Source organism: Myxococcus xanthus (assembly GCF_006402735.1).
Lineage (GTDB): Bacteria > Myxococcota > Myxococcia > Myxococcales > Myxococcaceae > Myxococcus > Myxococcus xanthus_A.
Genome location: NZ_CP017174.1, coordinates 7,704,367 through 7,762,037 on the forward strand (window position 1 = coordinate 7,704,367; position 57,671 = coordinate 7,762,037).

At 65.7% G+C, this 57,671-nt stretch carries 39 protein-coding genes and 4 pseudogenes (2 of these 43 only partly in view); 21 read left to right on the plus strand and 22 right to left on the minus strand.

From position 1 onward, the window contains the following. From BHS09_RS31625 to BHS09_RS31640, 4 genes and pseudogenes are all read right to left on the minus strand, one after another. Window positions 1-1,618 carry the beginning of a hypothetical protein gene (locus tag BHS09_RS31625; protein ID WP_237079929.1) on the minus strand. It extends 1,811 nt beyond the left edge of the window, so only the first 1,618 of its 3,429 coding nucleotides appear in the window; it begins with the start codon at window positions 1,616-1,618; its stop codon lies off the left edge, out of view. A 107-nt stretch (window positions 1,619-1,725) separates the two neighbouring features. Continuing rightward, the gene (locus tag BHS09_RS31630; RefSeq protein WP_011556093.1) at window positions 1,726-2,382 is read right to left on the minus strand and encodes a response regulator; all 657 of its coding nucleotides are present in this window, start codon (window positions 2,380-2,382) and stop codon (window positions 1,726-1,728) included. Beyond that, entirely contained in the window at window positions 2,360-5,578 is a 3,219-nt protein-coding gene (locus tag BHS09_RS31635) for a sensor histidine kinase (protein WP_237079930.1), read from the minus strand. Before BHS09_RS31635 ends, BHS09_RS31630 begins: the two co-directional genes overlap by 23 nt. Before the next feature lie 407 nt (window positions 5,579-5,985). Continuing rightward, window positions 5,986-6,336 (minus strand): annotated as a pseudogene (locus BHS09_RS31640) (integrase core domain-containing protein); the annotation flags it as partial. Between BHS09_RS31640 and BHS09_RS38685 the strand changes: the two are divergent. Continuing rightward, window positions 6,289-6,471, plus strand: coding sequence for a transposase domain-containing protein (locus tag BHS09_RS38685; RefSeq protein WP_161604932.1), 183 nt, complete (start codon window positions 6,289-6,291; stop codon window positions 6,469-6,471). The pseudogene BHS09_RS31640 and the gene BHS09_RS38685 sit on opposite strands and share 48 nt — an antisense overlap. Window positions 6,472-6,475: 4 nt before the next feature. Here the strand turns inward: BHS09_RS38685 and BHS09_RS31650 are convergent, their stop codons facing one another. Then, on the minus strand, window positions 6,476-6,901 hold the full coding sequence (locus BHS09_RS31650; protein ID WP_140795129.1) for a hypothetical protein: 426 nt from the start codon (window positions 6,899-6,901) through the stop codon (window positions 6,476-6,478). A 131-nt stretch (window positions 6,902-7,032) separates the two neighbouring features. Here BHS09_RS31650 and BHS09_RS31655 point away from each other — a divergent pair. The 4 genes and pseudogenes from BHS09_RS31655 to BHS09_RS31670 form a co-directional block, all read left to right on the plus strand. Further along, window positions 7,033-7,437: pseudogene (locus tag BHS09_RS31655) on the plus strand (IS3 family transposase); the annotation flags it as partial. A 294-nt stretch (window positions 7,438-7,731) separates the two neighbouring features. Further along, a complete protein-coding gene (locus BHS09_RS31660; protein WP_140799878.1) occupies window positions 7,732-8,481 on the plus strand; it encodes an SDR family oxidoreductase in 750 nt (249 codons plus the stop codon). Window positions 8,482-8,495: 14 nt separating this feature from the next. Then, window positions 8,496-8,996, plus strand: a complete 501-nt coding sequence (locus BHS09_RS31665; protein ID WP_140799879.1) for an Ohr family peroxiredoxin — start codon at window positions 8,496-8,498, stop codon at window positions 8,994-8,996. Between the two features lie 50 nt (window positions 8,997-9,046). Further along, a complete protein-coding gene (locus BHS09_RS31670) occupies window positions 9,047-9,502 on the plus strand; it encodes a cupin domain-containing protein (RefSeq protein WP_237079931.1) in 456 nt (151 codons plus the stop codon). Between the two features lie 1,119 nt (window positions 9,503-10,621). Here BHS09_RS31670 and BHS09_RS31685 read toward each other — a convergent pair. Next, window positions 10,622-11,110 carry a hypothetical protein gene (locus tag BHS09_RS31685; RefSeq protein WP_237079932.1) on the minus strand — a complete coding sequence of 163 codons (489 nt, stop codon included), beginning with the start codon at window positions 11,108-11,110 and terminating at the stop codon, window positions 10,622-10,624. A gap of 1,035 nt (window positions 11,111-12,145) precedes the next feature. On the opposite strand from BHS09_RS31685, the gene BHS09_RS31700 reads away from it, so the two are divergent. Then, the gene (locus BHS09_RS31700) at window positions 12,146-13,558 is read left to right on the plus strand and encodes an aminotransferase class V-fold PLP-dependent enzyme (protein WP_140795133.1); all 1,413 of its coding nucleotides are present in this window, start codon (window positions 12,146-12,148) and stop codon (window positions 13,556-13,558) included. 241 nt (window positions 13,559-13,799) lie between these two features. Here BHS09_RS31700 and BHS09_RS31705 read toward each other — a convergent pair whose 3' ends face one another. Beyond that, window positions 13,800-14,099 carry a hypothetical protein gene (locus BHS09_RS31705; RefSeq protein ID WP_140795134.1) on the minus strand — a complete coding sequence of 100 codons (300 nt, stop codon included), beginning with the start codon at window positions 14,097-14,099 and terminating at the stop codon, window positions 13,800-13,802. A 391-nt stretch (window positions 14,100-14,490) separates the two neighbouring features. On the opposite strand from BHS09_RS31705, the gene BHS09_RS31710 reads away from it, so the two are divergent. After that, window positions 14,491-15,564 carry an outer membrane protein assembly factor BamB family protein gene (locus tag BHS09_RS31710; protein WP_335929549.1) on the plus strand — a complete coding sequence of 358 codons (1,074 nt, stop codon included), beginning with the start codon at window positions 14,491-14,493 and terminating at the stop codon, window positions 15,562-15,564. Between the two features lie 660 nt (window positions 15,565-16,224). Here the strand turns inward: BHS09_RS31710 and BHS09_RS31715 are convergent. Beyond that, complete coding sequence (locus tag BHS09_RS31715; protein ID WP_237079933.1) at window positions 16,225-18,294, minus strand: lipoxygenase family protein; 2,070 nt, start codon at window positions 18,292-18,294, stop codon at window positions 16,225-16,227. A gap of 203 nt (window positions 18,295-18,497) precedes the next feature. Here BHS09_RS31715 and BHS09_RS31720 point away from each other — a divergent pair, with 203 nt between their 5' ends. The 5 genes from BHS09_RS31720 (at window position 18,498) to BHS09_RS31740 (ending at window position 27,762) form a co-directional block, all read left to right on the plus strand. Continuing rightward, a complete protein-coding gene (locus BHS09_RS31720; RefSeq protein WP_140799882.1) occupies window positions 18,498-20,525 on the plus strand; it encodes a lipoxygenase family protein in 2,028 nt (675 codons plus the stop codon). A gap of 20 nt (window positions 20,526-20,545) precedes the next feature. Then, window positions 20,546-21,982, plus strand: a complete 1,437-nt coding sequence (locus tag BHS09_RS31725; protein WP_140799883.1) for a cytochrome P450 — start codon at window positions 20,546-20,548, stop codon at window positions 21,980-21,982. Next, complete coding sequence (locus BHS09_RS31730) at window positions 21,979-22,824, plus strand: fatty acid desaturase family protein (RefSeq protein WP_140799884.1); 846 nt, start codon at window positions 21,979-21,981, stop codon at window positions 22,822-22,824. Before BHS09_RS31725 ends, BHS09_RS31730 begins: the two co-directional genes overlap by 4 nt. A 1,087-nt stretch (window positions 22,825-23,911) precedes the next feature. After that, a complete protein-coding gene (locus BHS09_RS31735) occupies window positions 23,912-25,270 on the plus strand; it encodes a M23 family metallopeptidase (RefSeq protein WP_140795140.1) in 1,359 nt (452 codons plus the stop codon). Window positions 25,271-25,437: 167 nt separating this feature from the next. Then, window positions 25,438-27,762, plus strand: a complete 2,325-nt coding sequence (locus BHS09_RS31740) for a hypothetical protein (RefSeq protein ID WP_237079934.1) — start codon at window positions 25,438-25,440, stop codon at window positions 27,760-27,762. Window positions 27,763-28,123: 361 nt separating this feature from the next. On the opposite strand, the gene BHS09_RS31745 is transcribed toward BHS09_RS31740, so the two are convergent. Then, window positions 28,124-29,578, minus strand: coding sequence for a S8 family serine peptidase (locus BHS09_RS31745; protein ID WP_161605187.1), 1,455 nt, complete (start codon window positions 29,576-29,578; stop codon window positions 28,124-28,126). 439 nt (window positions 29,579-30,017) lie between these two features. On the opposite strand from BHS09_RS31745, the gene BHS09_RS31755 reads away from it, so the two are divergent. Both BHS09_RS31755 and BHS09_RS31760 read left to right on the plus strand, forming a co-directional pair. Beyond that, window positions 30,018-30,782, plus strand: coding sequence for a hypothetical protein (locus BHS09_RS31755; RefSeq protein ID WP_140799886.1), 765 nt, complete (start codon window positions 30,018-30,020; stop codon window positions 30,780-30,782). A 177-nt stretch (window positions 30,783-30,959) separates the two neighbouring features. Next, on the plus strand, window positions 30,960-32,387 hold the full coding sequence (locus BHS09_RS31760) for a tetratricopeptide repeat protein (RefSeq protein WP_140795143.1): 1,428 nt from the start codon (window positions 30,960-30,962) through the stop codon (window positions 32,385-32,387). Between the two features lie 230 nt (window positions 32,388-32,617). Here BHS09_RS31760 and BHS09_RS31765 read toward each other — a convergent pair whose 3' ends face one another. Beyond that, entirely contained in the window at window positions 32,618-32,989 is a 372-nt protein-coding gene (locus BHS09_RS31765) for a hypothetical protein (protein WP_237077630.1), read from the minus strand. A 257-nt stretch (window positions 32,990-33,246) separates the two neighbouring features. Here BHS09_RS31765 and BHS09_RS31770 point away from each other — a divergent pair, with 257 nt between their 5' ends. Further along, window positions 33,247-34,065, plus strand: coding sequence for a hypothetical protein (locus tag BHS09_RS31770; protein ID WP_237079935.1), 819 nt, complete (start codon window positions 33,247-33,249; stop codon window positions 34,063-34,065). 148 nt (window positions 34,066-34,213) lie between these two features. Here BHS09_RS31770 and BHS09_RS31775 read toward each other — a convergent pair whose 3' ends face one another. The 12 genes and pseudogenes from BHS09_RS31775 to BHS09_RS39715 all read right to left on the minus strand — a co-directional run bounded on the left by BHS09_RS31775 (window position 34,214) and on the right by BHS09_RS39715 (window position 49,481). Then, a complete protein-coding gene (locus BHS09_RS31775) occupies window positions 34,214-36,571 on the minus strand; it encodes a hypothetical protein (RefSeq protein ID WP_140799887.1) in 2,358 nt (785 codons plus the stop codon). Window positions 36,572-36,584: 13 nt separating this feature from the next. Next, a complete protein-coding gene (locus tag BHS09_RS40385; protein WP_140799888.1) occupies window positions 36,585-37,403 on the minus strand; it encodes an IS66 family transposase in 819 nt (272 codons plus the stop codon). Next, window positions 37,295-37,603 (minus strand): annotated as a pseudogene (locus BHS09_RS39850) (IS66 family transposase); the annotation flags it as partial. The pseudogene BHS09_RS39850 and the gene BHS09_RS40385, both read right to left, overlap by 109 nt. A gap of 23 nt (window positions 37,604-37,626) precedes the next feature. Next, window positions 37,627-38,124 (minus strand): IS66 family transposase zinc-finger binding domain-containing protein, encoded by a 498-nt coding sequence (locus BHS09_RS31790; protein WP_140799890.1) that lies wholly within the window; start codon window positions 38,122-38,124, stop codon window positions 37,627-37,629. Window positions 38,125-38,170: 46 nt separating this feature from the next. Continuing rightward, entirely contained in the window at window positions 38,171-38,536 is a 366-nt protein-coding gene (tnpB, locus tag BHS09_RS31795) for an IS66 family insertion sequence element accessory protein TnpB (RefSeq protein WP_140799891.1), read from the minus strand. A 3-nt stretch (window positions 38,537-38,539) separates the two neighbouring features. Further along, entirely contained in the window at window positions 38,540-38,890 is a 351-nt protein-coding gene (tnpA, locus tag BHS09_RS31800; protein ID WP_237079936.1) for an IS66 family insertion sequence element accessory protein TnpA, read from the minus strand. Window positions 38,891-38,968: 78 nt separating this feature from the next. Then, window positions 38,969-39,598 carry a violacein biosynthesis enzyme VioE gene (vioE, locus tag BHS09_RS31805; RefSeq protein ID WP_140799892.1) on the minus strand — a complete coding sequence of 210 codons (630 nt, stop codon included), beginning with the start codon at window positions 39,596-39,598 and terminating at the stop codon, window positions 38,969-38,971. 133 nt (window positions 39,599-39,731) lie between these two features. Continuing rightward, window positions 39,732-41,021, minus strand: coding sequence for an NADP-dependent violacein biosynthesis oxygenase VioC (gene vioC / locus BHS09_RS31810; protein ID WP_140799893.1), 1,290 nt, complete (start codon window positions 41,019-41,021; stop codon window positions 39,732-39,734). After that, a complete protein-coding gene (gene vioB, locus BHS09_RS31815) occupies window positions 41,022-44,033 on the minus strand; it encodes an iminophenyl-pyruvate dimer synthase VioB (RefSeq protein ID WP_140799894.1) in 3,012 nt (1,003 codons plus the stop codon). Between the two features lie 32 nt (window positions 44,034-44,065). Beyond that, window positions 44,066-45,334 carry a flavin-dependent violacein biosynthesis tryptophan-2 monooxygenase VioA gene (gene vioA / locus BHS09_RS31820; RefSeq protein ID WP_140795156.1) on the minus strand — a complete coding sequence of 423 codons (1,269 nt, stop codon included), beginning with the start codon at window positions 45,332-45,334 and terminating at the stop codon, window positions 44,066-44,068. A 654-nt stretch (window positions 45,335-45,988) separates the two neighbouring features. Next, a pseudogene (locus BHS09_RS40435) lies at window positions 45,989-46,342 on the minus strand (transposase); the annotation flags it as partial. 718 nt (window positions 46,343-47,060) lie between these two features. Further along, window positions 47,061-49,481: a hypothetical protein gene (locus tag BHS09_RS39715; protein WP_237079937.1), complete on the minus strand. Its 2,421-nt coding sequence runs from the start codon at window positions 49,479-49,481 to the stop codon at window positions 47,061-47,063. An 887-nt stretch (window positions 49,482-50,368) separates the two neighbouring features. On the opposite strand from BHS09_RS39715, the gene BHS09_RS31835 reads away from it, so the two are divergent. The 6 genes from BHS09_RS31835 to BHS09_RS31860 form a co-directional block, all read left to right on the plus strand. After that, window positions 50,369-50,902, plus strand: coding sequence for an RNA polymerase sigma factor (locus tag BHS09_RS31835; protein WP_140795157.1), 534 nt, complete (start codon window positions 50,369-50,371; stop codon window positions 50,900-50,902). Next, the gene (locus BHS09_RS31840) at window positions 50,889-51,440 is read left to right on the plus strand and encodes a membrane protein insertase YidC (RefSeq protein ID WP_140795158.1); all 552 of its coding nucleotides are present in this window, start codon (window positions 50,889-50,891) and stop codon (window positions 51,438-51,440) included. Before BHS09_RS31835 ends, BHS09_RS31840 begins: the two co-directional genes overlap by 14 nt. Before the next feature lie 161 nt (window positions 51,441-51,601). Next, the gene (locus tag BHS09_RS31845; protein ID WP_237079938.1) at window positions 51,602-52,027 is read left to right on the plus strand and encodes a hypothetical protein; all 426 of its coding nucleotides are present in this window, start codon (window positions 51,602-51,604) and stop codon (window positions 52,025-52,027) included. 222 nt (window positions 52,028-52,249) lie between these two features. After that, the gene (locus BHS09_RS31850) at window positions 52,250-53,683 is read left to right on the plus strand and encodes a TolC family protein (protein ID WP_237079939.1); all 1,434 of its coding nucleotides are present in this window, start codon (window positions 52,250-52,252) and stop codon (window positions 53,681-53,683) included. After that, entirely contained in the window at window positions 53,680-56,823 is a 3,144-nt protein-coding gene (locus tag BHS09_RS31855) for an efflux RND transporter permease subunit (RefSeq protein WP_140795159.1), read from the plus strand. Before BHS09_RS31850 ends, BHS09_RS31855 begins: the two co-directional genes overlap by 4 nt. A gap of 1 nt (window position 56,824) precedes the next feature. Then, window positions 56,825-57,671, plus strand: the 5' portion of a protein-coding gene (locus tag BHS09_RS31860) for an efflux RND transporter periplasmic adaptor subunit (RefSeq protein ID WP_140799895.1). Its footprint extends 257 nt past the window's final position; 847 of the gene's 1,104 nt are visible here — the first part of the coding sequence; the start codon lies at window positions 56,825-56,827; its stop codon lies off the right edge, out of view.

The window sequence follows — 57,671 nt, forward strand, 5'->3', positions numbered from 1 at the left end:
AGACGACCGATACGCTCTTGACGGTCGCGCCCCCCAGCGTGCCCGTGCCCTGCCGCACCTCACAGGACTGTCCCTCCGGCTGGGTCTTCACCGAGACGGAGTAGGCGCTCAGGTCCGCCGCCGGCTGGAGGAAGGCGAAGGGCCCATTCGCGGAAACGGTGAGACGCTCCTGCTCGTTGTTCCACAGCTCCAGCGCGGTTCCCTCGACGAGCCCCGCCACCTCACCTCCGACGGTGAATGACCGCGTGGTGCAGGAGACCACCACGTCCGCGTTGCCCCCTACCCCGATTCGGCCCGTGCCATTCGGCACGCTGCAGATCAGCGGGTAGCGAGCCTCGGCGGTGACGACATACGTGCTCCAGTAGGACACCGGCTTCGGGAAAGTGAAGGAGCCATTTGACGCAACGGTGAGCGCATCCCCTCCGTTGTTCTTCAGCACCACCGACTGTCCCCCTGAGAGCCCCGCCACGCTTCCGCCCAGCGGATACTCCGACGCCCAGCAGGTCACGACCACGCTGTTCACATTCGCCCCGCTCACGGTGCCCGTCCCGTTGCGCACGTCGCAGGCCTGGCCCATGGGCGGCGAGCTCACCGTCACCGAGTAGCCGCTCAGGTCATCCACCGGCCCGACGAAGACGAAGGAGCCGTCCACGTTGACGCGGATCGATTCCGAGCCGTTCGTGAGCTCCACCGAGCTTGTGGGAAGGAGGCCCGTCACGGTGCCACCCAGCGAGAACCGTGTCGTCTTGCAGCTGACGCTCACGTTCGTCACCGGTTGGTTGCCCATGGTTCCGGTCCCCCGGCTCACGGTGCAGGCCACCGGATACACCGCCTCGACGGTGACGTCGTAGCTCGCGCCGAAGGCCACCGGCGTCGCGAAGACGAACTGCCCGCTGGCGGTGATGGTGATGGCATCGCCCCCGTTGTTCTTCAGCACCACCGACTGCCCCTGCGTCAGGCCAAACAGCGAGCCGCGCACGCCGAAGGTGTGCGCCGCGCACGTGATGGCCACATCGGTGACGGCCGAGCCGTTCACCGTGCCGGCGCCGCGCTCCACGGTGCAGGCATGGCCCGCCGGAGACGACTGCACCGTCACCGAGTAGCCGGCGAGGTCGACGACCTCCGCGGGAAACCGGAACGGCCCATTCGCGGAGACGGTGAGCACGGGCCCGTCGTTGTTCCGCAGCTCGAGCGAGGCACCCTCGGAAAGGCCAGAGACGACACCGCCCACCGGATAGGTGTTCGCGCCGCAGGTGACGGCGACGCTGGTGACGTCCGCGTTGTCCATCGTGCCGCTGCCGCTCTCCACGGTGCAGGAGGCGCCCTCAGGCGGCGACTGGACGGTGACGGCGTAGGCCGCACCTCGCGCGACCTTCTGGCTGAAGGCAAAGGAGCCATTGGTGGTGACGCTTAGGGACTCTTCGCCGTTGCGCAGCACCACCTGGGCGCCGTCACGCAGGCCCGACATCGTGCCGCCCACGGAGTAGGACGGGACTCCGCCGCCTCCGGCATCGGGCTCACCGGGGGGCTTCGGGTCCGAGCCGCAGGCGGTGAGCACGACGCTCAGCAGGCCCACCAGCACGGCGCTGGAGAAGAAGGGACGTGAAATCAGTCTCATGGGCGGGGGGTCTCCATGACGGTTTGGGACGCACTACGACCCTACGGCCCCGTCGGAGAGCCCCACCATCGGGGAGCCCCCTAACCTCCCCTCAGGAATCCCCTACGTCACGACGACTCTCCCGGGACGAGCCCATACCGGACCGCCAGGCGCACGAGCGAGGGCACGTCATAGATGGCCAGCCGCTCCATCAGCTGCGTCCGGTGCGCCTCCACCGTCTTCACGCTCACCTGCAGCCGCTCGGCGATGGCGCGCGTGCCGTTTCCCTCGGAGATGAGCTGGAGGATTTCCCGCTGCCGCGAGGTAAGCCGGTCCAGCGGATTCGCCGCGGGCCTCTCGTCGTCGGTGATGCGCAGGAAGCCCTCCACCACGGTCTGTGAGATGGCGGGACTCAGGTAGGTGCGGCCTTGCCACACGGACTCCAGTGCCACCTTGAGCTCCTCCACCGCCGAGTCCTTGACGAGATAGCCCGCCACACCCGCGCGCAAGGCCTGGGCAACGTACTCGGCCGACGTGTGCATGGAGAGGATGAGGATCCGCGTGGAGGGGCTCAGCTTCGGCACGCGCCGGGCGACCTCGATGCCATTGAGCCCCGGCAGCGAGAGGTCCAGGAGCAACACATCCGGCTGCAGCTTGTCCGTGAGCGTCAGGGCCTCATGCCCATCGCCGCACTCGGCGAGCACCGTCACCCCACCCAGCGACTCCAGCAGTGCACGCAGGCCTGCCCGCACCAACTGGTGGTCATCCGTCAGCAACACGCGCATGTGGTCCTCCGGAGAAATCTTCCCGCTCGTCCACCCTCACTTCGGCCACCACGCGCGTCCCCGCCCCCGGACGCGAGGTCACCTCGAAGTGTCCCCCCAAGTCGCGCACCCGCTCCTGCATCCCGAACACGCCGAAGCTGCCCGGCCCCCGGCCCGTGAGGACCTGGTTGACGTCGAACCCCTTGCCGTCATCTCGCACCTCGAGCCGGATGACGCGCCCCACGGTCTCCAGCCGCACGTCGATGCGGCGCGCGGAGGCATGTCGGAGGGCGTTGGTGACCGCCTCCTGGATGATGCGGAAGACGGCGATGTCCCGCCCCTTGCTCAGCGAGGGAGGCGCCGACGACGCGGTGAACACGAGCTCGACGCCACTGCGCCGGGCCACCTCGCGCAGATACCACTCGAGCGCGGCGACCAGCCCGAGCTCATCGAGCTGCGGCGGGCGCAGGTCCACGGAGAGCGCCCGCACCTGCCCGATGAGCCGGTCGATGAGCGCGACGACCTCGGGCAGGCGCGTCACCGAGGGACTCGCGGAGGTGTTCATCAACCCGAGGTTGAGCTTGACCGCCGTGAGCGCCTGGCCGAACTCGTCGTGCAGCTCGCGGGCGAGATGCTTGCGCTCCTCTTCCTTCGCGGCCTCCAGCCGCATGGTGAGGCGGCGCAGGCGCTCACGCCCGGCTTCCGCCTCCTCGAGCGCCTGCTCGCGCTCCGCCTGCAACGTGCGCAGCGCGAGGTTGCGTCCGACGAGCAGCCGAGTCCGCCACACCAGCCCCACCACCACCGAGAGCAGGACCACCGCCAGCGCGCCGAAGCGCACATCGGTCCGCTGCCAGAGGGGCGGCGCCACGCGGAGGGTGAACGGACGCATCTCGACCCAGTCTCGGCCCGGGCTGCGCGCGCGCAGCCGCAGCGAATGCTCCCCCGGAGGGAGCGAGTGGAACGAGAGCTGATTGCGCGTCCCCAGCGAGAGCCAGGGCGCCTCCGCCGTGAAGCGATAGGCGTACTCCACGCCGTTGCGCGCATAGTCGAGCAGCGAGAACTCGAGCGAGAAAGGCTGGCGCCAGGGGACCTCCAGGCCAGGGAGGTCCCACACCGGCTGGTTCGGGAGAGCGTCTGACTCCAACCCCTCGATGGAGGTGAGGATGAGCGGCGGCGAAGGCTCGCGGGGCGGGCGCACCGAGGGGTCCAGGTCCACGAGCCCCTTGGAGCTCCCCCAGTAGAGCCTGCCGCCCAGGAGCGTCACCGCCTCCGGGTTGAACGCGTCACTGGGCAGACCATCCGAGGCGGCGTAGTTCTCGAATGCCCCCGTGGCCACGTCCAGCCGTGACAGGCCCGCGCGAGTCCCTACCCAGATGCCCCCGTCGGGGGCACGCGCCATGGCCATCACGTTGTTGTCGATGAGCCCGTCGGTGCTCGTCCAGAGGTCCACGGACACCGGCAGCCCGGAGTCGTCGAGCGACACCCGCTGGAGGCCTCCGCCCACGGTCCCCACCCAGATGGCGCCCGAAGGGTCCTCCATGAGCGCGCTCACGTAGTAGTGGCTCAGGTGCAGCTTCGAGTCAGAGCCCAGGCGCATGCACTCCACCGTGTCCTCGCTGGCCGAGCAGACGTTGAGTCCGCCCGAGCGCGTTCCCACCCAGAAGCGCCCGCGCCGGTCCTCCATCAGCACCGTCACGAAGTCATCGGAGAGGGAGCGAGGATTCGAGGGCTCGTGACGGAAGGCCACGAAGTCATCGGTCTCCGGCCGGTAGCGCTGCAACCCCTGTCCCCCGCTGCCCAGCCACACGTGGCCACGAGCGTCCTGCAGCAGCGTGTTGACGAAGCCAGGATGGTCGCTCGCCCCGCGCTCCGTGCGACGGTAGAACTTGAGCAACTGGCCTGTCGTCGGGTCCAGGCGATAGGCGCCCATCGAGATGCCGATCCACAACTCCCCGTCGCGGGTGCGCAGGAGGCTGAGGACGCCTCGAGTGTCGACGCCGTCCAACACGGGCCCAGGCAGTGGGACGGCCTTCCCCGAGCGCACATCCACCCGGTCCACGCCTCCGCCGAAGCTGCCCACGAACAGGTGGCTGTCGCCATCCGGAATCACCGCCCACACGTCCTCGTTCGTCAGCCCGGAGGCCGAGTTCCCGGCCTTTCCTCGCAGTGTCCTGAAGGTCTCCTGCCGGAAGGGCGCATAGAACAAGCCCATCCCGAACGTGCCGATGAACAGGTTCCCAGCGGCGTCGAACGCGAGCGCGCCTTCGTCGATGCGGTGCTCGTAGCCAGGCCCCGCGGACGGGAGACGCTCCTCACGCACTTCGCCCGTCGCCGTGTCCACGCGGAGGAGTCCACCGCCGAAGGAGCCTACCCACAGCGTCCCGTGTCCATCGGGCTCGAGCTCCGTGACGACCTGCACCTTCTGGGCGAGCTCCGGTGGAGACAGCCGGGTGCGGCGCAGGTAGGCCTCGTCGCGCTCTACCCGGTAGAGCCCGTCACGGGTGCCCACCCACATCCCGCCGTCCGGGTCCGCCGCGAGGCTGAAGATGTCCCTGGAGCCAGGGCCTCGCTCTTCGGAAGAGATGGGCTCGAACGTCGTGGCGCCGGGCCCGCGTCGGAACAGTCCTCGCGAGAGCGTGCCCACCCAGAGCGCACCCGTGCGGTCGTGCTTCAGGGCCATCACGAACTCCTGGCCCCCGCCAGGCTGGAGCGGAATCCGCTCCGCCACTCCCGTCTCCGGGTCCAGCAGCGCGAGTCCCCTGTGGGTGCCCACCCACAGGCGCCCATCGTCGGCGTCGGCCAGGGCGAACACGCCGTCATGGGGGATGCTGGCGGGGTTGCTGGAGTCGTGACGGAAGTGCCGGAAGGACCAGCGAGCCCGGTCCACGAGGCTCAAGCCACCCGTCATCGTGCCGACCCACAGCCGTCCCTGGGTGTCCTCGTGCAGGGTGCGCACCGCGTTGCTTGCCAGGGAAGCAGGGTTGCCCAGTTCGTACTGGAACTTGCGGAAGCGCTGGCCGTCGTGGAGGTAGAGGCCCTCGCGAGTTCCTATCCAGAGCAGCCCCACCCGGTCGTAGAGGACCTCGGTGATGTACTCGGCCTGGAAGGGGCGCGCGCCGCCCACCTGCATCAACCCGAGCTCCTGAGCACCCGGCGCGACGGCAGGGCACAACAGGAGGAACAAGAGGACTCCCAGCCATCCGGGAGCCGTGCGCAAGGAGAACCTCCGCGACGAGCTCACGCGCGCACCTGGGCAACCCTTCCGGTGAATTCGTCCAAGTCGAGACAGCCTTGCCTCACGGGAAACGAGCCGCCGAAGAAACGAACGTGAAACGACCCGAAGAGATTCCTATGTCACCCAGAAGGAGCGCCAGCGACGGGGAGTCGGGCCCGAAGGTGGCGAGCTGAGTCGAGTGTCACGGTGACGTCACGTCTCCCGCGCCGCGTCACGCCCTGCCTGGCCAGGTGTCAGCGGCACGAGGCGCCGAGCAGGAACTCCAGGGCCCGTGGCATGTCACGCAGTCGTGAGACACGTCACGGGGAAATCGTAACGTGTCGACCCAGCGGGTGAGGCAGGAGCTCAGGTGCTCTGCCCCTGGAGTTGCCCCCGTCAATTCGGACAGCTCAGGCTTGGGAATTAGCAATACGGAATTCGCGGGGTGACATCATCTTCAATCCGCGATGAGGGTGGCCGCGGTTGTAGTCGTCGAACCAGGCGGGCAGCTGGGCGAGGACGTGGGGAGCCGAGGGCAACTCATTGACGTACACGTAGTCGCGCTTGAACGTCTTCACGAAAGCCTCGGCCATGCCGTTGCCTTCCGGGGAGCAGGCGGGCGTGGTGCATACCAGCAGGCCGAGGCTCCGGCCGAAATCGCGGGTGTCCGTGGCCGTTTCGACGGGCCCGTTGTCCGACAGCCACTCCACCGGATGTGGCACCCTCGAGGTTCCCGAGCCGAAGCGGGCCTCCACCGTCTCGGCCTCTACGCCCTGGTGGCCACCTGCGAGGCCAACGGCGCCAGCCCCGAGGCGTACCTCGCCGACATCCTGCTGCGCGTGCGGGTCTGCGAGCGGAACGTGACGGCGTCGGTGGACGTATCAATCGAGCGGTGAGGGGCTACCCCGTCACCACGAGGACTGCGAGATGATTGTGTTCGAAGAATAGCTTTGCGGCGCCGACACGCAGACGGCGCATGTCACGTTCGATGCCTTCGTCGACGCTCAAGCCATCGGCGCGCAGCCGAGCCGACACAACGGAGTCATCAGGACCATCGGCGAAGAGCCACAGCTCGAGCGTGCGTCCAGGTCCAGCGTTGAGGCCGTATTGCGCGTAGTCGTTAAAGATCATCCAGCAGCGACCATCCTCGCCGAAGTGCAACTCGAAGTTCCCGTAGCGCCAGATCGACGCGCGCTCGACGGTCTCCTCGACTCCCCAGTCGTCCGGCGCTCCCAACCGCTGGCGTACGTCGTCGCGGCCCATGCCGACGGCGGCACCGCCAAGTCGGCCTTCAACGATGAGCTCGCGCAGCGAGAAACAGGTCATTCGCCGCTCCATTGCCGCATTCTGCCGTCCCCAGAATCTGTCGCGCCAGGGCTTTGCCTCCCCGGAGGCATCCCGCCGTGGCCACGCGGCCCGAGTCCGTCGACTACACCGAGTTGTGCCTACCCCCCAGCAAGGTGGTGGGCTGGGCGATGGGCGAGAGAATCGACCGCAGACTGGTGCTGAGCGCGCTCGACATGGCGTTGCTCGGCCGTCCCGCCCCGCTACTGCACCACTCCGTTCGCGGTAGCCAATACGCGAGCGAGGACTACCGCCAGTTGCTGGAGGAGCGAGGCATCGGATGCAGCATGTCGCGCAAGGGCAACTGCTGGGACAACGCCGTGGCGGAAAGCTTCGTCTCCACGCTGAAGCTGGAGCTTGTCTACGTCACCCGCTTCAAGACACGTGAGGCGGCGAAGCAGTCACTGTTCGAGTACATTGAGGTGTTCTACAACCGGAAGCGGCGCCACTCAGCCCTGGGCTACGTCTGCCCCGTGGAGTACGAGCGGATGACCGAGACCAAGAGGCTGGTAGCATAGTCAACCTGTCCACCGAACCGAAGCAGGCCCAATGGCCGCCAGCGGACACGGCCCTCAGTTGCTCGCTCCTCTGCCTACCCCTGACGCAGGAGTGTTAGGCATCTCGCCCAGCGAATACCGGCTGAAGGTGAATCGCTAGCTCTCTCGGGCGCCCGCGCGCGGGTCTTTGGTGCGCTGCCAAGTCCGATCGATGCAAACAGGAAACACCGTGCGTCCCCAGGCGGTCTCGTGGCGGCGCGCGGCACTCCTTAGCATGCACGTGGATTCATTCCACCTTCAGCCTGGAGAAGCGTCATGAAGATTGTTGTGATCGGCGGTACCGGCCTGATCGGCAAGAAGGTCGTGGCGCGACTGGTTGCGCAGGGCCATGAGGTGGTTGCCGCTTCGCCGGCAACCGGCGTCAATGCGTTGACGGGCGAGGGCCTGGCGCAGGCGTTGTCCGGCGCGCAGGTCGTAGTGGATGTCGCGAACTCGCCTTCGTTCGAGGCTCGGGCCGTACTCGAATTCTTCGAGACATCGGGCCGCAACCTGGCGGCGGCCGAAAAGGCAGCGGGCGTGGCGCACCATGTTGCGCTGTCGGTCGTGGGCACCGACAAGCTCAAACAGAGCGGATACTTCCGCGCCAAGACCGCGCAGGAGGACCTGATCCGCAAGGCCGATATTCCCTACACGATTGTTCGCTCGACGCAGTTCCTGGAGTTTCTGGGTGGCATCGTGCAGTCGGCCGGACAGGACGACACGATTGCGCTGCCCCCCGCACTGTTCCAGCCGATCGCGTCGGACGACGTGGCGCACGCCGTGGCCGATGCCGCGCTTGCCGCGCCGCTCAACGGTATTGCCTATATCGCAGGGCCGGAGCGCTTCAGGATGAGTGATCTGGTGCAACGCTATCTCAAGGGGATTGGCGATACGCGCCGCGTTGTGGCGGATCCCGCCGCGAGGTATTTCGACGCCGAACTCAAGGAAGACACGCTCGTGCCGGAAGGCGAGGCTCGCCTTGGCCGCATCCGCTTCGAAGACTGGCTGCCATCACAAGCGAAGTAGTCTAGAGACACCCGATGGATAACGAGAGGTTGCGGCCTCCGCCACTTACGCTGCTCGACAAGTATCGGGGTCAGGGATTTTCCGCGCCCTACACAACGACCGTCACGGTGTCAGGCGGCGAGGCCGCGCATGGCCACGCATCGGGCATCGCGAGATCCGATGACGGCAATCTGATCCTCGATCTGCGTCTGCCCGCGGCACTGGGAGGCCCGGGCGGCGGCACCAATCCGGAGCAGTTGTTTGCGGCAGGCTATGCAGCCTGCTTTCACGGGGCATTGAGGCTTGTCGCCAAACGCTCACCGGTCGACATGACGAACGCGATGGTTGCGGTCGAGGTGTCCTTCGGCCGCGACCCCATCGACGGCGGCTATGCGCTGTTCGCGGAGCTCCACATTCGCATGCCCGGCGTGGAAAGGCACGTTGCCGAAGCACTCGTCCGGGATACCGAGCGCCTCTGTCCCTACGCAAAGATGGCACGCGAAGGGATGCACAGCCTCGTAAGCGTGGTCGACTGAGGCCACGCAGGCGCCGCGAGCCCGAACCCTTAGCCCTGCAGGAGATACCCATGACGCAACATCTTGACGACTTTCAGCAATCCCCGGTCTGGAGTGATGCCATGAAACGCGTTCTTTTCATTGTGACAATCCTGGCGATGTCATGCCTGATGATGGCAAGCCCCGCCGTAGCCGCGGCCGATGTCAGCGTCAAGCCACTGCTCACGGAGCCGTTACCCGAGTATCCGGGCAAGGAAGTGGAGATGATCGTTGTGGAATATGGTCCGGGCGGTGCCGACCCGATCCATCGCCATGACGCACACGGCTTCATCTATGTGCTCGAAGGCAGCATCGTGATGGGCGTGAAAGGCGGCAAGGAGGTCACGCTCAAGGAGGGAGAGACCTTCCACGAAAGCCCTGACGATATCCACACGGTCGGGCGCAATGCCAGCAAGACAAAGCCGGCAAGGTTCCTCGTGTTCCTGATCAAGAAGCAGGGCGCGCCGATCCTGACGCCCGTGAAGTAGCCAGTCTGCCTGTCGGTCGGCGGGGGGCGCTGGAATATGGGTGAATTGACGCATGCTCCACCCTGTACCCCAAACGGCCCCAGCAGATTGCCATGTCCACGAAGGGCCGCCACCCGAGAAATGACGCAGGGGAGTTCCGTGGCAACAGCGCCCTGTGTTCGTGACAAACCCCATGAAGCTGCGAATCAGTCCGGGGGCGCTGCCGAAGAAGCCCTTCCCTGCCTATGAAGGCTCCTGTGAGCCCCTGCTCTCCGCCCGGGCCAAATCCACCCTTGAGCCCTTGCCGTCAGCCACCTTCAGTTTCTCCCAGCGGACGTCTCCTTCGAGACGAGAGCGGGGAAGTCCAGAGGTTCTGGTGGCTCCATGTCTACCGTTCGATTCATTGCGTGGACAGGAAGCTCACGAAGGGCTTGTTCGCCTGTACCTACCCAAAATCCCGTCGCTGCGTCACGCTCGCGTCCACTCCACCTTCGGTAGTGCGTCAATGCGAGTGAGCGAGGCGCGGACGGGGCCGGTGAGTTCCCGTGGCGGCAATGAGGGGAGGAGGAGCAATGGGGAGACGGCCTCGGGACATACCAAGCTGCCGCTACACGCGGCCGGCTCGACACCAACCGCGGAGGCTGCGGACGAGGGCCGGACCGGCCGAGATGGGCCACGGGGCCACCTGGGCAGGGCTTTCGACCCTGAGCCTGCGCGCGCATCGAAACCATGCGGCTTTCACCCACCTCGGCGACTGTGGGTGGAAAGCTGACAGCGGCCCTTCGCCACGATATCGGGCACACGAGAAGTGAAGCTCGCGGAGCTTCAATCGGTCCCCGATTGAAGGGCGCAACCAACCTCCTCCTTGAAGCCGCTGAATATTACTCGGCTTTCGGCCCCTCAGAGAGTTTGAGTCCTCTGAGAGAAAAGCCGAGAACGAGTTCGCGCAGGGCTTCATTCGGGGAGCTGAACGAAGAGCCCTACCAACCGGTAGGGCCCTTTTGTTCAACACGGGCCTCTCGATGAATATCGCGGGGCCTTCGTGCTTAAGCCCTTGCATCACAAGGGATTCTGGATCGCGGCGCTGGGAAGAGCACTCTGCCCCCAAACCTCATGTGGCCCGAGGTGCGAGGCGAGGCCTCACGGGAATGCCATGACTGTCGGCGGCGTGGTGCTGGTGAAGAAGTCCGGGAACCTCGCGGTGTAGTGGCTCCCGCTGCCGCTCTCTCCCGAGATGACGCCGGTCTTCGAGCCCGAGACGGTGACCGTGGTGCCGTCCGCGGCAATCGCCACGTTCTCCGACACGATGTTGCCCGCCCCCATGTAGACGCCCAAGCCGCTGCTCCGGATGACGGTCAGTGTGGCCGGGTCCACATGATGCACGCTGAGGGTGATAGGCGCGCTGCCGCTGAGGCTCGACTTCTTGGTGTAGCTCGCGGCGATTCCCAGCTCGTTCCCCGCCACGGACCGCGTCGGCTCATAGACGACGGACGTGCCCAGGGTCACGGTGCCGTAACCATACACACACGTCGGGATGGGCTGGCGGAAGAGCTTGATGTCATAGACAGTCGGCGTCACGTTCGGCTGCGGGTAGGCGGAGATGCTGTAGATGCATCCGTCAAGCGACACGGATGATACCGCTGACTCTTGCTGCGCCAGCGCGTCGTCCTGCCCGGTCACCCCATCTCCTCCGCCGCAGGCAGGGAAGAGAACGGCGGCACAAAGATAGACAGCCCGTTTGAAGAATCGCATCGTGCAATAACTCCTTGGCTCGCGGGGAAGCGCGAGGAAGGTAACAGCAAAGCGATTCTCTTCGCAGACAATCTGCACGCATCCACTCGTTCCTCGATGACACCACGGGGGGCAACGATGACCCCAGCGGAGGAGAGCTGCCGCGCAGCAAGCTGCGCCTGGGGCGCGTGGTCATCACCTCGAAGGCGACGCCCAACGATGCATGACCGGGAACCCGAGGCCTCGCATGCAGAGCGAAGGCCCTCTGGATGGATGGTGTTCGGAGACTCGCCCGCATTCACATAGGCCACGCGCGTCTGGGTGGACGACCTCTTGGACTTCGAGGGCGGGGCCGACGTCGAGGTGCAACCTGCATTCGCCGGGCCCCTGGCGGAGGTAACGCAAACGGCGGCGCCCTGCGTGTGGTGCTCCACCCAGCAGCTGTGCCTACCCGAAGTTCGGTCGCTGCGTCATGGGGACACCATTGCCACTTCATGCAGTGCGTCTATGGGAGTGAGCGAGGCGCGTACGAGGCAAGCGAGTTCCGACTCGAGAGCCCCCACTGTCCGTGGATGAGATGATGGGCACTCCCGTGGGACGAGCCCCTCCTTTCATTCTTCAGACAGATGGGGTGCTGGTCATCGAGGTCGTCGTGGGTGGCTTCGCGACGAGCACGGTGCGTATGCGGCTATCACGTCGGAGGAGGCACAGGCATTTGCTCGCGAGGGCCGCGCCTGGGCTGACCGGCTCGCGCAGGACATCATGGCCCATCCGTCCTTCGACGGGCGGGCCTACAACGCTCCGGTGTGAGGGTGAAGACTCGGGACGGGGACCGGCATATGTCCGGTCTCCGACTGGCGCGGTGCCCTGTGGAGCAATGTCCCGGAGTCGGAACCAAGTGCACGGTGGCCGCCCCCCTTCCGGAGCGCCCTCATGTTCAAAGCCCCCAACTCCGACGTGGCCGCCAGCGCGGCCGAATCCGTCGACTGCCGCCCCCTCCTCACGTCGCTGTCCGACGTGGGTCTCCTATCCAAGGAGCGAGGACGCGCGCTGACAGACAAGCTGAACCGCTTCTTCGAGGCGGTCCGTGCTCCATCAAAGAAGACCGACGAGGCGTTCTGGACGGGTTTCCAGCAGCAGTTCGGCTTCGCTACGGTCGCGCCCTCCGAGCGCGTCACGCCGATGAACGCCGCCAACCTCTGCCCGGAGCCCACGGCGCTCATCGAGTCACTCAACGAGTTACGCCTGGAGTACAATCTCAACGTCTCGCAGCAGATGCGCACCGCGCAAGGCGAGCGGGTGCGCCAACTGGAGCAGACGCGCAAGAGCCTGGCCCTCGGGCTGGGGCTGACGGACCCGAACGACCTCGCCATCGTGCGCAACGCCACGGAGGCGAACAACGCCGTCAACTGCGGCTTCCGGGGCTGGAGCACCGACGGGAACGACACGGTGGTGATGTGGGCGGAGAACCATCCCACCAACCGCGAGGCCTGGAAGATGCGCGCCGAGTGGCCCGGTCGCCCCAAGCCCTTCCAGGTGGTGGAGGTGAGCTTCCCGACGAACGCCTCGGAGGCGGACATCGCGGAGGCCTTCATCAGTCGCATCACCCCGCGCACGCGCTTCGTGACGTACACGGAGACGGCAAACAGCAACGGCTTCCGCATGCCCGAGCCGGTGATGAAGGCCATCTGGGACCACGTGAAGACGAACCGGCCGGACTGCCACATCCACATCGACGGGACGATGGCGTGGGGCGCGCGCCCGCTCAACCTGGCGGACGCGTACTGCCACAGCCTCGTATCCAGCGCCCACAAGTGGTTCCTGGGCCCCAAGGAGACGGGCATCCTCTTCATGCGCAAGGAGAAGACCCGGAACTTCATGCCGAGCATCTTCGGGTACGACTACCGCATCGTCATCCAGCCCTACCGGGAGCTGCCGGAAAACGCGCTGCGGTTCGAGCTCATCGGCCAGCGCGACGACGTGAACATCATCGCGCTCGACCTCACCCAGAAGATGTGGACGGCGCTGCAGTCGCGCAAACCCCACGAGCGCGTCGCCCAGCTCGCCCGGCACCTCATGTCGCGACTCCATGAGAGCGACGGCCGGTGGAAGCTCGTCACGCCGAGCGACCCGGCGCGCAGTTGGGGAGTGGTGCGCGTTGAGGCGCCGAAGGAGCACCGGGAGAAGACGCTGTACGACTGGCTCTACGAGGACCCGCGCTACCGCATCGCGGGCTCCGGGGACGACAAGACGTTCCGTCTGTGCCCTCACATCTACAACACGATTGCCGAGGTGGACCGGGCCGTCGATGGGATGAATGCCTGGTACGAGGACAAGCGCTCGTGATGGGCGGACCGTGACGCGGCGCACGGACCAGGACAGGGGGGCCGCACGCACTGCGGGGCCGTGACAGGGCTCCGGAAGGCATGCGTGCCCGAGGCACCAGGAGGCCAGCCTGTTCAATGGCATGACTCCTGAGACCATCCGTTTGCTCCCCGTGAGGAGTATCTGGATGTCCGCGACGCATGCGCCACAGCGGGGTGTGCCTTGTCCCTATCCAAAATTCGGTCGCTGCGTCATAAGCGCGTCAAGGCCACCTTCGGCAGTGCGTCAATGAAAGTGAGCCAGGCGCGCACGGGTGGACGAGTTGAAGGTGCGGCGCGCGCAATTGGCGACTGCCCTTGAGGCAGCGCGCGCCCGGGCCAAGGAACTCCAGGCGCAGCATGCCGATGCTGCGCGGTTGGGCGAGCGGGAAGCGCAACTGGAAGCCTTTGCCGCGGCCGTGCGTGAGGGGCTCGACGCGCTCGACTTCGAGGGCAGGCAGCGGCTGGTACGCCTGCTCATCGAGCGCGTCGTGGTGACGGGTGAGCGCGTCACCATCGAGCACGCCGTCCCCCTCTCCGGCAGGTTTTGTCGTTTGCGGAAAAACGACGTTGGCCGTGTTCGCCTGCGTGAGGTGTGGAGGCCAGGGCAGGCGTCTACCCCATGGGGCTGCGCGGCTTCTCCACCTGCCTGGCGCACGGCTCGCGCGGCCCCCGTCAGCGGCCCTCCTCGCCCCCGCCGCTCCTGCTCTCACCCTCGACATGGCCTCTATCCCGCCTATACGCCGGAACCTGTCAACGACTTTGAGACACGGGTCCTGTCTCAGAATTATTGACAGTCACCGCTCCTCCGGCAACCATCCGCTCCAACAGGCGACTGGTCCGAGGTGTCTCCGCTTCCAGACGAGACCCAGCGCGACGAACGCCATCCACCGGGCCACTGAACGGGATCTACCGATGTCGGATTCATCTCGGTCCGTATTCTTTGGCGCCAATGCTGCGCGGACCGGACACTTCGAGGGAGCGGGGCCGCTCGTGGTCAAGCGAGCCCGCTGGAAGTTCACGATGAGCACGCTCGCGACCACGCGCAACACGCCTGCAATCCACGATGGCGTGCTGTTCGCGAACTTCGACAACGACAAGCTTTACGCGCTCGACCTCTCGAAGGGAAATGAGCTCTGGAGCGTGCGGGTCGGGGGGCGAGTTTCCGAGAGCATCTCGAATCCGATGGTTGCGCATGGTTTGCTCTTCGTCGTCGGGGGCGGGCAGTGTCACGCCGTCGATCTTGGCACGCACGCCATCCGCTGGAGCGCCTCGTGCGACTCCGAGGCGACCTCCTCTCCGATTGTTGTCGACGACGACGTCTACGTAGGAACGCGGCTCGGTGGGGTGGTCGCCATCGACGCGCGCACAGGAGCCGAGCGATGGCGCGTGCAGCTACGATGTGGTGAGAGTGTGCAGTCCGCGGTCAGCGTGACGCGCGATCAGGTCGTCGTCGGGACCAGACGGGACTTCGTCGAGGGCCACGTCGTCGCGCTCGACCGCGCCACGGGGGTCGAGCGATGGTCGGCGAAGGCCGGTGCGATGGGCAATGGCGGAGCGCCCGCGATCAAAGGCAGCACGGTCTATGCCCTGTCCGGTCTGGGGAAGTGCCTTCGCGCGCTCGACCTCGCCAGCGGCAAAGAGCGTTGGTCCTACGAGACGGGCGGCGCGCTGTGGGGAACGCCCGCCGTCGCGGACGGCGTCGTGTGCTTCACCGGCGATCACAAGATTCTCCACGCGCTGGACGAAAAAACCGGGAAAGAGATTTGGTCGGTCGCGCTCGACAAGCCGCCGACGGCTACGGTCTCGCCGGCGATCGCAGGTGGCGTCGTCTACATGGGGGCCGGCAACGCCGTCCACGCCTGGACGCTTCGGGAGGGAACAGAGCGCTGGCGGTGGAAGGCTCCCTACCGCGTGACGACGGCACCGCTCGTCGCCGACGGCACGGTCTACGTGGGCTGTGACCGCGCGGTCATCGCGCTGGGGTAGCGTCGGCCTGTGCCTACCCAATATTCGGTCGCTGCGTCATGAGCGCGTCATGACGGTGAGCGGTATGCACGACCAGCCGCCGGGTCCTCTCTCCCGCTTGATAGCGGTCGGCACCTCGCGAATCCCAATTGGGTGAGCGTGGCGCGAACACCTTCGGTGTAGAGCTTGTCCCTGTCTCGGTGCAAGTACCGCGGGGCGCTGGCCCAAGGGAAGGACTCTCGCAGTCGGGTGCGCTGTCACATTGAGGTGGAATGACAAACAAATCCATCCCCGCGGACTCTGACAGATGCAAGCGCAAGAAGCCCTGCCATGTGGGTGATGGTTTCGGCGCCCCCCTTCCCGGTCTGGACATGTACCGAGCGACGGCTGTCTGGCCTACCTCCATCCCCAGCTTCAGCAACTCCCCGTGAATGCGCGGGACACCCCATGTCGGGTTGGCTTCGGCCATGCGCCGAATCAACGCGCGCAGATCCGGAGTTGCCCGAGGCCGCCCCACCCGACTCCGGGACTTCCAGCGCCAGAAGAGTCGAAAGCCCATCCGATGCCACTTCACCACTGTCGCCGGCTGCACCAGGCACAGTGGCCTCCGCCACCCCTGCCAGAGGCGGCGGCTGGGTTCGCGCACTGCGGCTACCCGCCTCAATCGCGATGCACGCCGTGTTAGATATTGATGCGGGAGCTGACGGTGCGGATGTCCATCCCCAACGCGGAGAACTCGGCGGCGTGGGCGCGCAGGAACTCCACGAAGCGGGGATGCACGTCCGCCTCCTCGTTCGCCAGCAGGAAGCCGTAGCTCGTCTTCGAGAGCATCCACGAAATCCACAGCATCTCCGTGGCCTCCTCCGGAGGCGGCGCGACGTCATGGTCCGCCTCCGTCGACAGCGCGCCCGCCTTGCCCCAGCGCAGGCCCAGGCACGCGTAGAGCACCTCGCCCGCGTCGTCCCATTGGAGGTTGTTGGCCCAGGCGTGCCGGAATGTCGCGAAGTAGATGACGTACCGGCACAACTGCTTGAGCGCCTCCATCTCTCCGGGCTGGGGTGCGTCCGTCCGGGTCACCGCGCTGACGGCCTTGGCGTGGGTCGCGGCGACCTTCGCGTCCAGGTCCATGCGCTCGGAGCGCACGAACCACGGCGCCGCCCTTCCCGGCACCGTCGCGCGCAGGTAGCGGCACACGAAGGCGGGCGCCGAGTGTGCCACCAGGTCGTCCGAGAAGCGCCGCACCTCGCTCCACTGCGCCTCCAACGCCGCGCCGTGCTCCGCGAAGAAGGCATCCACGTGCTCCCCTACCAGCCGCCAGAACAGGCCCGCCGCGCGTGCGTAGCGGTGCGACTCGCAGATGGGCGGCGCGGGCGCGAAGCCCTTCCAGTCGTAGCTGCCCATCAGGTGCAACAGCCGCGTCTCCACGCTGCGCTCGGTGAGCGCGCTGGCGCGGGTGATGTAGCCGGTGGGTCCCACGAGGAAGCCGTTGGCGGAGTGGTTGATGAGGACCACCTCCCGCAGGTGCGGCATGAGCAGCCAGCGCAGCGGACTGCGGCGCAGATTGCGGTGCGCGGCGATGGCGTACTGCTCCACGTTGAAGTGGCACTGGCCCAGGTGGTTGCCCAGCTCCGTCTCCAGCGTCGCGCTCACCCGCGCCATCCGCTTGGCGGCCTCCCAGGCCTCGCCGTCCGCGGGCGTGTAGCTCCGCCGCGTCACGGGAGAGCCCGGCGCCGTCGCGCCCGGCTCGCGCATGCCCAGGATGATGCGCACCGGCAACAGCCGTCCCTCCACCAGCCGCAGCCGCACGTCCACGTCCGGCAGGCAGTGGACGCCGTCCTGCTCGTAAGCGTTCCACGGGAAGTAGAGCCGGAACGCCTCCGGGTCGCCGGGGGCCTCCGGGTCTCCATCCATGAGGGTGGAGAACATGCCGTTGAGCAGCCGCTCTCCGAAGAAGGCGTCGGTGCGCGTGGAGCCCGGCGACTCGCGCTCCATCCGCACCGTCATCGCCTCCGGATAGTCCGCCTGAATCCCGTCCAGGCTCGGCGCCTGCCCCAGCCGTCCCTGGAGCAGGTGGCGGCGCTTGACGAGCTCGATGGGCGCCACCGCCTTCAGCATCGCCAGCGCGCGCCCCGGCGCGTAGGCCGTGGGCGGAGTCCCCTCCTCCGTGACAAGCAACCGGGCCAGCGGCGTCGTGGGGTCGTACTCCCAGTAAGGCAGCCGCAGCGTGCCGAAGTCGTAGTGGAGCCCACCATGGTCATCCGGCCCCTTCTCCGAGCCGATGCGGCGCCATGCCTCCACCACCTGCCCATCCGGGCGGAAGCTGTGCTGGGGCTCGAAGAAGCGCACCTCCAGGTCGGGCAGGTCTCCCACGCCCGCGTCGGCCGGGTCATAGCGAATGGAAAAACATCCATCCGAGTCCGTGAACCCCTCCCCCAGGAAGTCATCCGGCGTGCCGAAGTCCCTGTCCCACAGCTCCACCTTGATGTGATGCAGGGGAATGGGGCCCTGGGGCCCGTCCTGCTCGAAGACCAGCCGCCCGACCGCGACGGCTGGCAGCGTGGTGGGCTCCCTCGCGGGACGGACAGCCCGGATGCGCGGTGCGAGCTCGCGGCTGATGGCCAGACGCTCCTCGAGCGCGAGCCCCGAGTACCACCGGGACAGCTCCTCCGCCTCGAGCACCTCGTTGCTTCCGCTCTCGCGTCCTTTGCCCCCGAGAGAGCCCATCCATCGGCGCAGCCCCGCGAACATCATGCCCGCCCCCATGCCGCAGGCGCGCCCGTCCCAACGTCTCTCATCAGCCCCACCTCTCCGGGTCACACTCGCGCTCACGTCAGACGCTTGTTCAATGCGTTCGTGCGCTGAGCGACGCCGGCTTCATTCCCAGGGGAGAGTACCATGGCTTGAGGTCCTACTTTTCTCGTTCTACGGTCTGCGCCCGCTACACAGAGGGAGCCATGACTGTCGAGTACAAACTCACGATTCGGACGGGCACGAAGCTCGGCGCGGGGACGGATGCGAACATCTCCATCGTCCTCGTGGGCACGCGAGGAGAGAGCGCCCCCCGCGTGCTGGACAAGTACTTCCACAACGACTTCGAGGCGGGCGCGGAGGACGTATACGCCCTCTCTTCCGAGGACCTCGGTGACCTGGTCCTGTTGCGCTTCAGCAACGCGGGCGGCGTGGCGGCCGACTGGCTGCTCGACTGGGCAACCGTCACGGCCGGAGAGAAGCAGTGGCGCTTCCCTTTCTACCGGTGGGTGCTGAGTGGCGCCACGGTGGACGTGCTCGAGGGGACCGCGAAGCTCGCTCGCCAGGCAGGCAGCGAGCGCGAGTCCACGGCGCGGCGCGAGCTGCTCGAGGCCCGCCAGCGGATGTACCCGTGGCGCGCGCCCGAGGCGACCGAGGGGCTTCCCGGCGCGCTCGACATCAGCGAGGCGCGGCCCCTGCCGAAGGACGAGCTCTACCGGGGCCTGACGGAGGGCAGCTACGAAGTGGTCATCGCCAAGACGCTGGCGGCCATCAAGCTGAACCTGCCCATGCTGACCCGCGCCTGGAACGGGCTGGTGGACATCTTCGACTTCTTCAAGCACATGGAGGTGCCCCAGCTCGCCCAGCGCTGGAAGGACGACCTCGAGTTCGCGCGGCAGGCCATCCAGGGCATCGCCCCCCTCCACATCACGCTCATCCCCAGTCTGCCGCAGGGCATGCCGCTCACCGACGACGACGTCCGGGGCCTTTTGTCGCCCGGCACCACGCTGGCCAGGGCGCTCGACGCCAAGCGCATCTTCCTGCTCGACTTCGAAATCCTCGACGACATCAGGATGTACCGGAAGGTCGGCGAGGGCGGCGTCGAGGAGCGGCGCTGGGCTCCCGCGGCGCGCTGCCTGCTGTACCTGGATGACCAGCGTCAGCTGCGGCCCCTGGCCATCCAGCTCGGGCGGGACGCCCAGAAGGACCCCGTCTTCACGCCGAACGACGACACGTACGACTGGCTCGCCGCGAAAATCTACCTCCGGTGCAGCGAGGGCAACGCGCACCAGATGGTGGCGCACGCGCTGCGCACGCACTTCGTGGCGGAGCCGTTCGTCATGGCGACGATGCGCAACCTGCCGGACCCGCACCCCGTCTACAAGCTGCTGCGGCGGCACTTCCGCTACACGCTCGCCATCAACGAGGGCGCACGCAAGGGCCTGCTCTCCGCGGGTGGGGTGTTCGACGACTTCATCGCGACGGGCGGCCCCGACAAGGGCCACCTCCAGTTGGGCAAGAAGGGCTTCCAGCGCTGGACGCTGGCGGACAACAAGCCCCGTCAGGACCTCGAGCGGCGGGGTGTGCTGGACCCGGCCGTGCTCCCCAACTATCCCTACCGCGACGACGCCCTGCCCTTGTGGGATGTGCTCGAGGAGTACGTCGGCGGCGTCCTCAGGCACTTCTACCGGACCGATGCCGACCTCGAGGCCGACACCGAGATGCAGCAATGGTGGAAGGACCTCACCGAGCACGGGCTGCCCGCGGACAAGCTGCCGTGCCGGGAGCTGCGCCGCGTCGACGACCTGGTCGACATCCTCACCACCGTCCTCTTCACGGTCAGCGTGCATCACGCCGCGGTGAACTACCTGCAATACGAGCACTACGCCTTCGTGCCAAACGCCCCCCTGTCCATGCGCAGGGAGCCCCCCCGGCAGAAGGGGACGCTGCGTGCCGAGGACATCCCCGAGATGATTCCCACCAAGTCCCAGATGCTCTGGCAGGTCGCCATCGGCCGGGCGCTCTCCAGCTTCGGAGACGACGAGGAGTACCTGCTGCACGAGGGCGGCTGGCGCGAGGAGTACTTCCACGAGCCGGAGCTGGTGGCCATCCGCCAGCGGTTCCAGGAGCGCCTGCGCGCCCAGCGCAAGGCGGTGGAGGCGCGCAACGCGAGCGCCGAGGTGCCCTACACCGTCCTGCGTCCTGACCGGATTCCCTGTGGCATCACCGTCTGAGCCCTTGGAGACACACGCTCATGCCCAACCTGCTCTCTCGAGGTCTCTTCAGCCTGTTCTTCGGTGGCCGGCGCAAGCCCCTGGCCAGCCTGCCGGGCCCCCCGCCGGGGCTTCTGGGCAACATCGGCGACTTCCTCGGCGCCCAGCCGTGGGACGTCTGCGCCCGCTACGCGCGCACCTACGGCCCCGTCGCCGTCACCTGGCTGGGGCCCAGCCCGGCGCTGGTGCTCAATGCCCCCCCCCTCATCCACGAGGTACTGGAAACGCGCCGGCTGGAGTTCGAGAAGGGCAACATCGGCGACCAGATTCGCCACTCCGCCACGGACGACACGCCCTTCATCGCCCAGCAGGGCGAGGACTGGGCTCGCAAGCACGCCATGGATCCGCTCGCCCAGCCGTGGACTCCCGCCTGGCACGCGGCCCAGGTGGAGCCCCTGCGCGCGGCCATCCTCGAGTCGGTGGAGGCGCTGCTTCAGCAGCCCTCCATCGACCTGACGCCCACGCTGCGCAAGCTGACGTTCGACGCGTTCTGCGTGGCCACGGTGGGCGAGAAGCTGCCCACGTCCGTGTACGACGACTTCATGCTCCTGGCGGCGGCGGCCGACGCGCGCATCCAGGCCAAGCTGCCGTTGAAGTTCGTCTCACCGCCCAAGGGTTTCGCGGATGCGAAGGAGCGCTTCTACGGCCTGCTCCTGGACAAGGTTCGCACGGCCAGGAAGGCCCCGGAGCCGCACCGCGTGGACCTGATGTCGTGGACGCTGCGCGAGATGCCCCAGCTCGATGACGTGGTGCACGCGAACCTGCTCGGCGGGTTCTTCTTCGGCGGCGTGTTCTCCTCGAGCACCACCCTGGTGGGCGCCTTCCATCAGCTGAACAAGTACCCCGCCACCGAGGAGCGGCTGGCGCTGGAGTCCGCCGCGCTGGCGCAGGGGCCGCTCACTCTGGAGCGCCTGAAGGACGCGCCCTGGGGCGAGGCCGTGGCCTACGAGGCCCTGAGAATCCTGCCCGCGGTGCGCATCTTCCTGCGCCGCACGCCGCTCACGCCGACGCGGTTGGCGGAAGTCACGCTGCCGCCGGGCACGACGCTCATGATTTCCAACCAGCACCTGCACCGGGACCCGAGCCACTGGACGAACCCGGAGACGTTCGCCCCGGAGCGCTGGCTCGACGGGGGCGCGGCCCGGAATCCGCTCGGCAGCGGCCACTTCTTCCCCTTCGGCCGGGGTCCTCGCGCCTGCGTGGCCGGGGACTTCGCCATGGTGTTCCTGCGCACGGCCCTGGCCACCCTCTCCGCCCACGCGCGCGTCCACGTCGACTCGATGGAGCCCTTCGAGGAGGGCTTCTTCTTCGGCGTGGTGCGGCCCCAGGGTGTCACGGGCAAGCTCGTCCCGCGCCAGAGGCAAACCCTTCACCCTCCCACGGGAGCCCATCCCACCGCCGCAGTGGAATCCGCATGACCTTGTTCCGACATCCCCGAGACCGCATCCCCGTCCTGCTCTTCACCCTGGTGTTCGCCCTGGACCTGACGGTCTTCTTCACGGCGCGAAGCTGGTGGTTCCCCATCCTCTGGCTCGCCCTGGGAGTGATTCCCAAGGGGTGGATCAGCGCGTGGAACCACCACCACCAGCATGTGCCCATGTTCCGTCATGCGCTGCCCAACCGACTCCTGGAGGTCATCTTCGGCTTCCAGACGGGCGTGACGTCCCATGCGTGGTTCCTGCACCACGTGCTGGGCCACCACCGCAACTACCTGGACCAGGCCCAGGACGAATCGGGGTGGAAGCGCCGCGACGGGTCCACCATGGGCGAGATGGAATACTCCGTCTTCAACACGCTCGTCGCCTATCCCCGCGCCTTCCGCGTGGGCCGCTCACATCCCAAGGCGATGCGCGTCTTCCTGACCATGGGCGCGCTCCAGGTGGCACTGCTCGGCGTGCTGTTCTGGCACGACTGGTACAACGCCCTCTGGGTGTTCCTGCTGCCCATGGCGGTGTCGCTCTACGTCACCGTCTGGGCCACCTACTTCCACCACGTGGGGCTGGAAGCGACGGAGCACACCCACGCCTCGTACAACATCCTGCACAAGGGCTACAACCTGATGACCGGCAACCTGGGCTACCACACCGCGCACCACGCGAAGCACGGGCTGCACTGGTCTCAACTGCCCGAGCTTCACGCGCAGCTCGCCCAGGCCATACCGGCCACGCACTACCGGCAGCCGGGCATCCCCTTCGTGTGGACCAACCCGGAGGCGAAAATCGAGCCGGCCGAGGCGGAGTTCGGCGCCATCCCCCAATGATAGGCTGACGCCGGACGTGGTGTACGAGGTGCGAGCGAGCGAGGCGCACCGGCCGAGGCGACAACGCCCCTGACTCAGGGGGGGCACCCAGGAGCCCGCGCGCACCGTCCTGGCACGGGTGCTCAACAGTGCCAACCGGCGCACCGTGTGGACCCTGAGTGGGCAGGGGGCGAAAGCCGGATACCTGCTCTCTCCACCGGGTCTTTCGCCTCGCTGGCGGCACGCCACCGCCCCCTACACCTGCGCCCAGCGAGAATGTCCCCGCTCCGAAACGAAGCGCTTCGGGCGGGTGACCGCGTCTCTCAGCACGCATCGTCAGGCCGAGGGGCACAGACTTGGTCCACGCCCACAACTCCAGGCCTACCGCTGTGCCTACTCCACGTTCGGTCGCTGCGTCATGGTTGCGTCGAGACTGAGCCAGGACGCGCGTCAAGGCGAGTGAGCGAGGCGCGCACTGCCTTCGAGTTCATTGGCCGGCAAGGCGGGAAGTCACCATGGCGCGGGAGAGCCTTCAGGTTTGGGCGCCTGGTGGAGTTGCCCCCGTCAAATCGGACAGCTCAGGGTTGAGATTTCGCAGTGCGGAACTCGCGGGGTGACTTCATCGTGAGCCCTGGGTGCGGATGGAGGCGCCTTGGCGGTGCCCGGACCGAAGCGGGCATCGAGCGTCTCGGCCATTGGAGCGCGGGTGATACCCAACTCCCGGAAATGGGGGCTGATTCGAACACTCGTCCCAGTCCGCCGGAATTATTCAACCAACCCGGTCAGTCGCCCCCCCTCGACGCGTGCTTGCACATCATCAGGTAAACGCCAACAAGCATGCTGGGCGGAAACAAAACGATATCGGCTCAGATAATTCTTTCCGGATGCGCGCGGGCCCCTTGCCGGTCACCGGGTGCTTGAGCGACGCCAGCACGGACACTCGTTATTTTCTAGCATATCTGGAATATCTCGATTCGATGAGGCTATTGTCACGCCCCCTGAGGCCAATAACTCGCGGCGGTTCCACTGACTGCCTGGGCGGGCCACAGACCGTGACAAAGCGAGCCGCAGTATTCACGACCTCTCCCCATCCCCACTGGAGGTTTTGATGTCTCCCGAGTCCCGCAACCCTCGCCAATTCTCCCGGCGCTCCCTTCTGCGTGCCGGCAGCGTCGCGGCCGGCTTCGCCGCCTTCGGCGGGTCTGGCCTGCTGATTGGCACCGCCCACGCCGCAGAGACAATCATCAACCCATTCTCTGGCTACTCAATCTCGGATGGGTGGTGGGACCACGTCAACCGCGGCTCCCTGGGCGGCATCGACTACGTGATGGGCGTTGGTACGCCGCTCCCGGCCTGCGCGTCGGGTCAGCTCCGCATCGACTGGAACAACGGCACGGGCGGCTACACCGCGACCATCGTGATGGCCAACGGCATGAGGAGCCAGTACCTCCACCTGTCCGGATTCAACGGCGGCGAGCGCTACGTTCAACAGGGAGAAATCGTCGGGTACTCCGGAGGCGCTGCGGGTGCACCCGGCTCCGGGTCCTCGACGGGTCCGCATCTGCACTGGCATCTGGTGACCGCCGGCGGCACCCGGGTGAACCCGCTCGACTACGTCGGCGCCGGCAGCGGCGGCACCGGGGGCGGTCTGCCGCTGGAGGACCGGCGCCTCGGGCATCTCGGCACCGCGGGGGGCTGGGCCCACATGCTCAGCAACCTCGTGCTGCCGGGCAACACGACCTACGGGGCGTTCTCGCCGGGCCCTGGACAGTCGCCGCGTGCCATGGCGAACGTCGACGGCGTGATGATGCTTGTATATGCCGGCAGCAACGGCTGGACCACGATGAGCAGTGGCCTGGCGATGGACCCGGGGGCTCCGCTCAACGTGCTGCGGACCCCGGCCAATCCATCGCCCCAAATCTTTACCCTCGAGGACGGACGGCTCTGGCACACCTTCGACGGCAATGGCTGGAAGAAGTTCCCGTCGTCCGTGACGGTGTCGGGCAACTGCACCTTCTCGATGACGGCCAATGGGACGGACCTTCATGGCCTGTTCAACGACAACGGCCGGCTGTTCCATGTCTGGGCTGACGGTTCCGGCTGGCACAAGGGTGACACCCAGGTGGACCTGCAGCCCGGCGCCGACCTGGTCGCCGTTATTCAGCCGGATGGAAGCCTGCAAGGCCTGTCGCTGGAGTTCAGCCGGGTGCACCACATCTTCGGGGCAAACGGGAGGTGGAACCGGATACCGACCACGGCGTCCCTGCCGACTGGGACGCCCATCGCTGGCCGCGCCGCCTATGGCTGGCCGCAGCTGGTCGCCAACCACAACGGGGCCATCACCCACGTCTGGGGCACCTCGTCGGGCTGGATGTGCGTGCCCACTGGACAGTCGACGAACGCGGGACGGCGGCTCAGCCTCGTCCCGGATGTCGCCTCATCCCCGCTGGTCGGCCTGACGCTCTGAGACGCGCCCCACCTCCTCGGACGAGGGCGCCCCGCGCGCCTGCGCTGCCAGGTCCAGGGTTCGGTCCGACGATGCTTCTTTCACATCGCCAAGCAACTTTGGACCGTACTTTCAAATAATCCAGGACCGGACTCCAACTCCACGTCCGTGAATCCTGGAGCATGAGCATGGCGACGCGCGTCACAGGTGGTGTCTCTTCGGCCGGTGCTTCCACCGCGAGCAGCGCGGCGGCGGAGGCTGCTCGGCGCGCGGCGGAGGCAGCCCGTCGCGCCGCCGAGGAGGCCCGCCGCAGAGCCCAGGAGGCGTCGCAGCGGGCGCTCGCGCAGGCCCAGCTCTCCAAGGGCCTCCAGGACGCGAAGAATGCCCCGAAGGCGGGGGTCGCGGCCTCCCAGGCAAGGCAGCTCGCGACGGCCGCCGAGAAGGCGACTCAGCGCGCCAACAACGCCGCCGTGGCCGCGGGGCTGCCGCGCCCCTTCCCCACCGCCGAGAAGACCTTCCACGACGCACTGATGAAGGACGGCGGTGACTTCTCCAGTCGTCCGGGCCGCTCGCTCTTCGGCACGCCCGCGCTCGGCGCCTTCCCGGCAGGCTCCCGCTCCGAACCAACCCTCCGCCACCTCGCCGGGCCCGCCGTCGCGCAGACCGCCGCCGCCACCGGCGCGACGTCGCCCGACGAGGCCCGCGCCAACCTCGTCGCCGCCCAGCAAGCCTACGACGACGCGAGCAAGAAGGCCGAGGAGCTCAACGAGGCGCTGAACCTGGAGCTCGCCAAGCTCGGCCCGGCGCTCACCGACGAGCAGAAGCAGCAGTACGTGCAGCAATTCCGGGCGAAATACCCGGATGAGTTCGCCGCCGAGGAGGCAGCAGCGAAGCAGCTCAACGACGCGCTCAACGACCCGCAGTTGCTTGAAGCCGCCAGGAACAACCCGGACGTCGCCAAGGAGAGCCTTGAGGCGGCAAAGTCGCTCGGGGAGTCCTCGCAGGCCAAGGGCGCACTCGAGTGGGCTGGCAAGGCGTTGGACCCGAATGGCCCGGCGGGAACCGCCTTCGAGAGCCTCAAGGACCAGATTGACGACGACGTCGTGGCGACGGCGCTCACCACCACTTCCGGCCAGCTCCTGGCCGAGAACAACGGCGATGTCCAGGCGGCGCTGGAGCAACTCACGGCAATCACCGAGCCGCTCGTCCAGCTCTCCGAGGGAGGCGCGTCCGTCAAGTCTGGCATTGAGACAATCAAGACGGCACTCGCGTCGGGCTCTCCGGAACCACTGCTGGAGCTCTCGAAATCAGACGGAAAGCTGGGCGCGGCGCTGGCGGGCGTGGGCGCCGCCTACGGCCTGGCGAGCGCGACGAACGACGCGATACGGGGCGAGTGGGGCGACTTCATCAAGGACCTGGCCAGTTCGGGCCGCAGCGGCGCGGAGGCCGCGGCCTTCGCGATGCGCACCCTCGGTGAGTCGGGCCGCATCGCAGCGCAGACGGGCGAGGCGGCGGCGACGTTCCTCTCGCGCCTGGCGCCCGCGTTCGGTGTGGTGGCCAACTCGGTGGTGCTCGCGGACCACTTCAAGGACATGGTGGACGACCCGACGGTCGGCAGTGCCTTGCAGACCTTCGGGGACGCGGTGGCGTGGGTGGGAGCGCTCATGGGCACGGGGCTCCCAGGCGTCGGGCAGATAATCGAGGGCGTGGGTCTGGTGGTCTCCGCGTTCGGCAGCCTGCTCGTCGACAAGGAGAAACAGGAGGCGCTGGACAACGAGTCCGAGAGCATCCTCCTGGAGATGGGCCTCGACGCGGACGTGGCGGAAACGCTCGCGCACGGCGATGACCAACCCGAACGGCTGTCCTCGGACCTGGGCCTGTCTCCGGCGCAGATTCAGGACCTCGCCAAGCGCTACCCGACGATGTTCGACGCCCCGGGCCTGGGCCAGGCGGTCATTGACGCCGCCAAGGCGTGCGGCATGAAGGGCTCAGACGCGATGGGCTTCATTGACACGCTGGCGAAGGGCCGTCCGGACTTCGCGTGGGACTTGCTCGGGGTTATGCCGAATATGCGGGGTGACGGCACACACCCGACGGCCACGGACGAATCGTGGCGCACCTACGTCCAGGGCCGCTACCCGGATGCGTACGCCTACGCCCAGCAGCACGCCCCGGACATCTTCGGCCAGAGCGCGGAGTCGCGCCTCAAGGCGGGCCAAGACTTCGAGCATTACGCCGGGACGATGGACTCCCCGCTCGTGTACGCGAACCTGTGTGAGCAGAACAAGGGCGACGAGGCGTACATCAGCGAGTTCATCAATCGGATGAAGGACAACGGCTCCCTGGACAGCTTCGTGCAGTACATCAACCAGTACGGCCTGGACGCGCACCGCAGCGGCGCCAAGGCCGCCCTCGACGCCGCGGTGAAAACGGGCGTGCTCTCCGAAGCGGACGTCCAGAACTACCTGAACGGCAGCAACGGCGATGCCTGGCACGCCATCCTCGGCCGCTGACCGTGGGCGCCGGAGCGCATCGAGTGAGACATCGAGGCGCTCCGTGCACGGCTTGTGACGGCGCAGAGAGTCCAACGCTCCTTGTGCTCGCGAATGACTTTCCCACATCATCGCCTCACCTGACTGCGTCGCTTGCCATTCGGCCACGCGCACGCCGCCAAGGAGGCACAGCACAGATGCGAAGTCGCGTTCACACCGTGTCTTCGCCCACCCTGGGGCCGGTGCCTCAACACCAGCGTCCCACTGGAGCTCGAAGCCTCGGAGTTGCCTGACTCCAACAGCCTCCGCACCAATCCATCAACGCGGTAGGCGGCACGAGACTGCCCACCGCAGGCCGCGCCACCATCGTCAAGAAGGCGGGTTACGGCGTGACGAGATTGCAGTAGAACTGCTTGCTCCGTACGACGTTGCGGCCCAATGCGTCGGTGAAGCTGAGCAGGACGGTACTGGTGTTGTTCGGAGTGCAGGTTCCTGATGTGTAATCGGGATTGTTCACGTGACTCGGTGCGATGTTCGCACGCGTCATGCCCGTCCACATCGCTGTAAAGGGACCAATGCCGCCTTCGGGGTTCGCATAGCACACGAAGCTGCCCGAAGCGCTTTCACACGCAATGGAGACATCAAAGGTCGCAGCGGCCACAGCCCCGTCGGCGTTGAGCAAACCCGCCCCGCAGCCATTGTTCGTGCATGAGATAGGCGTCGCGGTTTTCTGGAGGATGTCGCGAACCTGCAAAGACGTCAGCGCCGGATTGCGTGAAAGCATCAAGCCAATCACACCAGAGACATGCGGTGCGGCCATGGATGTACCCGCCCAGTGCCGATAACAGTGGGTTCCTTGGGATGTCGTCCACGAGGAGACGACGCCATGGGTACCGACGCCGCGCGTCTCATTCGGGTCCGTGCAGCCGATGAGTTCGCCAAAACCGCCCGAAGAATTGGCAGCGCGAAAAGCCCCCCCGCCAGGTGCACCAATGGTGATTCCCGGGCCGCGAGCCGAATAGGGCTCAAGGACTCCATTCTGATTCACGGCGGCGACAGAGATGACGCTCGTGCATCCGCTCCACATGAATGCGGAAAATGCCGTAGTATTGAGCGCGCCTTCAGACTCCCAGTTGCCAGCCGCGACAACCACGGGTGTTCCCGCGGCATTGGCGTCATTGACAGCAACTTGGAGGTCGGCCGGACAGGGGCCAGCGACGTTACCCATGCTGATATTGATGACCGAGGCTCTGGAAGGTGCCTGGACATAGTTGAACAGCCCATCATCCACCAAGTAGCCCGCCGAGTAACGAATTGCACGGGCGAGGATTGTGGAGAGAGGCTCATACGCTCCCGGGGAGCCAGAGCCAAAACTGCCCTCCTGCTGTGCGACGCGGATAGGCAACAAGCGGCAATTCCAGCACAAGCCAGCGCCTCCGATGCCGTTATTAGCCGAGGCACCAATCGTCCCCGCGACGTGAATGCCGTGGTGGTACAAGCCCTCGTCAGTAGGGTCGCTGTCGCCAGCGAAGAAGTCATACCCACCTGTCCACTTCGTATTCAGGTCGGGGTGCGCCAACCGCCCGCTGTCGAGCACAGCGATTGACACGCTGTCATTGCCAGTGGTGCGCCCCCATGCCGCTGGTGCATGGATGGCGTTGTAGTGCCAACTCTGGCTAGAGAAGAGAGGGTCGCTGGGGATCAGGGCGGCCTCTTTCTGCCCAAGCGCTTCAGGCTCGAGCGGCGCCCCGACACTACCACAGGCGAGGAGGGCCCCTGTCAGAACGGTACTCATCGGAAGCAGGAAGATGCGCTGGGATGCATGTCGACGTGGCACGGGACGCCTCCTGGTGAAAATCAAAGCAACTGAGACGATGCGTGCGAGAAGTGTACTGATATGCCCCAACGACTCCAACCCTCCTTGCAGAGAAGGCCTTCACCAGCAGGGCTTCGACGAAGGTGCAGCAGTTGTTCAGCCGGGGCGGCGCCAACGGGACACCGACGCCCGGCTCACGTCGCACCTGTAGTCGAGGAACGCTCCAATAAGAGCGGTGAGCCCCTCCACCAAGACGGCCAGCGGGTCGCTGTCGAATGACATACGGGCCAAGGCAGGCGCGCGCGCTTCTGGGAGACGAGCGTCGCGTCGACGGATGGCTCCGCGGGGCGCCCCCACGCACGGAGCCGTCGAGCTGGCCATGGGAGGGGCGAGTGGCTTGCGCGACGGAACGGTGGATTCGCCACGGGTGTCTCGTGCAAGCACCCGCTGGAGGTCCGCTGTGCTGACCGTCGTGTTGCTGAGCCTGTTGGCCGTGCCTCCGGTGGAGGTCGAGGTCTTCGTCCCGCTGTGTGACAACGCGTTGCTCCAGTGCGGCCGTCCTCCCGCGGGGGCTCCGCGCGCGCTTGAGACAAACCTCTACTGGGGGGCCATGTACGGTGCGGAGCGGTTCCTCTCACGGGCGCCTGGATTCAAGATGGTGAGCCGAGAGCCGGGACCCGAAGGGGCCGCGATACTGCGCGAGCTCGTCCTGGAGCGGACCGCGGCGAAGGGAGAGCGGCCCGTGCGGCTGCGGCTCCGCGCCTACGCGGGCGACGCGATAGACACGGCGCTGGAGGACTTCCTGCGGGCGGCGGCGGGCGCGAGTCGCGCCGACCTGTTGGTGTGGGCCGGACATGACCGGCTCATGGACCGCGAGCCTCCCCGAGTGGCTGCACCGCCGGGAGCCACGCCCAGGCCCGTGGTCGTCCTGGCCTGCACGAGCGAGCAGTACTTCGGTCCGGTGCTGAAGACGCTGGGCGCGAGCCCCATCGCGCTCACGCGAACGCTGATGGCACCCGAAGCCTATCTGCTGGAGGCGCTGGCCAGCACCGTGGCGCGCCATGGGCCCACGGAGCCCAAGGCCATGCGCACGGCACTCGTGGAGGCCTATGCGCGCTATCAGCGCATCTCCCTCCGCTCCGCGGGCTCCGTCTTCTCGAAGCTGCCCCCGTCGGAGGTCGCACTGCCTGGCGCGGTAGCTCCCGTGTCGAGGTCGAAACCGTGAGGCGAGCGACAGCGCCGAGGGCAGACAGGCCTCTGCCGTGAAATGCGGTCGGTCGAGTCCCACCCTGAAGAGGCTCCCGCTCCGCCAATGAATGAACGTGGGCAACTCCACTGGGTCGCGGACTTCACGCGAAGGCCGCGCCAGGAGTACCGCCAGGAGTACATTCACGGACCGCTCATGCTCCCACTCCTCCTGCCACTCCTGGTCGCCGTCGCGCCCGCGCCCTCCCCGGAGATTTCGTCGGCGAACCTCAAGAAGACCCCCGCCTTCCAGGACTGGCGCGGCGGACGATTCCTCTTCGAGGAGCGCTGGGTCGACCTCCCGGAGGTCGGACTTCACGTGGGCTACTTCGTCGTCCCCAGCCGATGGACCCGCCAGTACGCGGACAAGCTCCCTTTCCATGACGCCTTCTTCGTGGTGGACCCACGCACGGGACAGCTCGTTGCCCCGGCCCTGGTACGAACGAGACTGCCGCTCAATGGCTGTCCGACGATGGGCGAGGTGGCGCGGCTCATCCCCGAGCCCGAGAGCGAGACCTCCGCCGCGATCGGCTTCGGCAATGCTCCTCAGCGGTGTCTGGTCCGGCTCCAGCGCATGAAGGAGGCATGGGCCGTTTCCCTCTTCCCGGATGAGGCACGCTCCCCCGCGGAGGCCTTTCCAGAGGCAGCTGCCGCCCTGGAGAAGGCACTCGGTCCCAGGGACGGAGGGGTTCGCGAGCTCAATTGGTCCTACCAGCCCAACTCCCGCTGGTTGCTCGCTGCGTCCCAGGATGAGTGCGCCCTGTGGGTCATCGACAGCATCAACCCTGAGGTGAACGCCACGGCCAGCAAGGCCATGACGCGGGAGATCTGCGAGTGTCTCGAGGGGACCGTCTCCGCCGACGACCTGTATATCCGGCTGCCCCAGACAGCGTACACCACGAGCAGGATGGGTGGGGGCACTGCGCTTCCTTCCTGTGATTGCACGTTCGCGAAGACGGGTGAGGCAGGCGTCACGTGCGAGGCGTACATGGGTCGCCAATACTCCCTTCCGGAGTTCGAGGAGATGCAAGAGGACGGACGGCTGACGGAGAAGAACAGGGTCGAAAACCTGAAGGAGTTGGAGGACCTCCGTCGCACCCATCAAGGCCTGCTCGCCGCGAACGAGGATGCGCTCACTCAGTGGAGAACGGGGAACCAGAAGGCGGCGCTCAGCGCGTGGACCACGCTGTACCGAACATGGCTTGAGAACGGCCGGCCCATGGCTGGGGGAACCCTGGACGAGTTCGCTGTGGAGAACGCAACCCTGCGGGAACAACTGAACCAGCAATTGGAGGCAACCATCGACCTCCAGGCGGAGATCCTCAACAACCTCGGCTTCGCGCTGTGGTCCCACAAGGAGTGGTCCCAGGCCGAGGCCGTCCTCAACGAATGCCTGGCGCTGCTCACCGCGACGGGCCACGAGCGCAACGTGCTCAACCTGAATCGGGGAGACCTGTTTCGGGACATGGGAAAGGGTCCTGAGGCCATCAAGGCCTATCGGTCCTTCCTGCAACGCAAGGTCACCGCGGCTCAACGCAAGTACGCGGAGCGAGAATTGCGGAAGCTCGAGCAGGGCTCGAAATGACTGCCTGAATGGCCTGCCGGGACGCACGCGCTCGGTCTTCGAATGACGCGAGGAGGAGGCTCCGCCGTGCCTCGGAACCACGAGTCGCCGCCGTCCCGCGGCGTGCTTGGCGAGGCAGGCTCGCTCGGCGGCGGTGGCCTGCGTTTCGACCTGCGCCAACCCCGCCAACCAGAGGGCCACGTGAGTGGTGCCCCGAATGGTCCTGCGCCTATGTCTGTACTGCCGAGCCGTTAGCGTCCGGGGGCCACCACCCCGTCACGCGCCTCCGCCAGCGAAGCCTGCCACGCAAGCAGCCTATCCCGCAGCCGCAGGGCAGGTCTCTCCACCGCGATGTAGGTCACCCAGGCGAGCCCATGCGTCACCGTGATGAAGGCGAGCAGATCCAATCCCCACACACCCAAGGTCAGGCTTCGCCGCTCGAACACGCGTGCCACGACCCAGAACCAGAGATAGGTGCCATAGGAGAGGACCGCGGCCTGGTACACGAGCCCCCTCAGCGGTATGGGCAGCGCAACCGCTTCCGTGGCCACGAGCAGCCCGCCAAATCCCACCGCGAGCCCTGCGAAAATCCACACGCCTCCCCAGTCCGGCAGGTGAGGCACGCACACTGCCAAGGTCACCCCGAGCAACAGGGCGCCCATCGCGCCGCAGGCCCTCCGCCAAGCCTGAGGCCACCGTTGCCAGCGCGGCGCGGTCTTCGCGAGAAAGACACCCACCGCGAGTCCATCCAGGTGGAGGTGGGTGCGCCACTGCAATCGCACCCACTGTTCCGCGGGCTGAAGATGAAGTCACCCCACGAGTTCCGTACTGCTAACTCTCATCCCTGAGCTGTCCGATTTGACGGGGGCAACTCCACTGGGTGGGCCCCACGCCCCTGGGCATCACCAACGCGGCGGAAGTCGCGATTGAAGGCGGCCCCACCGGAATTGCCTACGTCGCGGCCACCAGCGCGGGCACGCTGATATTCACCCGGACCGTCGACGCGGGAGCAGGCTGGGAGGCGCCGCGAGTCCTCAGCCCGGCGGCCAACCCTACCGTCAGTCTGGATTCCAGGGGCGACGCCCTCTACATCTCCGTCTCGCGAGGCTCCACGGGGGTCAGCGTCCTCCAGAACTTCGCGCGAGGCGCGAATGACTTCAGCGTGACGGATGTAGACCAGAACAATGCCTTCTTCGACGTCGTCGTGGACAAGATCAGCGGAGATGTCTTCTCGGTGAGCGACGACCCCTCGTTCCGCATCCGCCGCAGCAGCGACCAGGGGACCACCTTCGGCCCGCAGAGCTCCCCACCGGGGCGGGCGTTCTTCTCGGACTGGACGGGCTCCAACGGCTTCATCTACGTCACGGGCTCCTTCGGGGACGACAATGTGGACGTCATCCCGATGTCCGCGCCGGGGACAAGCATCCAGGTGCCGGGCCTCCCCACGGACATCGGTCCCGCGCCCCTCCGGGCGATTGACGCGGACGCGCTCGGCAACGGCTACATCGTGTCCCAGCGGGGGACGGGCGACATCCAGTTGGACCGGATGCTCGTGGGGGCCACCATGATTCTGGCCACGGATGCCAGGACAGTAGGGCCGGGCGCCGCGCCAGCAGTCGCGGCGCTCCCCTCGAACGGCGGCGCCCTGGTGGCCTACACGAACGGCACCAGTGTCTACGCCTCAGTGGTGGTGTACTGAATCAACGGGGTCCCTGATGCGCGCCTTCCAAGTCGTAGGGGAGGCGCGCATCCAGGTGGCCCGTGCGGCCTTCAACTCGGACGCTGGCTCGCGTTCCGCGCGCAGGGCTTCATTCGGGGAGATGAAAGAAGGACCCTGGCGCGGTGGCTCAAGGGGAAGGCTGCAGCGCCTTGCGCTCCTTCGCGCAGACCTGGAGCAGCTCCAGCATGCTCATGCTGGCGCCGCCGATGTCGAACTTCTGCTCCTTGAAGTCGGGGTATCGGTTCTCGAGGATGCGCCCCTCCGCGATGCAATCGTTGAGCTGCGCGAGCGCCTCGTTCTTGCGCCCCTTGGAGAGGTGGGCCTTCGCCGCGTCGTAGGCCTTGCGCTGGCCCTCCTGGAACCGGAGCTCCACGTCGACCCGCTTCTGGGGCACCTGCAGGGCCTCGGCCTTCTGGGCACACTGGGTCATCACGTCCTGGGGCCGGGTGGGGACCCCGCCCACGAGCACGTCGACCGCCGCGAGGCTGGCGTTCTCCTTCACCATCCGGGCTCCCTCGTCCTGGCAGGCCTTGAGCTTCTGCGCCGCGCTCGCGTACAAGTCCCTGCGCCTGCGCAGGTCCGCGGAGGACGCGGCGGAGGCCGCCGCCTTGCCGGCGACGTCCAACGCCTCACCGGTCAGACGGCGCAGCGCCCTCGCCTGCTTCGCGAACTCGAGCGCCTCGACCATCTTCAGCCAGTCGGCGCGCGACCGCTCGGCGGACGCCGCGTAGCTCGCGTCCTGCCGCTCCAGCGCCGCGTGCGCCTCGAACATCTGCATGACCTCGTCCACGCTCTTCGAGGCGGTCTCGACCTCGGCGTCGGTCGCAGAGATGGCCTTGGCGACCTCGAGCTTCTCCTTCGTGGTGGCCAGCCGGGACGCAAGCTGGATTCGGGCCTCCGCCGCGGCCAGGACGACCTTCCGCCGGCTGATGCGGTCGCTCAGCTCCGCCATGCGCTCCTTCGACTCCTTGGCGTACAGGGCGTAGTCACGGTCCTTCTTGACGAGGGCGGCACCGGCCTCCAGCACCACGCCAATCTGCTTGACCGCGTTCTCCGCCTCCTGGAGCTGCGCCTCCGAGGGCGTCTCCTTCTGGACCTGGGTGACCAGCGCCACCGCGTTCTTCCGGGCCTCGTCCACCTTCGCGCGCTGCTGCAGCAGGTCGACCTCGTACCGGCGCCGCTCCATCGTCGCCCGCCCGTCCTTGAGCAGCTGACGCGCGTCGGCGGCGGCCGGGCTGATGGCGGGGTTCTTCACGTGGACCGTCTCGAGCGTCTTCTCCAGGACGACCATCGCCGTCTTCGCCTCCTCGAATTGCTCGGCGGTCACGGACCGCTTCTCGACGAGCCGCAGCGCCTGGACGACCTCGGCGCGCGCCGCGTCGAGGGTGCGGACCTGGAGCGCCACCTCCACCTCGACGAGCGTGTTCTTCACCTCGGCGAGGTACTGGCCGATGGCCTGACTCCTCGCCGCCTGCGGCTCGTACCTGTCCACCAGCTTCCGGACGACAAACGCCGCGGTCTTGGCCTCGGAGAGCTGCTCGGGCGTGGGCCGCTTCACCCGGAGCGCCTTGGCGGCCGCACGAAGCTCTTCATGGGCGGGCTCCAGCTCCACCTTGATCCGCGAGACACCCGCCTGCACCACGAGCTCATCCATCCGACGCCTGGCCTGGGTGACCTCGGCGCGGGCCTTCTCCGCCTCCGCGCGATAGGCCTTGTCCTGAGCCTCGAGCGGCCTGCCCTCCTCGAGCTGCTTCTGCAGCGCGGCCACCGCCCTGTCGGTCGCCGCGAACTTCTCGTCCGACCAGGCCTTGCCCACCTCGGCGAGCGAGCTCGCCAGGCTCTTGCGGCTCTCGTCCAGAAGGCCCCGCTGCTTCTGCGCCGACAGCTGCAACCACCGCTCGTCGAGCGTCTTCCGGTGACGGGCGAGGGTCGCCTCGACCTCGGTGAGGTACGTGGAGAACTTCGGGTCCTGGCTCTTGAGAGGCCGGCCCTCCTCCGCCAGCTTCCCAAGCGCGTCCACCGCGGCGCGGGCCTCGTCCATCGCCTTGGAGCCCGGGTCGCCCTGGCCGAGCTTCGCCATGCGCTCGTTCAGGGGCGCGAGCGCGCCGTCGATGCGTCGGCGGTACTCGTGGATGTGGACCTTGGCCCGGCGCTCGTCGACGTACTCCCGCTGCGTCCGGAGCTGCTTGCGCGCCGCCAGGACCAGCTTCGCGTACTCGAGGTCCTCCGTCTCGAAGCTCGCTCCGGCATCGAGCGCGACCTTCAGCGCCTCCACCGCCGCGAGGGCGGCGTCGAGGTCGGCGTTGCGCGGCGGCTCCACTTCGATCCGCTGCACGGCCGTCGCGAGGTCGGCGCGAGCACGCTCCACTCGCTTCGATGCCTCCCCGATGGACCTCGCGGCGCCAGCCTCGGCAGACGCGGCGGAGGCCTCGACGGAGGCGAGGAGGAAGAACCCGATCAACACCAGCCTTGAAGTGCGTACCATTCACGCCAACCTACTACAGCGAGGCGGGAGAACCCGGCATAGTGTGCGCCCCGCGCCACGCATCGGACAGGATGGAACCCGAGGTGGGAGCGCCGAGAGGGCCTGGCTCCCGGGCAGGACGAGGAGCCTCACGCGCCCGGAGCTGTCGGAGAGGGGGGCCGACAGGCGCACATGAAGTGGAGCGTCCTCTCCCGTCAGGTCGTAGGTGTACTTGCGCTCGCGTGCGTCGACCGCAGCCGAGGAGGCACGGTGTGCCCAGGTCGTCCCCCCGTCCAGGCTGACCTGGACGACGCTGAACCGCAGCGGAGAGCGCCCCGGGGCCTTCACGCCAGCGACGGCCGCTTTTCTCAGGCGCCGCTTCCGAGCGGTTGTTGTCGAGAGGAAGCCGCTCATTCTCGACGAAGCGAGTGAGGGCCTCCCACTGCTGGCGCACGTAGGAGATGGCTTGACCCAGCGGACTCTTGGGCGGGTGCCGCGGCGCCTGTGCTTCGAGCCAGGCATGTAGTTGCGCGAGGACGGGGGCGCTGCGCAGTTGGCGCAGTTCTCGGTGCGCGGCCGTACGCACCATGTCCGCATCGCGCGCCTGGGCTTCCACGCGGTAGAGTTCGAGGATGAAGTCCAGCGCCTCGCGCGCTTCGGGTGCGGTGGCCAGCGCGTCGAAGAAGCGGCGACGCACGTGGGCCCAGCAGCCGACGCGTAAGCGGCCCTGGGCAGCGTCACCGCGTTGTAGCCAGCATATGCGTCCACCACGAGTGCGCCCGAAGTGCCGCCCAGCACTTCCTTCGGCGTCTTGCTGGCCCGCCCCCTGATGAAGCGGTACCCGATGAGCCATTCACCTTCCTCATTCTAGGTGAGGAAAGTCCATAGGTAGCCAAGCTTCGTCCTCTTCACGTCCAGCACGCGCAGCGGCGTCTCGTCAGCCCACACCACGTCCGCGGACGCAGTGCATTGCAAGAGGTGCTGCGACAGCGGCAGCAGTACCGAGGCGGCTTGGTGGAAGAGGTCCGTCAGCGTGCTGCGACTCAGGGGCATGACGTCCGCGCACTTCGACGTCACTACGTGGGCAGGAAGCCGGGGCCGTACTCGCCCCTGTCCACCACCCGCGCCGGAGGTGGGGCGATGACGACGCCCCGGCCGCACGCGCACGCCAGGACTTCCTGCACGTGCAGTTGCCGCTCGAAGCGCGCCGGTACGTACTCGTACAGCACCGAGGTGCGGCCCTGGCCCAGTGGCTTCAGCTCTTCGCTGCCGCAGGCTGGGCAGTGGCGCTCCTCGGCTGGCACCGCGTGGCGAATCTCTCGCGCCGGGGCCTCCTCGGCTTTCCGGGCCGCCCGCTGCTGGCGCTTCTTCTTCGCGGCCTCGGCCCGGGCCGCCGTCGACACCGCATCCCCTCGCAGCTCAGCGGACACCGTCGGCAGCTTCTCCGCCCTGCGGCCGAAGACGTGGCGCTCCAGCGAGGCCATCTTCGCTTCCAGCGACGTCAGGCGCTCCTTGAGTTCCTCCGCCTCCTCGCGCCAGGGGCAGAAGTGGTCTTGAGGTAACTCGCGCGGCACGCAGCCTCAACACGCCGCCGCCGCACCTCGTCCCGGGCCAGGCCTGTCAGGTGCCCGTGCGCCCGGGAGGCGTCCAGGCGGGCTGACGCCGCACCTGGGCCACGTCGATGCCGTCCAGCAGCATCGCCAACTGCGTCGCGTCCAGGTGCACCGTCTGCGCGCCAGCGTCCACCGGCGGTAGCCGGAATCTCCCCGTCTCCAGCTGCTTGTACAGCAGCACGAAACCGCCCCGGCTCCACGTCAGCACTTTGACTCTGTCGCCCCTGCGCGAGACGAAGGCGAAGAGGTGCCCCGAGTAGACGTCCTCACCCCACGCGCTGCGTACCAGCGCCATGAGGCCATCAATCGACTTGCGCATGTCCACCGGCTCGGTGGCCAGCACCACGCGCACCGCGGCAGGCTGCGCGAACACCGCTCACCGCCCCAGTGCCACGACGAGCCGGGCCACGTAGTCAACGTCGGTGCCCGAGGCGAATCGCAGTCGCGCGCCGCTGGCCAGCACCACCTCGAGCGGCGTCGTACTCAGCTGCGGCGTGCCAGCTACCTCCACCGGCAGCAGCCGCACCGGCTCCGGCTTCCTGGCCAGCTGACGCCTCCGCCGGTACACCCACGACTGCAGCGTGCTCAGCCGCAGCCCTCTGTGCTGCGAGAACTCCTGCTGCGTCAGCCCGCTCGCCTCGAATGCTTCAGCGACACGGAACCACTCCTGCGTCTCCACCGGCTTCGACATGCGCGCCAGGGGCCCCGGCGGCGACTCCTCACTCAACGCCCCTCAGCACGTCATTGGCCGGACGGATACCGCATGACGCAGCGACCGGATTTTGGGTAGGCACAGGCCCCCCCTTCAAATTTCAACTACGCGCGGGACCTCCCCATCCACGCCGGGTGGGGAGATGGTTCTCTTCATCGCGAAAACACTCTCGGGAATGTCTCCAACAAATACGTTGGGGAAGTCACGTACCGAGACGTGCTGCTTGTCGTTTCCGGAAACCATGCGGAGCAACAGGTTGGTTCCGGTCTGGAGGTAGAGAGTCAATGGTGCCTTGTGCGGCCTTTCGATGGTCCAGACATCAGCCAGTTGGCCCAGTACAGGGTCACATCCGGCATGACGCGCATTCCCATCAATCAACACGGCGCGAGGCAGGAACAACTCATGAAACGACGACATTTCATTCGACAACAAGGCCCCATCAAGACAATCGCCGATGGTGGTCGCCTTCTTCCAGTAAGCCATTTTCCTCTTGAGGCTCTGTCCGCGCGCGACATCGCCGACTTCAGACATCCAGAGCTGGTACCCCATCTCTTTCTCGGACCAGGGATTGAACAGGCCGTCAATTCGGCAGACATCGCGAGCATAGTCAAACCAGCAGTAGCCGGAAGTGACTTGGTCGTCTCGCAGCATGGGCGACCAATAGGAGACGTAGGCGCTGCTCCATTGGATTGGCAAGAGCGGCGGAGGGGGATGTGATTGCATGACAGGGCCTTATCTCTCCAGGGCGAAGCGAGGACCTTGGAGCCGCACCTCTTGTCGGCTCGGCGTGATAACGCAAGTCCTCACGTATGAACTTCATGACCTGTGCCGTCGACCTTGAGAAAGAGCTTCTCGGCTAGTTCATCCTTCCAAGTCTATACCACGCATTCTGCTTCTGCTGAATTTGTTGCAGTTCGTCATAAGGGATCGAATCGAAATACAGCTTCTCCGCCATGTCCGGCGGATAGAGGCTCGGAAATTTTTTATGCATGTAGCGAGCATATTGGGTCCGCAAGAAGAAGATGAAGCTTGGATTGCTCAGCACCTCGTAGTTCGCGATGGACATGTCCTGCATTGCATCCGCCTGCACCTTGCGCTGGCGGGTGAACTCCGGGAGCACGACGTCAAGGTCATCGGCGTGCTTGTCCAGCAGGGTGGCGAAGACATAGGCATCTTCCAGAGCCATGTTCATGCCTTGGCCCAGGAAGGGCGCGGTGGCATGCGCCGCATCGCCAAGCAGCAACGCGTTCCCACGATAGTGAAAAGTGCTGGAGCGAACATTGACGAGGTCGTTGCTGGGCAGTGTCATGAACTGTTCCAGCATTTCTTTCCGACGGGTGGGCGGCAGGCCGCCGAAATAGTGATTGAAGAAGGCGCGCATTGCATCTCCATCTTGCGTCGCCAAGCTAAGGGCACCAGTATATGGTAAACAAATTGCAAAGCTGATGCTGCCACCGGGAATGGTTGCCGCGCGACCGGCGAAAAGACCCTTGGAGTCCATACCAAAGAAATACAATAGGTCCTTCCGATAGCCCAGTTCCGCGGCATTGGGAAGGACCAGCGTCTTGTAGCCGTGGCGGAAGAAGGTTTGTTTGAATTCGAAGCGCCGCAGGCCGCTCTGCATGGACTGGCGTACCGCAGAGTGTGCGCCATCCGCGCCGATGATCAAATCCCCTCGATGGTGCTGGAACCCACCGTCGTCTTCTTGGACGAGGACGGACTTCTTCTCCAGATCGACACTTAGGCATCTGCATTCGAAGCTATACTTCACGCCGTGAAGGGCGGCGTGCTTGTTCAACAGCTTTTGAAACGCCAATCGATTCAGAGACAAAGGGGATAGCCCCTCGAACGGAGTGAGCTCGCGGATCTTGTACTTTCCGCCAACGGAGAAAGCCATGCCAACTATTGGTTCGCCGCATAGCTCCAGTTCTTGTGGGGCAATCCCAGCCCTCAGGACTGCCTTGATGCCCCTGACGGTCATACTGACGCCGATGGCGCGCGAGTTGGTCATCTCCAGGGCAGAGACGGTGTTTTGCAGTGGGTCTCTCCTTTTTTCGACGACATGAACGTCGTACCCACGCCGCGCTAGATAGATGGCGGTCAGACTGCCTGCAAGTCCACCGCCCACAATGATGGCTTTGTGCATTCAGGCCTCTCTCGAAATATTCCCCTGGGCCAAATCGCTCAGTTGACGATTGAAGAATTCCAACATTTCTATCTGTGCCACGCCGACGAGGTCCGCGCCAAGACTGCGGGCCAATCGCGCCAACGTCAGGCATTTCTGAGCCAGCATATGGCATCCCGAAGCGTAGTCGCTGCTGATCGGGCCATTGACTGGCTCGGGCACTGGCGGTCCGGCATTGCGCCCAGGCAGGCCGGACGGCGTATTCATCAAGGTGATCGACAAAGGGCGCAGCAGGCCCGTCATGATGTCGATTGAGGCATTCATCAAGCGGGAGCGACGCAAGCTGCTCAGCGGTCTTTGCGCGAAATGATGAGTCATCAATGAAATCATCAATTCATGCCCCCCTTGATAAAGGACCATCAGCGATCTGGCTCTCTCGTTCAGTACCTGGACACAATTCTCACGTGGCTCCAGGGCCGGATTCCTCAATGCCGGCACGGCCGGCTCGAACGGTTTCTCTTGAGCGCTGAATCGGGATGCCATGCGGCGCAGTCTTTGGAAATGCGAGGACTCAAAATATGGGGAGTCGACCGCGACCCCCTCTCCCTGCTCCGTGACATAATCAATGGAGAAGATCGCGCTGTCCCGATCGAAGACCTCCAGCTGATATCCTGGAAATCTCTCGTTTGTCAGCTCATTCAAGAAGAGATGGTGTTCCCCGCCGCGTTTGCCGGGACCGGTGTCGAACAAGTCCGGCAGCTCACGAAGCCCCTGGCGAATCGAGGTGTAGAAATCCGCGATGGATTTTCCTGGCGCGGGGATATGGCCAGGCCATTCAAAACGAACGAATTTAGCGAGCACATGCTCTGAGAAGGGCTCAAAGGAAAACTCAGTATCCAGACCAAAATGGAGCCGCGCCTGCGCTCCCAACATGGGCGTGCCAGCATGGAAGGGTTCGCCCAAGGCCATCAGCACATTATTCATCACCAGATAATGAATCATTTCTTCATGCGCGATTTCCAGCAACGTACCGCGCATACCACTGTTGCGGCGCCTATCCTCGGAGCCGCAGGCCAGCTCTAACTCGGCCATCCGCCAACGGCCCGCATGAACCTGCTTGAGTCCTTGTTCGTAGTTGGGTATGGAGTAGGCGGCATACAGATATTGAAGCAGCAGGGATAGCTCCAGATCGATCGCTCTCTTCAATTCCTTGACTAAATGGGCCTTACAGCCGATCGGCTGCGGTCCAGGAGACTCAGGAAGGGAAGTCCTGGAGGCGGCTTCGATGTGCGTCAGATATTTCAGGAACAGCTTGGACTTGGGTAGGGATAGTTCCCTGCTGCTTGGCATGTAGTAGCTTTTGTCCCGGTTGAGCGGATCGCACATCTGCCACATCAGTCGGGAATACGTTTCGCATTTGCAGCGGTCCGCCAGGCTGAACACCTTGTTCGCCATGAAGGGATATACCAGTTCGTAATAGCCCATGACGTGCTGATACAAGAATGCATAGTCCACCTGCTCGGCGGGGACCTCATCCAGGTGCCAGTCGTCGGGCAATACCCTGACGCCAATGAACTGGCTGTCTTGTCCCGCTCTCAGTTCAACGCGAGTCGCTCCAGGACGTTGGCCCGTGAGGGTGAGTTGTGCATAGCCAGCCCCCTGTGTCGAAGGAGACAGGTGCGCGGTCAGCATGTTGGAGGCTTCAGCCTGCACTGCCAGCGCCGCGTGCGATGCCAGTTCGCCACGGAGGCGGCTTTGCACGGTGATGGTCTCCGGGAAGACCTGGTCCTTCTGTTTGTTGGGGGCCTCAAGAAACAGGTGATTGCTGTCGGACTGCACCACCCAATCGACTTCTTTCCACTGTGCTTGTGCGCCTGTCAGGAGAAGCGAACCAGTGGCGGAGTTCAACAACGGCACGTCTAGGACGCCATGATGACGCCAATAATCGAGATATAGCTTTTCAGGAATTCTGGCAATCAGTGCGCCGGACTGGCTGAGTAGTGCAAGGTCCCCCAGTGGCAGTTTTCCGCCCAAGCCATGGGTGGGATGTTGATCTGAGACGAGCTGGGCGCTTCGGGTAGTGAAAGGAACGGCGGTCGGCATGTTGAGAGACACCCGGTCCGACTGCACTTTCACCACGACCGGCCCCAGGCCGGGCTGGCGCGGCAACAATAGACGTCCTGTTGGATAGGTTTCTAGTTCATGCTGGCACCATAAACCAACGGTGCCAACCAGATCATAAAAGACAGGTGAATCCGCCCCCCGCGGCGTCGACATGTTGAACAAGGCGTACTGGACCGTCAGTCCCTGTATCTCCTCGTCTTCCAGCGCTTGCCGTACGGCACGCAAGCCGAGGGATAGGGCGGCTTTCGAATCGAGTGTGAACTGGGTGTCTTTTTTTGAGATGGAAAATTGAAACAGCCGCGAGCGGGTGAATTCTTCGGCGAGAAAATGGTCGCTGCGCTCGACGACATGCCCTGTCCCCACCCAGCGAACGGAATGAGCACGCGGAATTCTCGCCGTGAGCAAAGACGGAGTGTGAGGCGTGGCGTGCTTGTCGCTCAGCGTCAACTGGCCGGCGTATATCAAGGTGGTGTCGGCCTGGCTGGGATTGTTGTCCACCCATCTGGCGCGATTGAACGTAGTGCGAAGGTATTCGTTGTAGTGTCCCCAGAGCGCTAATTGCCCCCCCACCAGACTGTCGCTTGTGTCGATGTCTCCGTCCTGCAGTTGTACTCCCGTGATCCTGACGTTTTCCCAGGAGAAGTGATTATTTCCGCAGAAATTATAGCCGGCTGCCTCGCTAAAGATTCCTCCAGAGTCCGGCCTCCCCTCCGCGTCGAATCTGGGCGCCAGCTGTTTCAGATGCTCATGAAATTCGGATGGCGCCCGGCGAAGATCAAACGGAGCGCCCTCCATGAAGACGGTATTGGTGGCAATGTCGATCTGGCCATGCGTGTTTCGATTCGCGGTTGGAACATTGGCGCGAGCAAAGCCTCGAAAATAAAGCCGAGGAAAATGGAGAATACTCATGGCGTTCGACAAGAGGTGCTGTGAGGGCTTTGTTAAGCCCGATTCTTTGAAGCGCTGGTGAGCTGTTCCAGCATTAGCTGAATTGCTTGATGCGCGCTGAGCAGTCCACCTTCCATCCAGCCGCCATGCGACGTGTAGGCATCTGAGCAGGCGATGACACCATCGCGAAGAAGCAAGGCGTTGGGCTGATCGGCCGTGGATTTCAGACTGAACTCCACTCCATGTGGCCAATGCTTGTGAAAATGGTCCTTGATGGAAGGTAGGGGCTTGCCACCGAGGGGTAGAACCTGTTCCATGCAGGCGCGTACCCTATTCAAATAAACGTCCTCGCCTTGCTCCAGACAGTCCCGCCAATAAGTCGCGTTTTCGCCGTCGGTGTAGAATTGTACGTATTTTTCGCTTTTGAAGTAGATTTTTCTCAGGGGGTTATTGACCACCAGGACCTTGTCTGCCAGCTGACAGTCTCGCCACCAGGCGCTATTGAATGTCAAAAATCCCTTGAACAAGGGTAGAGAGCCATATTGGCAAGGACTCCAGTTGGTGGGAAAGCCGAGATTGAGCCGTGTCATGGCGGAGGGTGGAATGGCCAATATGAGGTGGCGCGTTCGATGTATTTGCGTGTTGCCTTTATGACTGAAGGTGAGGACGTATCTATCTCCACATCGCGAAATGGAGAGCAATCGGTGCTCCATCCGAAACTCGACCCGGCCAGCCTGTGCCTGGCACTGAAGCCGCGCCAGCAACTGGCCGTAGCCATCCGGTGCATAGCGCCATTGGTTGCTTGCGTCGTCAATCAGGCCTTGCGTTTCCGGGTGCATCTTGATGATGCTGTAAGCCATGGACGCGGAGACAATTGGCAGAAGTAGGGCGTCATACCCCATGGCCTTGATGATTTTCCTGGCCTCATCCTCTCCTTGATATTGGCTGACGAAATCCAGGAATGAGTCGTGGGGATGAGCTTCCAGCATGGAGAGCAAGCTGAGCAAGGTCGTTTTCAGCTTTCCTTGCACGTTGTCTTGAAATATGGCCTGAGTGAATGGGTAGGCCTCATGTTGATGTTGGAAACAGTGCATGAGCGCCTGGAAGCGTGGATGCAGTTGCGGCGAGTAGCGAGCGGCGCCCAGTTCGGTGATTTCCCCACCGTCAAGTTTTCTTGACAGGATGCGGCCTCCCACGCTGGCATTCAAATCAAACACTCTGATGCATAGGCTGTTGCTCAGTGGGGAGGTTGCCAACTGGGTTGCGCAGGTTAGTCCTCCGATTCCGGCGCCTACAATGCAGATATCCGAGTGGTGTTTCATCTCAAACTCTTGGACAGAGGAGGGAGCGCTGGGGTGAACCCTCATCGTTCTGAGCGAAATCACCGCTCGGCCATTGGGATCCAACCGACGAGGATTTGAATGGAGCTGTGTCGTCGTGCCGCGGGGAGAAGCACGGCATCGGCAGGCTCACGTCACTTGTTCCATGACGATGCCTGTTACAGCGAAAATCTCTTGAGAGTCGGTGCCTGTTGGATCTTTCGGCCGACCTCTGCGTCTGCGTCCCTGGAGAGGATGCATCCCATTGGGGCATTCTCGCAGGGGGCTGCGTCGTTCGTTGGCTTCAGGCCTTTAGCCTGCGTCCTCCATCGATCCTTGAACTCCACCAAAATCTCGGCGCGTTCACTCGCTCATCTCAAGTGCTCTCCGTTGTAGGTGTACGTGCATGGATGCCTGGCAACCAGGAGTTTGGTGATGCCGCTCATGATTTTAGAAGCACAACCAATGCCAGAGGATGGCTCATTCTTCACCGGCGTTGGCACTCCTCATCTTCGGTGCCATACGGGCATTGACTACCGGGTCGCATCGCTTCCGAGCTATCTGCTTCATGCCGTCTCCCCCGTCGGAGTCGGCTGGTTTCGCAGGGGACGCCCGCGGCCTTGCATCGCTTGCGGCTGCGAGTCCACGCCTCCGGTAGGAGTACTGGCGAGCCACCCCCACCGAGTGCTCCCCCTTCTTTGGAGCGCCCGTGTCGTCCACCACCAGCGCTTCAACCTCCGGCTGGTCCGCTTCTAGCTTCAGTGCCAACCGTCGACGCAACTCGTTGTCGCTCCAGTCGGCAAGCGATACGCATTGCTGCAGACGCTGCCGCACGGCCTCTCGCCGGCGGACGTCCTCAACCAGTCGCCCGGCATGGGCTCCACGCTTTGCGCTCCACGTCCAACAGCAGGCCGGTCAGGTACAACTCCAGGGCCTGGCACCGCTCCAGTCGGCCCAGTCCCTCCACCATCGACTCGAAGTACTCGTGCAGCTCCTATCGAGCTTACGCATCTGCGTGGGCGTCATGGTCCATGGAGTAGATCATTCTCGCCCACTGGCACAACTGACCAGGTAGTACTAGGAGAATGTTGTCAACAGCGCCTAACAAATGAGAGGCCTGAGCTGGTCGTTCGAGCTGACCATGCCCACCTCTTGGGGCATGGCCCGAGAGCTTGTCTCCGACGCATTCTGGCAGCGTGTGGCGCCTCTGTTGCCTGCGCCAAAGCCCAAGAAGCCTAGTGGTCACCCAAGACCGGCCAATGAGGGGACCACCGACTCCATGCCGCGCAGCCGAGCCGGAGTCCGGCACGTATCGGCGAGCATCGTCGCGCCCTACGTCGAGTGGGTGCGGCAGCGGCCGGAGGTGGGCCGCAACGGGCGCGCCATCTTACGAGGAGCTCGGCGACACGCAGGGATACACGGGCAGCTACATCAACGTGCGCCGCTTCGTCCGGGCGTTGCGCGACAGCCAGGGCCCGGAGGCCAAGGCCGTCATCCACACGGCGCCGGGCGACGAAGTCCAGGTTGACTATGGGGAGGGGCCCATGGTGCGCCACCCGGAGACGGGGGAAATACCGGCGCACGCGCATGTTCGTCATGACGCCAGGCTACAGCCGCAAGTCGGTGCGGCTGTTGTGCGTGTTCCGGGGCATGTCGAGCACCGATTCCGGGGATGCCGAGCAGGCATTCCGGTGAAGCCGAGCACCTGCGGTGAGGGGCGGGCCTTCGCTCAGCCCTTTGCCTGGAACCCATTCAGGATGCGTGAGGCCTCCTGCCACAGCACCTTGAACTCCGGGTCAATGTTCTTGTCATTGGCCAGGGAGTCGAAGAACTGCTTCAGCCCTTCCCGGTTCTGCGCCGGGTTGTTCCGCAGCGTCCGGAAGAAGGGCTCGAGCACGAGTTCCGCCTTCTTCCCATGCCGGGAGGTCGCTTCCTCGATGACCCCATCCAGCAACTGGTAGAGCTGGTCGCCGTTCAGCCCTCCGCTCTTGGCCAGCATCTCGACGGCGGGAATGGGCTCGGGATCCAGCCCGATGCTGCCGTTTGTGAGTTCCGGGTAGGACTGCATGAGGTTCTGGAGTTGGTCGGGTTTCAGCCCTAGCTTCTCCGTGAGGAGGTCGAGCCGGTCACCGCCCGCGTTCATCAGGGCATCCTGGAGCTTGCCCTTGATGTCAATCTGGTCCAGCAGGCGCTGGCGCTCGTTGTCGAGTCCCTTCTCCTCGATAACGTTGCCTAGCAGCTCCCCGACCGCGCTGATGCCGGCGCCGATGCCGCTGGCGACAGCGCCCGGCACCTGCCCTCCTGGGAACGCGCCTACGGCGCCGCCGAGGACGCCAATGGCGTCACCGAAGAGGGCCACGGCATAGCCGGGGTTGGCAGTCTCTCCCGCCTTGTGTGCATTGACAGCCAGGGACGCGGCGCTAGCGACAGCTCCGAGCCCTGGGGCGAACCTCAGCGCGAACTCCGAGGCAGCCAGTGCCTTACCTCCATGGCGGAGGACCACCCCGTTCTCGGCGTTGCGGCCTAGGTCCACAAGGCGCTGCGTGACTCCCGCCACGAGTTCCACGGTTCCCTTGCCTGCTCCGGCGAACTCCTTCACGGCTTCCACGTACTCGCCCTGATTGGCCTTGGCCGCTCCAGTGTATGCGCTGAATAGGATGAGGCCGCCGGTCAGCAGCCTCTGCCCGGTGCTCTGGTTTGCGAAGTCCTTGCCGAGCGCCTTGAAATGGTCGTAATTGCCGTTAGCTGCGTCCTCCAGGGCGTTGATGGCCATCGTGGCCTGCGCCGCGCCGTCCTTCGCGTCGAAGAGCGGCTTGCCGAAGTCGGCGAAGGTCTTGTCGAGCGACGTGAGCTTCTCCTGGAACGCGTCCATCGCGCTCTTCGGATTCCCATTGTTCTCTGCCAGGATGCGGGTAGCGAGCCCGTTGGCGGCCGGCTGGAGGACTTCCTTGTCGAAGTCCTTGAACTCGTTGAAGGCTCGCCCGACCGCCGGGTCCTTGAAGAGCTTCTCCACTACATCCACGGTCCTGGCGGAAGCAGGGGAACTGGCGAGCGACTTGAGCGCCTCGTAGAGTTCCTTGCGCGCCTGGGGCTCCTTGACTGCGGCCTGACCCAGTGTGGCCTGGTGCTTGTCCAGCGACTCCGCGAGCGCCTCCGCCGCTTTCGTCTCCTCCGCGTAGGCTGCCTTGTTCTCAGGGGATTGCTGGAACTTCTGGATGAATTGAGCCTTTTGCCGGTCGTTGAGCGCCGGGCCGAAGTTCGCCAGGAGCTTCGACAGCCGCTCGCTCTTCGACTGGGTGGCCTCGCGCGCCTTGTCGAGCCGGGCCTTCGCAGACTGGACTTCCTTCTGGGCGCCTGTGGCGTTGGAAGTGGGCGCGGCGGAGGTGGTGCCCTTCTCGGGCTCGACGCGGCTCTGTCCCTCGTGGGCGCCCACGTTTGGGTTGTTGCCAGCGGAAGGCATGGAATCGGAGGATGGGGTCGAGTACGTCTGCCCAAGCGGGGCATGTGGGTCGTCCTTCGCGCCCATCGCGTCGAACGGAGCTCCAGGCGATTCGCCGCTCCCCGCCGTCTGGATGACTTCCTGCGGTGGCGGGGGCGTCAAGCCCAGCAGCTTCTCCAGCTCCGCCTTCCTGCTCGTGCCCTCAAAGGCGGAGACGAGCTCATTCTTCGTCGGCTTGACCTTGTCGATGGCCTTCTGGCTGTAGGGCGGCGTCTTGCCCTCCTCGACGGCCAACGCGTTCGCCTTGCGCATGGCCTCCTCGGCGCTCTTCGCGGCAAGGGCTGCCTTTTCCTCCACGTCCTGGAGTTTCTGGGCCGCCATCTTGGACGCCTCGGTGGCCTCCTTGAGCTTCTTCTCGGTGGCGGCGAGGTCTTCCTTCGACTTCTTCGCCTCCGCGGGGGGCTGTCCGGGCCTCTCCGCGGTCTTGCGTGCGTCAGCGACGGCCTTCTCCGCCGCGGTCTTCTGTCGTCGCGCGGAATCCGCGTCACGCTTGGCCTGCGTCAGGTTGTCCCGGGCCGTCTCCGCCGCCTTGCGCTTGGCCTCGGCGACAAGCCGCGCTGCCTCTGCCTTCTGCCGGGCCTCCTCCGCTCGGCGCTGTGCCTCGGCAGGGTCTACTTTCCCTCCAGAACCGACCGCTGTCACTGAACCCATGGAATATCTCCTCTTGACGGGGAATGCCTCTTGTCCGGACTGAGGCAGACGCGATGCATGTGATTGGAGGCGCGGTACGTCCTGCTCGGGTCGATGCCTGTCTGCCTCTGCACTCGAGGAGAGAGAGGGAGGAAGGCAACCGGCGTCCCAAAAATCTCGGGAGTCGACGTTGGCGGACCCGGCGGAGGCGTTGGCTCGGCGCTCTCGCCCCAAGGGCATTAGCACTACTGCGTCTGGGGCCCGCGGCGTGAACGGGGAGACCGGGCAAGCGACGTGAGGCGCGACCCAGGTTCGTGCGGTGGCAGGTAGGTCAGCGAGGCAACCAGTTCCGGCTCGCGCTCAGCGGCACACCCATCGAGAGCCGACTGGTGGACCTCTAGAGCCTGATGCACTTCGCCAACCGGGGGCTGCTCGGCGGGCGCAAGGACTTCGAGGAGCGCTGGAATGCCCCCCCGCCTGACAGGGAGAGGCAGGCCGGGCGACACCGCTGCAGGAGATCGACCGCGACCCTCCGTGACAGTGCCCCAGCGCCTAGGCACAGGGGCGCTCACCCAGCCTGGGGCCTGGATGCCCTGGGAGGGAAGGTCCGGGCCTCTGCCAGGATGGCGCCTGGGTGGCGGGATGCCTTGCGCCATGGCCGGAGAATTGGAACGAAGGCCTGTCACGCTCTTCGCCCGTGCCGCCTAGAAGGGGCGAGGACGGCGCGAGGCCCGTCCCAGAGGACCCTCTTGATGCACACCTTTGTCGACTTCGCGCCGGACCAGGAACAGGTAGCTTGCGCGGGCCGGAGGGCGCCTGCTCGTGCCCCGATGCCGCTGGGTTGACCGATTCACAGGGGAACAGGGTGACTTCTCTCGAGGTGCGGGCCTGAACCGGAAGCATTCAGCATGAACGTGCGCACGGTCTCGGAACTCGATGCGCTGATGGCTCGGCTCGCCGAGGGCGACCGGGTCGCGTTCACGCGTGTCTTCGAGTTGCTCTGGGGCCCCATCCAGAAGCTATGCCTGAGCCTGCTCAGGAACGAAGCAGACGCCGCTGACGCCGGCCAGGAAGCGATGCACAAGATTCTCGAACGCGCCTCCGACTTCGACAAGACCCGTCCGGCGATGCCCTGGGCTCTCGCCATCGCGGGCTGGGAGTGCCGGACCCTGGCGCGCCGCCGAGAACGCCGGCGCGAATCCCACACGGACGCCATCCCCTCGTGCGCCGGACCTCACGCGGAGGAGGAGTTCCTCCAGCGGGACCTGACCACCGCCGCGATGGCCGCCCTGGGAGAGCTCTCCGAGTTGGACCGCGAGGTGCTCATCGCCACGTTCTGGGACGAGGCCGCGTCGGTCTCTGGCGCCACGCTGCGAAAGCGCCGTGAGCGCGCACTGGACCGGCTCCGAAAGACCTTCAGGAGGCTCTATGGGCTCGACTGACATCCAACTGCTTCAACGACGGGTGCGCCGGACCTACGAGCTCGCGAGGCTGCGACGCGCGCTCGTGGGCGTACTCCCGATTGTCGTCGTCACCGCGATTGCCACCCTTCTCGCGAGCCGGCCCGCGCCACCTCTCACGTTCGGCCTGGCGACAGCGCTGATGGGTGCGATGATGCTCTGGCATGGCCGCGATCCGCAGAAGGCGTTCCTGCCTGGCGTCATCGCGGGGCTCGTCCCGCTCGCGCTCGCGCTCGGCACCGGCGCCCTGCACACCTGTGGCACAGCCAACTGCTCCTCCCTGTGCCTCCCAGCATGTGTGCTCGGCGGTGTGATCGCGGGAATGGCCGTGTCGGGGGTCAGCTTCCAGCGTCGCGCGGGCCCCTGGTTCTGGGTCTCCGCCTCCGGGCTCGCGCTCCTTACCGGCGCCATGGGCTGCGCGTGCATGGGCACATCGGGTGTCGTCGGCCTTGGCATGGGCTTCGGAGCAGGGATTGTTCCTGGCCTCTTGCGTCGCGTTTTCGGCCAGAAAGCCTCCTGAACAAACGCTATTGATTCTCGAACGCTCGCCGAGGCGCGGACTCGCACCATCGCCCCGAATTTCCCTCGGAGCGCGGGCCTCCGCTAGGTCATGGAGGCGTTCGGCCGCTCGAGAATCGTGAACTCCGGCTTGGCGGAGACCCTTCAAAGGGAGACATGACGATGAGAGCCAATATCTGGACTGTAGTGGGACTGATGATGCTCACGGGGGCCTGTACGCAGCAGGCCGCGCCCGCCATGAAGATGACGCCAGCGCCTCCAGTCCCTGAACAGAGTGCGGGGCAGCAAGGCCACCTCACCCGCGTCACGGACCGCAGCCTTGTCTGCATGGTGAACGACCAGCACATGGGCCGGCCACAGATACCGGTCGAGGTCAGCGGGCGCACGTATTACGGCTGTTGCGAGATGTGCAAGGACCGGCTCGCGAATGACGCGACGTTCCGGACCGCGACGGACCCGGTGAGTCAGCGGCCCGTGGACAAGGCGACGGCCGTCATCGGCGTCACCCAGGACAACTCCGCGCTCTACTTCGAGAACGACCAGACCTTCGCCGCCTACTCACGTCAGGCTGCGGGGGCGTCCCGGTAGTTCTACCCCCGCCGGGAAGTCCCGGACGCGGCCCACGAATGGCGCGGGCGGCCTCGTGAGCCCCCAGCGCTGCCCCCGTCGGCCCCCAACGACGCTCAAGGTGTCACGCTCCACTCCTGACGCGCCTAGGAACACGTCGAGTCAGCCAATTCGCTCGCACGCATCCGCGGACGGCTGGCTCGGCGAACTTCGTCGCTGTGCGTGAATCATCAAGGAGATGTCGTGTACGGGTTTGCATTGCTCTCGCGTGGCGCCGCCGCCATTTCAGGCTTCGGCGCCGTGCTCGCCGTTGCCTTATCTCCGGCCGAAGCCTCGGCTCAAACGCTGACCCTGCGCGAATCATTGGACACCGCGCTTCACAACTACGGCGACATCCGCGCGAAGCAGTCTCGTCGCGACGCGGCCGAGCATGATGTGTCATACACCCGGAAGGCCTATCTCCCCGACGTCGTGCTGTCGGCGCAGCAGACATTCGGCACCGTGAATGCCCTGCATGGGACGCTCTATTCTCCTGGCGGCCCCTCCAATGCATCGACCAGTCTCCCGTTGCCGGAGCAGAACTGGAACGCGGCGTTCGGCGCCTTGTACTCGGTGCTCGTCCACTGGAACGTCTCCACCTTCGGCCGTCTCGACCGGCAGATTGAGCTGTCGGAGAGGACGCACGAACTGAAACAGCGCGAGCTCGAGCTCGCGCGGTTCCAGCATGGGGTTCGCGTCACCCACGCGTACCTCAACCTATCGACCGCTCAGCGCATCACCCACATCCAGAAGCAGAGCGTGGCGCGCTTCGAGGTCGTGCTCGAGTCCGTCCAGAGCCACGCCGAGAACGGATTGGTCCCCGGGGTGGATGTCTCCTTCGCGCGCGCCGAACTCGCCAGCGCCAGGTCCCTCCAGCTCAAGGCCTATGACGCCGAGCTCCAGGCGTCGAAGGAGCTTGCGGTCCTGATGGGCGTTCCGTTTCGCGAGTTCCAGCTCGAGCCGACGTTCCACCAGTCGACGCCCGAGCCCGGCGAGCCAGCGCACGTCGCGCCCGGGCACCCCGTCCTCGCGGTGCACGAAGGGCAGGTCCTCCGCGGCGAGCAGGAGAAGAAGGTGGCCGCGGCCGAGGGCCTGCCCACGCTCTTCGCCTTCGGCATGTTGCAGGGGCGCGGCTCGGGCTTTCGCTCCAACTACGCGCAGGACCCGGGCGCGTTCTCGAGTGGGTACCTCGACGGGGTAGGCATCGATCGGGGCAACACCATTGTCGGGTTGGGATTGAGCTGGAACCTGGCCTCCGTGCTGCGCAGCTTCTCCAGCGAGGCAGCGCGGGACGCGCGTACCCGCGCGCTCCACCAGGAGCAGGAGCTGGCCACCCAGGAGCTGGTTGCCCAGGCCCGCTTCGCCGAGCACAAGTTCTCCCTGGCGCGAGAGGTGACCCACCACGCCGTGTTGCAACGGGACGCCGCCGCGGAGGGGTTCCAGCAGAGCAAGGCCCGCTACGACAGTGGGCTCGGGACGATTGTCGAACTCACCCAGGCGACCTTCTCCGCGACCCGGGGCGAGGTCGACCTCGAGCTCGCCCAGAACGGCATCTGGCAAGCCCTTCTCCTCAAGTCGGCCGCGGCCGGTGACCTCAACGAATTCCTGCAGCAGGTCCGTGGAGTGAAGAAGCAATGAGCATCCTGAAGGTCTCCCTACGAAGGCCCGTCACCGTCCTCGTGCTGGTCGTCGCCATGGTCTTTTTTGGTGTGCGTGCGGCCGGAGACATCAAGGTCGACGTCCTGCCGGAGATGAACCTCCCTGTCGTCTACATCGCGCATACCTTCAACGGGTATACGCCGGCACAGATGGAGGGGTATTTCACGAAGATGTACGTGAACATGATGCTGTTCACGAACGGCATCAAGAACATCGAGACGAAGAACTCCCAGGGCCTGACCCTGATGAAGCTCTCGTTCTACGAAGGCACCGACATGGGGCAAGCGGTCGCGGAGATCAACGCGCTCTCGAATCGCTCCCAGGTGTTCCTGCCCCCCGGCGCGCCTCCCCCCTTCATCATCCGCTTCGATGCCTCGTCGCAGCCGGTGGGTCAGTTAGTGTTCCGCAGCGAGAGCAAGACCAACAACCAGCTCCAGGACATCGCCAACTTCACCGCGCGGCCGTTCCTCATCTCCATCCCCGGCCTCACGACGGCGCCCCCGTTCGGCGGCAGCCCGCGCACGGTTGAAATCAACATCGAGCCTGAGAAGCTGCGCGTGCACAACCTCACGCCCGAACAGGTCGTGGAGGCCATCGCTCGCCAGAACGTGACGGCTCCCTCCGGGAACGTCCACGTCGGCGACATGACCTACATCACGCCGACCAACAGCACCCTTCGCGCCGTGGAGGACTTCGGGAACATCCCGCTCCTCAAGGGCTCGGTGGCGAACGTCTACGTCCGGGATGTCGCGACCGTGAAGGACGGTGCCGACATCGCCACCGGCTACGCCCTGGTGAACGGCAAGCGCTCCGTCTATCTCAACGTCGCCAAGGCGGGGAATGCCTCGACGGTGCACGTGGTACAGCAGCTCAAGGAGTCCATCCCCCGAATCCAGAGCAACCTGCCCGACGACGTCCACATCTCCTACGAGTTCGACCAGTCCGTCTACGTGGTGGGGGCCCTGAAGGGGCTGATTGCGGAGGGCGTGCTCGGCGCGGTGCTGACGGGGCTGATGGTCCTGCTGTTCCTGCGTGACGTGCGCTCCGCGATCATCGTCATCATCACGATTCCCATCGCCATCATCTCCGGCGTGCTGTTCCTCAAGCTGTTTGGCCAGACCATCAACATCATGACCTTGGCCGGCCTGGCGCTCGCAGTTGGCATCCTGGTGGACGAGAGCACGGTGACCATCGAGAACATCCATCAGCACCTCCAGCGCGGCAAGGCGGTGGCGGTGGCGGTGTGGGACGCGTGCCTGGAGATCGCCTTCTCGAAGCTGCTCATCCTGCTGTGCATCCTCGCTGTCTTTGCGCCTGCCCTCACGATGGGCGGAATCCCCGGGGCGCTCTTCCGGCCGCTCGCGCTGGCCATCGGGTGCTCGATGGTCGTCTCCTTCCTGCTTTCGCAGTCACTGGTGCCGGTGCTGGCGAACTGGATGCTCAAGCAGCACGGCCCGCCCCCGGGCGGTGAGGGCGCCAGCCCCTCCCCTGGGCGCGTGCGCCGCGTGATTGAGCGCATGCTGCCGCACAGGAAGTTGCTCGTCTCGGCAGGCGTGGGAGGCCTCATCGTCCTGGCGGTGGTCTCGCTCCAGCGCATTGGCAAGGACGTGCTGCCGAGAGTCAACTCCAGCCAGCTCCAGATGCGGCTCCGCGCGGCGGAAGGAACCCGAATCGAGAAGACCGAGCAGGTCGTCCACCAGGCCATGGGCCTCGTCGAAGAAGTCGTGGGCGATGGGAAGGTCCGAATCTCCTCGGCCTACGTGGGCCAGCACCCTTCATCGTTCGCCATCAGCCCCATCTATCTCTACAACGCGGGCCCCCACGAGGCGCTCCTTCAGGTCGCCTTCGAGGGCGGCGTCGGCGACATCGACGCATTGAAGGAGCGCATCCGGCAGCGAGTGCGCGAGGTGATGCCAGACGTCCAGGTCGCGTTCGAGCCCGTGGAAATCACGGAGAAGATTCTCGGTCAGGGAGCGCTGTATCCCATCGAGGTCCGGTTCTCCGGGATGAAGAAGAAGGTCAACGAGAAATACGCGGGGATGCTGCTCGAGAAGCTCCGGGGTATCTCCTATCTGCGAGACCAGCAGGTGCAGCAGTCGCTGCGCTATCCGGCCCTGAACGTGGAGGTGGACCGGATTCGCGCGGCCCAGCTGGGCATCGACATGCAGGACGTCACGCGCTCCCTGACCGCGTCCACGTCGTCCTCGCGCTACACGTCCAAGAACATGTGGGTCGAGGGCATGATGGGCATCGCCTACGACGTGCAGGTCCAGACGCCCGCGAGCGAGCTGAACAGCGAGCAGGACCTGGCGCAGGTGCCGCTGTTGAAGAATGCGAGCCGCCCCGTCCTCGGGGACGTGGCGACCATCACCCCTGGCATCGCGTACGGGGAGACGCACAACCTGGGGACCATGGCGTTCGCCTCGGTTACCGCGAATGTCCACGGCAAGGACCTGGCGCAGGCCCGGCGCGACGTGCAGGCGGCGATTGCATCCATGGGCGAGCTGCCCAAGGGCGTCAACGTGCAGATGGCGGGGCTCTCCGTCGTCCTCGACGACACCCTGCGCAGCCTCGCGAACGGGCTGATGGTCGCGGTCCTGGTGGTCTTCCTGCTGCTCGCGGCCAGCTTCCAGTCGTTCCGGTTGGCCACCGTGGTCCTGACGGCGGTGCCGGCCGTCGTGCTGGGCGCGGTCATCTCCCTGCGACTCACCGGCTCCACGCTCAACCTCCAGTCCTACATGGGCATCATCATGGCCGTCGGTGTCTCCATCGCCAACGGCGTGTTGCTGGTCGCGAGCTCCGAGCAGCGCCGGAAGGCAGGCTCGAACGCGCCCCTCGCCGCGCTCGAAGGCGTATCGCTGCGCGTGCGCCCCATCCTGATGACGACGCTGGCGATGCTCGCGGGAATGCTGCCCATGGCCATCGGGCATGGGGAGGGCGGCGACCAGATGGCCCCCCTGGCACGAGCAGTGCTCGGTGGACTGAGCGCGTCCACGCTGATGGTGCTGTTCGGCCTGCCGCTCGCGTTCGCCTGGGCGCAGGACGCGGTTCCTACGACGTCCCGGTCTCTTGACCCTACCGATGAGGAGAGTGAACACCATGCCATGGGAGTTGTCTGAAATGCGTACACGAGCGAACCGCTGGTGCATCCTGCTGACCCTCGGTGGGCTGGCGAGTGTGAGCGGTTGCCGGACCGCAGAGCCCTCCATGGAGGCCACCGTGCCCACCGCGCGCGCAGCCACTGAGACCTTCCGGGTCGAGGCATCCCGGCTGGCGTCGACCCTGCGACTCCCGGCCGAGCTGGTCGCGGACCAGACGGTGGACGTGTACGCGAAGGTCAACAGCTACGTGAAGCACCTCCGAGTGGATATCGGCGACGTCGTCAGGAAGGGCGACCTGTTGGTGACGCTCGAAGCGCCGGAGATTGAAGCGCAGCTCGCATCTGCCAGGGCGCGGTGGGCCGCGATGGAGGCGCTCCATGTCGCGTCGAAGGCAAGCTACGAGCGCACCGTGCGGACCAGCGCGACCGAGGGTGCCGTGGCCCGCGACGCGGTCGACCAGGCGCGGGCGAAGGAGCAGGCGGATGCCGCACAGGTGGTCGCCGCCAAGGCGCACTACGACGAGCTGCTGGCCATGCGGAGCTACCTGGTGATGCGGGCACCGTTCGACGGCGTCGTGACGGAACGGAACGTGGAGCTCGGAACCTACGTGGGCCCCTCGGGCCGGGGCTCGCACAAGCCGATGCTGGTAGTGCGGACCGTCCAGAAGCTTCGGCTCCACGTGTCGATTCCAGAGGCGTACAGCCCCTATGTCCAGCTGGGTGAGACAGTGAAGTTCACCATACGCGCGCTCCCGGGGCGCGAGTTCTCCGCGCAAATCACCCGGCGGGCGGGGGCGCTCGACGCGGCACTCCGCGCGGAGCGAATCGAGGCGGACGTCGACAACCCGGACGGGGCGCTCTTGCCCT

Bases quoted from the DNA above. Each gene is read 5' to 3' on its own strand.
- BHS09_RS31840 (WP_140795158.1), top strand. From the start codon at position 50,889: ATGGGCTCGACTGACATCCAACTGCTTCAACGACGGGTGCGCCGGACC.
- BHS09_RS31760 (WP_140795143.1), top strand. From the start codon at position 30,960: ATGCTCCCACTCCTCCTGCCACTCCTGGTCGCCGTCGCGCCCGCGCCC.
- BHS09_RS31660 (WP_140799878.1), top strand. From the start codon at position 7,732: ATGAAGATTGTTGTGATCGGCGGTACCGGCCTGATCGGCAAGAAGGTC.
- BHS09_RS31740 (WP_237079934.1), top strand. From the start codon at position 25,438: ATGGCGACGCGCGTCACAGGTGGTGTCTCTTCGGCCGGTGCTTCCACC.
- BHS09_RS31775 (WP_140799887.1), bottom strand. From the start codon at position 36,571: ATGGTACGCACTTCAAGGCTGGTGTTGATCGGGTTCTTCCTCCTCGCC.
- BHS09_RS31630 (WP_011556093.1), bottom strand. From the start codon at position 2,382: ATGCGCGTGTTGCTGACGGATGACCACCAGTTGGTGCGGGCAGGCCTG.
- BHS09_RS31720 (WP_140799882.1), top strand. From the start codon at position 18,498: ATGACTGTCGAGTACAAACTCACGATTCGGACGGGCACGAAGCTCGGC.
- BHS09_RS31715 (WP_237079933.1), bottom strand. From the start codon at position 18,294: ATGATGTTCGCGGGGCTGCGCCGATGGATGGGCTCTCTCGGGGGCAAA.
- BHS09_RS31725 (WP_140799883.1), top strand. From the start codon at position 20,546: ATGCCCAACCTGCTCTCTCGAGGTCTCTTCAGCCTGTTCTTCGGTGGC.
- BHS09_RS31855 (WP_140795159.1), top strand. From the start codon at position 53,680: ATGAGCATCCTGAAGGTCTCCCTACGAAGGCCCGTCACCGTCCTCGTG.
- BHS09_RS31735 (WP_140795140.1), top strand. From the start codon at position 23,912: ATGTCTCCCGAGTCCCGCAACCCTCGCCAATTCTCCCGGCGCTCCCTT.
- BHS09_RS31730 (WP_140799884.1), top strand. From the start codon at position 21,979: ATGACCTTGTTCCGACATCCCCGAGACCGCATCCCCGTCCTGCTCTTC.
- BHS09_RS31835 (WP_140795157.1), top strand. From the start codon at position 50,369: ATGAACGTGCGCACGGTCTCGGAACTCGATGCGCTGATGGCTCGGCTC.
- vioB (WP_140799894.1), bottom strand. From the start codon at position 44,033: ATGAGTATTCTCCATTTTCCTCGGCTTTATTTTCGAGGCTTTGCTCGC.
- BHS09_RS31665 (WP_140799879.1), top strand. From the start codon at position 8,496: ATGGATAACGAGAGGTTGCGGCCTCCGCCACTTACGCTGCTCGACAAG.
- BHS09_RS31845 (WP_237079938.1), top strand. From the start codon at position 51,602: ATGAGAGCCAATATCTGGACTGTAGTGGGACTGATGATGCTCACGGGG.
- BHS09_RS31710 (WP_335929549.1), top strand. From the start codon at position 14,491: ATGTCGGATTCATCTCGGTCCGTATTCTTTGGCGCCAATGCTGCGCGG.
- vioA (WP_140795156.1), bottom strand. From the start codon at position 45,334: ATGAAACACCACTCGGATATCTGCATTGTAGGCGCCGGAATCGGAGGA.
- vioE (WP_140799892.1), bottom strand. From the start codon at position 39,598: ATGCAATCACATCCCCCTCCGCCGCTCTTGCCAATCCAATGGAGCAGC.
- BHS09_RS38685 (WP_161604932.1), top strand. From the start codon at position 6,289: ATGTGGCACCCTCGAGGTTCCCGAGCCGAAGCGGGCCTCCACCGTCTC.
- BHS09_RS31700 (WP_140795133.1), top strand. From the start codon at position 12,146: ATGTTCAAAGCCCCCAACTCCGACGTGGCCGCCAGCGCGGCCGAATCC.
- vioC (WP_140799893.1), bottom strand. From the start codon at position 41,021: ATGCACAAAGCCATCATTGTGGGCGGTGGACTTGCAGGCAGTCTGACC.
- BHS09_RS40385 (WP_140799888.1), bottom strand. From the start codon at position 37,403: ATGGCTCATCGGGTACCGCTTCATCAGGGGGCGGGCCAGCAAGACGCC.
- BHS09_RS31650 (WP_140795129.1), bottom strand. From the start codon at position 6,901: ATGACCTGTTTCTCGCTGCGCGAGCTCATCGTTGAAGGCCGACTTGGC.
- BHS09_RS31670 (WP_237079931.1), top strand. From the start codon at position 9,047: ATGACGCAACATCTTGACGACTTTCAGCAATCCCCGGTCTGGAGTGAT.
- BHS09_RS39715 (WP_237079937.1), bottom strand. From the start codon at position 49,481: ATGGGTTCAGTGACAGCGGTCGGTTCTGGAGGGAAAGTAGACCCTGCC.